57 protein-coding genes (1 of these 57 running past the window's edge) are annotated in these 57,671 nt (G+C 42.1%); 41 read left to right on the top strand and 16 right to left on the bottom strand.

Annotation, left to right across the window (positions count from 1 at the left end; genetic code table 11):
• The 6 genes from cshA to ACQKKO_RS18075 form a co-directional block, all read left to right on the top strand.
• A protein-coding gene (gene cshA, locus ACQKKO_RS18100) for a degradosome RNA helicase CshA (protein ID WP_498649662.1) crosses the window boundary here: on the top strand, positions 1-1,056 show its 3' portion. It extends 471 nt beyond the left edge of the window; the window shows 1,056 of its 1,527 coding nt (coding positions 472-1,527); its start codon lies off the left edge, out of view; the stop codon is at positions 1,054-1,056.
• 149 nt (positions 1,057-1,205) lie between these two features.
• Positions 1,206-1,637 (top strand): DUF4064 domain-containing protein, encoded by a 432-nt coding sequence (locus ACQKKO_RS18095; protein ID WP_498649660.1) that lies wholly within the window; start codon positions 1,206-1,208, stop codon positions 1,635-1,637.
• Between the two features lie 21 nt (positions 1,638-1,658).
• The gene (locus tag ACQKKO_RS18090) at positions 1,659-2,093 is read left to right on the top strand and encodes a DUF4064 domain-containing protein (RefSeq protein ID WP_498649658.1); all 435 of its coding nucleotides are present in this window, start codon (positions 1,659-1,661) and stop codon (positions 2,091-2,093) included.
• Between the two features lie 233 nt (positions 2,094-2,326).
• Positions 2,327-3,685, top strand: coding sequence for a type I glutamate--ammonia ligase (gene glnA, locus ACQKKO_RS18085; RefSeq protein ID WP_498649656.1), 1,359 nt, complete (start codon positions 2,327-2,329; stop codon positions 3,683-3,685).
• A gap of 140 nt (positions 3,686-3,825) precedes the next feature.
• Positions 3,826-4,035, top strand: coding sequence for a copper chaperone CopZ (gene copZ / locus ACQKKO_RS18080; protein WP_498649654.1), 210 nt, complete (start codon positions 3,826-3,828; stop codon positions 4,033-4,035).
• Positions 4,036-4,089: 54 nt separating this feature from the next.
• The gene (locus ACQKKO_RS18075) at positions 4,090-6,498 is read left to right on the top strand and encodes a heavy metal translocating P-type ATPase (protein ID WP_498649652.1); all 2,409 of its coding nucleotides are present in this window, start codon (positions 4,090-4,092) and stop codon (positions 6,496-6,498) included.
• An 80-nt stretch (positions 6,499-6,578) separates the two neighbouring features.
• Here the strand turns inward: ACQKKO_RS18075 and pdxK are convergent, their stop codons facing one another.
• Entirely contained in the window at positions 6,579-7,391 is an 813-nt protein-coding gene (gene pdxK / locus ACQKKO_RS18070) for a pyridoxine/pyridoxal/pyridoxamine kinase (RefSeq protein ID WP_498649650.1), read from the bottom strand.
• A 213-nt stretch (positions 7,392-7,604) separates the two neighbouring features.
• On the opposite strand from pdxK, the gene ACQKKO_RS18065 reads away from it, so the two are divergent.
• The 5 genes from ACQKKO_RS18065 (at position 7,605) to ACQKKO_RS18045 (ending at position 14,594) form a co-directional block, all read left to right on the top strand.
• Complete coding sequence (locus ACQKKO_RS18065) at positions 7,605-9,434, top strand: methyl-accepting chemotaxis protein (RefSeq protein WP_498649648.1); 1,830 nt, start codon at positions 7,605-7,607, stop codon at positions 9,432-9,434.
• A gap of 149 nt (positions 9,435-9,583) precedes the next feature.
• A complete protein-coding gene (locus tag ACQKKO_RS18060; RefSeq protein ID WP_498649646.1) occupies positions 9,584-11,266 on the top strand; it encodes a methyl-accepting chemotaxis protein in 1,683 nt (560 codons plus the stop codon).
• 131 nt (positions 11,267-11,397) lie between these two features.
• The gene (locus ACQKKO_RS18055; RefSeq protein ID WP_498649644.1) at positions 11,398-12,759 is read left to right on the top strand and encodes a YjiH family protein; all 1,362 of its coding nucleotides are present in this window, start codon (positions 11,398-11,400) and stop codon (positions 12,757-12,759) included.
• Positions 12,760-12,863: 104 nt separating this feature from the next.
• Positions 12,864-13,529 (top strand): uracil-DNA glycosylase, encoded by a 666-nt coding sequence (locus ACQKKO_RS18050; RefSeq protein WP_498649642.1) that lies wholly within the window; start codon positions 12,864-12,866, stop codon positions 13,527-13,529.
• 15 nt (positions 13,530-13,544) lie between these two features.
• On the top strand, positions 13,545-14,594 hold the full coding sequence (locus tag ACQKKO_RS18045; RefSeq protein ID WP_498649640.1) for an AbrB family transcriptional regulator: 1,050 nt from the start codon (positions 13,545-13,547) through the stop codon (positions 14,592-14,594).
• Between the two features lie 449 nt (positions 14,595-15,043).
• On the opposite strand, the gene ACQKKO_RS18040 is transcribed toward ACQKKO_RS18045, so the two are convergent.
• The gene (locus ACQKKO_RS18040; protein ID WP_498649639.1) at positions 15,044-15,694 is read right to left on the bottom strand and encodes a spore coat protein; all 651 of its coding nucleotides are present in this window, start codon (positions 15,692-15,694) and stop codon (positions 15,044-15,046) included.
• 296 nt (positions 15,695-15,990) lie between these two features.
• Here ACQKKO_RS18040 and ACQKKO_RS18035 point away from each other — a divergent pair, with 296 nt between their 5' ends.
• From ACQKKO_RS18035 to ACQKKO_RS17995, 9 genes are all read left to right on the top strand, one after another.
• A complete protein-coding gene (locus tag ACQKKO_RS18035) occupies positions 15,991-17,253 on the top strand; it encodes an ammonium transporter (RefSeq protein ID WP_498649692.1) in 1,263 nt (420 codons plus the stop codon).
• A gap of 10 nt (positions 17,254-17,263) precedes the next feature.
• Positions 17,264-18,283 carry a DUF294 nucleotidyltransferase-like domain-containing protein gene (locus tag ACQKKO_RS18030; protein WP_498649637.1) on the top strand — a complete coding sequence of 340 codons (1,020 nt, stop codon included), beginning with the start codon at positions 17,264-17,266 and terminating at the stop codon, positions 18,281-18,283.
• A complete protein-coding gene (locus tag ACQKKO_RS18025; protein ID WP_498649635.1) occupies positions 18,280-19,011 on the top strand; it encodes an exonuclease domain-containing protein in 732 nt (243 codons plus the stop codon). The genes ACQKKO_RS18030 and ACQKKO_RS18025 overlap by 4 nt, the downstream gene beginning before the upstream one ends.
• Before the next feature lie 27 nt (positions 19,012-19,038).
• Entirely contained in the window at positions 19,039-19,284 is a 246-nt protein-coding gene (locus ACQKKO_RS18020) for a MerR family transcriptional regulator (protein ID WP_440160100.1), read from the top strand.
• A 70-nt stretch (positions 19,285-19,354) separates the two neighbouring features.
• Entirely contained in the window at positions 19,355-19,639 is a 285-nt protein-coding gene (locus tag ACQKKO_RS18015; protein ID WP_498649633.1) for a YwdI family protein, read from the top strand.
• Positions 19,640-19,903: 264 nt separating this feature from the next.
• Entirely contained in the window at positions 19,904-20,821 is a 918-nt protein-coding gene (locus ACQKKO_RS18010) for a proline dehydrogenase family protein (protein ID WP_498649631.1), read from the top strand.
• Positions 20,822-20,837: 16 nt separating this feature from the next.
• The gene (gene pruA / locus ACQKKO_RS18005) at positions 20,838-22,388 is read left to right on the top strand and encodes an L-glutamate gamma-semialdehyde dehydrogenase (protein WP_498649628.1); all 1,551 of its coding nucleotides are present in this window, start codon (positions 20,838-20,840) and stop codon (positions 22,386-22,388) included.
• A gap of 84 nt (positions 22,389-22,472) precedes the next feature.
• Positions 22,473-23,933, top strand: a complete 1,461-nt coding sequence (putP, locus tag ACQKKO_RS18000) for a sodium/proline symporter PutP (RefSeq protein WP_498649625.1) — start codon at positions 22,473-22,475, stop codon at positions 23,931-23,933.
• 128 nt (positions 23,934-24,061) lie between these two features.
• A complete protein-coding gene (locus ACQKKO_RS17995; protein ID WP_498649623.1) occupies positions 24,062-25,285 on the top strand; it encodes a PucR family transcriptional regulator in 1,224 nt (407 codons plus the stop codon).
• Here ACQKKO_RS17995 and ACQKKO_RS17990 read toward each other — a convergent pair.
• Entirely contained in the window at positions 25,280-25,894 is a 615-nt protein-coding gene (locus tag ACQKKO_RS17990; RefSeq protein ID WP_498649621.1) for a GNAT family N-acetyltransferase, read from the bottom strand. The two genes, ACQKKO_RS17995 and ACQKKO_RS17990, sit on opposite strands and share 6 nt — an antisense overlap.
• Positions 25,895-26,022: 128 nt before the next feature.
• On the opposite strand from ACQKKO_RS17990, the gene ACQKKO_RS17985 reads away from it, so the two are divergent.
• Complete coding sequence (locus ACQKKO_RS17985; RefSeq protein ID WP_498649618.1) at positions 26,023-26,397, top strand: DUF423 domain-containing protein; 375 nt, start codon at positions 26,023-26,025, stop codon at positions 26,395-26,397.
• Positions 26,398-26,451: 54 nt separating this feature from the next.
• On the opposite strand, the gene gerQ is transcribed toward ACQKKO_RS17985, so the two are convergent.
• A complete protein-coding gene (gene gerQ / locus ACQKKO_RS17980; RefSeq protein ID WP_343131667.1) occupies positions 26,452-26,925 on the bottom strand; it encodes a spore coat protein GerQ in 474 nt (157 codons plus the stop codon).
• Positions 26,926-26,945: 20 nt separating this feature from the next.
• Complete coding sequence (locus ACQKKO_RS17975; RefSeq protein WP_498649616.1) at positions 26,946-27,377, bottom strand: cell wall hydrolase; 432 nt, start codon at positions 27,375-27,377, stop codon at positions 26,946-26,948.
• Positions 27,378-27,548: 171 nt separating this feature from the next.
• Here ACQKKO_RS17975 and ACQKKO_RS17970 point away from each other — a divergent pair, with 171 nt between their 5' ends.
• The 7 genes from ACQKKO_RS17970 to yidC all read left to right on the top strand — a co-directional run bounded on the left by ACQKKO_RS17970 (position 27,549) and on the right by yidC (position 32,899).
• On the top strand, positions 27,549-28,292 hold the full coding sequence (locus ACQKKO_RS17970; protein WP_498649614.1) for a hypothetical protein: 744 nt from the start codon (positions 27,549-27,551) through the stop codon (positions 28,290-28,292).
• A gap of 21 nt (positions 28,293-28,313) precedes the next feature.
• Positions 28,314-28,691, top strand: a complete 378-nt coding sequence (locus ACQKKO_RS17965; RefSeq protein ID WP_498649612.1) for a GntR family transcriptional regulator — start codon at positions 28,314-28,316, stop codon at positions 28,689-28,691.
• 9 nt (positions 28,692-28,700) lie between these two features.
• A complete protein-coding gene (locus ACQKKO_RS17960; RefSeq protein ID WP_498649610.1) occupies positions 28,701-29,579 on the top strand; it encodes an ATP-binding cassette domain-containing protein in 879 nt (292 codons plus the stop codon).
• Complete coding sequence (locus tag ACQKKO_RS17955) at positions 29,576-30,475, top strand: ABC transporter ATP-binding protein (protein ID WP_498649608.1); 900 nt, start codon at positions 29,576-29,578, stop codon at positions 30,473-30,475. Before ACQKKO_RS17960 ends, ACQKKO_RS17955 begins: the two co-directional genes overlap by 4 nt.
• Positions 30,468-31,721 (top strand): ABC transporter permease, encoded by a 1,254-nt coding sequence (locus ACQKKO_RS17950; protein ID WP_498649606.1) that lies wholly within the window; start codon positions 30,468-30,470, stop codon positions 31,719-31,721. The genes ACQKKO_RS17955 and ACQKKO_RS17950 overlap by 8 nt, the downstream gene beginning before the upstream one ends.
• Before the next feature lie 84 nt (positions 31,722-31,805).
• Positions 31,806-32,075, top strand: a complete 270-nt coding sequence (locus ACQKKO_RS17945; protein WP_498649604.1) for a hypothetical protein — start codon at positions 31,806-31,808, stop codon at positions 32,073-32,075.
• A gap of 38 nt (positions 32,076-32,113) precedes the next feature.
• Positions 32,114-32,899, top strand: a complete 786-nt coding sequence (gene yidC / locus ACQKKO_RS17940; protein ID WP_498649602.1) for a membrane protein insertase YidC — start codon at positions 32,114-32,116, stop codon at positions 32,897-32,899.
• A gap of 200 nt (positions 32,900-33,099) precedes the next feature.
• Here the strand turns inward: yidC and hemQ are convergent, their stop codons facing one another.
• Complete coding sequence (gene hemQ / locus ACQKKO_RS17935; protein WP_498649601.1) at positions 33,100-33,849, bottom strand: hydrogen peroxide-dependent heme synthase; 750 nt, start codon at positions 33,847-33,849, stop codon at positions 33,100-33,102.
• 284 nt (positions 33,850-34,133) lie between these two features.
• On the opposite strand from hemQ, the gene pta reads away from it, so the two are divergent.
• On the top strand, positions 34,134-35,126 hold the full coding sequence (gene pta, locus ACQKKO_RS17930) for a phosphate acetyltransferase (RefSeq protein ID WP_203087918.1): 993 nt from the start codon (positions 34,134-34,136) through the stop codon (positions 35,124-35,126).
• Positions 35,127-35,169: 43 nt separating this feature from the next.
• On the opposite strand, the gene ACQKKO_RS17925 is transcribed toward pta, so the two are convergent.
• Entirely contained in the window at positions 35,170-35,994 is an 825-nt protein-coding gene (locus ACQKKO_RS17925) for a lipoate--protein ligase family protein (protein WP_498649598.1), read from the bottom strand.
• A gap of 234 nt (positions 35,995-36,228) precedes the next feature.
• Between ACQKKO_RS17925 and ACQKKO_RS17920 the strand changes: the two genes are divergently transcribed.
• The 3 genes from ACQKKO_RS17920 (at position 36,229) to ACQKKO_RS17910 (ending at position 39,415) form a co-directional block, all read left to right on the top strand.
• Positions 36,229-37,479, top strand: a complete 1,251-nt coding sequence (locus ACQKKO_RS17920; RefSeq protein ID WP_498649596.1) for a dicarboxylate/amino acid:cation symporter — start codon at positions 36,229-36,231, stop codon at positions 37,477-37,479.
• A 112-nt stretch (positions 37,480-37,591) separates the two neighbouring features.
• On the top strand, positions 37,592-38,896 hold the full coding sequence (locus tag ACQKKO_RS17915) for an HD domain-containing protein (protein WP_498649594.1): 1,305 nt from the start codon (positions 37,592-37,594) through the stop codon (positions 38,894-38,896).
• A 15-nt stretch (positions 38,897-38,911) separates the two neighbouring features.
• Positions 38,912-39,415, top strand: a complete 504-nt coding sequence (locus ACQKKO_RS17910; protein ID WP_498649592.1) for a YwgA family protein — start codon at positions 38,912-38,914, stop codon at positions 39,413-39,415.
• A gap of 312 nt (positions 39,416-39,727) precedes the next feature.
• On the opposite strand, the gene thmT is transcribed toward ACQKKO_RS17910, so the two are convergent.
• From thmT to ACQKKO_RS17895, 3 genes are read right to left on the bottom strand one after another with little or no spacing between them, the layout of a single operon-like run.
• Positions 39,728-39,919 carry a 2-hydroxymuconate tautomerase gene (thmT, locus tag ACQKKO_RS17905; protein WP_479824585.1) on the bottom strand — a complete coding sequence of 64 codons (192 nt, stop codon included), beginning with the start codon at positions 39,917-39,919 and terminating at the stop codon, positions 39,728-39,730.
• 46 nt (positions 39,920-39,965) lie between these two features.
• Complete coding sequence (gene srtD / locus ACQKKO_RS17900) at positions 39,966-40,634, bottom strand: class D sortase, LPxTATN-specific (RefSeq protein ID WP_498649590.1); 669 nt, start codon at positions 40,632-40,634, stop codon at positions 39,966-39,968.
• Positions 40,631-41,788, bottom strand: a complete 1,158-nt coding sequence (locus tag ACQKKO_RS17895; RefSeq protein ID WP_498649588.1) for a processed acidic surface protein — start codon at positions 41,786-41,788, stop codon at positions 40,631-40,633. The genes srtD and ACQKKO_RS17895 overlap by 4 nt, the downstream gene beginning before the upstream one ends.
• 279 nt (positions 41,789-42,067) lie before the next feature.
• Here ACQKKO_RS17895 and ACQKKO_RS17890 point away from each other — a divergent pair, with 279 nt between their 5' ends.
• Positions 42,068-42,595: a YwhD family protein gene (locus ACQKKO_RS17890; RefSeq protein ID WP_498649587.1), complete on the top strand. Its 528-nt coding sequence runs from the start codon at positions 42,068-42,070 to the stop codon at positions 42,593-42,595.
• Between the two features lie 183 nt (positions 42,596-42,778).
• Positions 42,779-43,708: a Gfo/Idh/MocA family protein gene (locus ACQKKO_RS17885; RefSeq protein ID WP_498649584.1), complete on the top strand. Its 930-nt coding sequence runs from the start codon at positions 42,779-42,781 to the stop codon at positions 43,706-43,708.
• 276 nt (positions 43,709-43,984) lie between these two features.
• Here the strand turns inward: ACQKKO_RS17885 and pepF are convergent, their stop codons facing one another.
• The 3 genes from pepF to ACQKKO_RS17870 form a co-directional block, all read right to left on the bottom strand.
• Complete coding sequence (pepF, locus tag ACQKKO_RS17880; protein ID WP_498649582.1) at positions 43,985-45,772, bottom strand: oligoendopeptidase F; 1,788 nt, start codon at positions 45,770-45,772, stop codon at positions 43,985-43,987.
• Between the two features lie 101 nt (positions 45,773-45,873).
• Entirely contained in the window at positions 45,874-46,065 is a 192-nt protein-coding gene (locus ACQKKO_RS17875; RefSeq protein ID WP_479824575.1) for a hypothetical protein, read from the bottom strand.
• Between the two features lie 18 nt (positions 46,066-46,083).
• Positions 46,084-48,150, bottom strand: a complete 2,067-nt coding sequence (locus ACQKKO_RS17870; protein WP_498649578.1) for a transglycosylase domain-containing protein — start codon at positions 48,148-48,150, stop codon at positions 46,084-46,086.
• Between the two features lie 145 nt (positions 48,151-48,295).
• Here ACQKKO_RS17870 and speE point away from each other — a divergent pair, with 145 nt between their 5' ends.
• On the top strand, positions 48,296-49,123 hold the full coding sequence (speE, locus tag ACQKKO_RS17865; protein ID WP_498649576.1) for a spermidine synthase: 828 nt from the start codon (positions 48,296-48,298) through the stop codon (positions 49,121-49,123).
• Positions 49,124-49,153: 30 nt separating this feature from the next.
• Here speE and ybaK read toward each other — a convergent pair whose 3' ends face one another.
• Positions 49,154-49,630 carry a Cys-tRNA(Pro) deacylase gene (ybaK, locus tag ACQKKO_RS17860; RefSeq protein WP_498649574.1) on the bottom strand — a complete coding sequence of 159 codons (477 nt, stop codon included), beginning with the start codon at positions 49,628-49,630 and terminating at the stop codon, positions 49,154-49,156.
• Between the two features lie 540 nt (positions 49,631-50,170).
• Positions 50,171-50,344 carry a CsbD family protein gene (locus ACQKKO_RS17855; protein WP_498649572.1) on the bottom strand — a complete coding sequence of 58 codons (174 nt, stop codon included), beginning with the start codon at positions 50,342-50,344 and terminating at the stop codon, positions 50,171-50,173.
• A 140-nt stretch (positions 50,345-50,484) separates the two neighbouring features.
• On the opposite strand from ACQKKO_RS17855, the gene ACQKKO_RS17850 reads away from it, so the two are divergent.
• The 3 genes from ACQKKO_RS17850 to ACQKKO_RS17840 are packed head-to-tail and all read left to right on the top strand — an operon-like array spanning position 50,485 to position 53,123.
• Entirely contained in the window at positions 50,485-50,928 is a 444-nt protein-coding gene (locus tag ACQKKO_RS17850; RefSeq protein ID WP_203087933.1) for a YwiB family protein, read from the top strand.
• Between the two features lie 31 nt (positions 50,929-50,959).
• Positions 50,960-52,630 (top strand): arginine--tRNA ligase, encoded by a 1,671-nt coding sequence (argS, locus tag ACQKKO_RS17845; protein WP_498649569.1) that lies wholly within the window; start codon positions 50,960-50,962, stop codon positions 52,628-52,630.
• 7 nt (positions 52,631-52,637) lie between these two features.
• Positions 52,638-53,123: a DUF456 domain-containing protein gene (locus ACQKKO_RS17840; RefSeq protein WP_498649567.1), complete on the top strand. Its 486-nt coding sequence runs from the start codon at positions 52,638-52,640 to the stop codon at positions 53,121-53,123.
• Here the strand turns inward: ACQKKO_RS17840 and cls are convergent.
• A complete protein-coding gene (gene cls, locus ACQKKO_RS17835; RefSeq protein WP_498649565.1) occupies positions 53,120-54,316 on the bottom strand; it encodes a cardiolipin synthase in 1,197 nt (398 codons plus the stop codon). The genes ACQKKO_RS17840 and cls overlap by 4 nt on opposite strands.
• Before the next feature lie 131 nt (positions 54,317-54,447).
• Between cls and ACQKKO_RS17830 the strand changes: the two genes are divergently transcribed.
• From ACQKKO_RS17830 to pyrG, 3 genes are all read left to right on the top strand, one after another.
• Positions 54,448-55,059, top strand: a complete 612-nt coding sequence (locus ACQKKO_RS17830) for a TetR/AcrR family transcriptional regulator (protein ID WP_343131643.1) — start codon at positions 54,448-54,450, stop codon at positions 55,057-55,059.
• A 115-nt stretch (positions 55,060-55,174) separates the two neighbouring features.
• Positions 55,175-55,723, top strand: coding sequence for a DNA-directed RNA polymerase subunit delta (gene rpoE, locus ACQKKO_RS17825; RefSeq protein WP_498649563.1), 549 nt, complete (start codon positions 55,175-55,177; stop codon positions 55,721-55,723).
• Positions 55,724-55,941: 218 nt separating this feature from the next.
• On the top strand, positions 55,942-57,537 hold the full coding sequence (gene pyrG, locus ACQKKO_RS17820; protein ID WP_498649562.1) for a CTP synthase: 1,596 nt from the start codon (positions 55,942-55,944) through the stop codon (positions 57,535-57,537).
• Positions 57,538-57,671: the final 134 nt, after the last annotated feature.

The raw sequence follows: 57,671 nt of genomic DNA, 5'->3' as shown, positions 1-57,671 counted from the left end.
AACATGGGATTCATTGAAGATATTGAGACCATTTTGAAAGAAACACCATCTGAGCGTCAAACACTTCTATTCTCAGCTACAATGCCAAAGCGTATTGAAAAGCTGGCTACTACTTTCATGGATTCCCCTGAAGTTATTGCAGTGAAATCAAAAGAAGTAACGATGGAAAACATCGAACAGCAATACATTGAATTGTATGAGCGTGATAAGTTTGATGCCCTAACTCGTCTGATTGACATTCAAGTTCCAGAGCTTGCAATTGTGTTCGGACGTACAAAGCGTCGTGTAGATGAATTGTCTGAAGCACTAATCAAACGCGGATACCGTGCAGAAGGTATTCATGGTGACCTGAATCAAGCGAAGCGTGATAGCGTTCTTCGTAAATTCAAAACCGGTCTAATTGATGTACTTGTAGCGACAGATGTAGCTGCTCGTGGTTTAGATATCAGTGGAGTATCTCACGTATACAACTTTGATCTTCCACAAGATCCTGAAAGCTATGTACACCGTATTGGTCGTACAGGTCGTGCAGGACGTTCAGGTATTGCCGTTACTTTCGGTACACCACGTGAAAGAGACCATATCAAAGCAATCGAACGTTTGTCTAAGAAGAAAATGGATCGCCATAGTGCCCCAACTCTTCAACAGGCAGTCGAAGGTCAACAAAAGCTTGCACTTGAGCAATTACGTGCATTAACTGAAGTTGAAAATAGTGCAGATTCTTACCGCGAGGCAGCTGAAGAGCTACTTAAAGAAACAGATGCTACAACTGCTTTGTCTGCTGCATTAAAACTATTAACAAAAGAACCGGATGCTACACCTGTTCGTCTGACAGATGAAGCACCGCTTCGTTCGAAAAAACCTCGTCGCGATGGCGGCGGTAGTGGTGGAAGATCACGTTACCGTCAAGATGATCGTCGTCGTCAAGGTGGTCGCGGTGGTGAAAACCGTGGTGGTGGAAGTGGCGGTCGTCGCGAATACCGTGGTGGAAGCAATAACACTAGCTCAAGCCAAGGTCAAAGCCGTAAGCCTAAGAAACACGCATACAATAAATAAGATTGAATCGCCTCTTTGGGACTTTGTTCCTAAAGAGGCTTTTTTAATAAACGAACAAGTGATCAATCTTCTTATAATCGTTTACGAATAAATAGATGATGTAATACAATGGAAATGATGTGTACAGAAGGTACAGAAAGGAGCAAGATGTGAAAAGAACAGCAGAACGAGTATTGGGAATTATCGGAAGTGTCATGATGACAATTGGATTCATCCTTTTTACTTTAGCCACATTTGTATTTTCTTCACCTGAAGGTCAAGCTCAATTAGAGGAAATGCTACAGGATCCGGAAGTCAATCCAACGGGTGCTGATATGGGTGTTGATGAAATAATCAATTTCTTTGTCTCAAATGGATGGATTATTGTGATGGCGCTCCTTGTTTCAGTCATCTTAGGAGTATTAGCCACGGTGCTCGTTAAGAAAATGCCAATCGTATCTGGAATCATGTGGGTGTTAGCGGCCATTATCAGTCTCATATCCATTTGGTACCTAATTTTCATTCCGGCTATTTTATTCTTTATCGCAGGAATCTTGGCATTTGTCCGAAAACCGAAGGAAGAAAGTCCAATCGTATATTAAATTTATTATAGGAGTGAGAAGATGAAACGAACAGGCGAGTTAGTTTTAGGGATTATCGGTAGTGTTCTTCTATTAATAGGAATTATTTTAGGTTTTTCCTTTAGCGCTGTATTTGGAAGCGATGAATTTAACGATCAATTCCAAGAAGGATTTAGTCAAGAATTACAGAATGATCCAGAATTTAGTGATGCAGAAGTAGAAGCTGTTAACAATTTTATTGAATCATTGGGTTCATTTGCAGTTGGGCTTACGGTTTCTTGGGTGATCTCAGCAATTCTAGGTATCCTTGCAACCATTTTTGTTAAAAAGAAAACAAAACTCTCCGGTATTCTATTCATAGTTGGAGGAGTTGTCGGGATCGCTTCAATTATCCCTGCTATTCTTTATGTGATTGCTGGAATTATGGCGCTTGTTCGTAAAGCACCACAGGTTACTGAGCCGTACGAAACAGTATAAGCATTTTAGAGGGAATCCGCTTGCGGATTCCCTTTCTAAGGAATATTTAGAAAGTTTAAATTAGAATGATAAAGCGCTTACTCGCTTTTATAGCAAGAGTTTGCCGACTTTTACCAAAAGATTTCCTTGTAAGATTATCTGACATATCAATTGCATTGGAAGCTTTTCGATCATAAAGTAAAAGATAACAAGAATGTGTTATAAAAGATTACATGAAAAGGAAGTGTGTGGGGATGTCGGTAAATGCACCAACTAGAGAAAGCATCTTGGAAACAATCAAGGAAACAATTGAGAAGAAAAGTGTAGAACTTTTACACATGCAGTTTGTTGACTTAGAAGGTACATTAAAACACGTAACCATTACAGCAAGACAACTGGATCAAGCAGTGAACGGACAAACAATGTTTGATGGGTCTTCAATCACAGGATTCACACCTATCAACCAATCTGACTTGTATCTAGTACCGGATATTACAACTTTTGCTGTCTTACCTTGGACAGAGGAGGAAGGATATTCTGAAGCACGCTTCCTATGTAGTGTAAAAAAGCCTGACGGGTCCGATTTTGAGGGAGATCCTCGTAACGTATTAAAAAAGACAGTGAAGAGAGCAAAAGACAAAGGTTTCTCTATCAGTGTTGGACCTGAGCTTGAATTCTTCTTATTTGAAACGGATGAGTATGGTTTACCAACTCAACGCACACAAGACGTCGGCGGATACTTTGAGCCATCTCCTAAGGATGATGGAGAAAAAGTTCGCCTTGCGATCTATAAAGCTTTGAAAATGCTTGGTTTCACAATTGAAGCTTCTCACCATGAGGTTGCAGAAGGTCAACACGAGATCAACTTTAAATATGCGGATGCTCTCGCTTCAGCTGACGCAGCAACAACGTACAAATGGGTTGTAAAGACAGTTGCTAAGCAGTTTGGATTACACGCGACATTTATGCCAAAACCACTTGCTGGAGCAAACGGTAACGGAATGCACGTGAATATTTCTCTTTTCAATGATGAAAAGCAAGAAAATTCATTCTATGATGATTCAGATAAGCTTGGACTTTCATCAACAGCCTATAGCTTTATTGCTGGATTGATTGATAACGTAAAAGACTTTGTTGCGGTAACAAACCCGCTTGTTAACTCATATAAGCGTTTAGTTCCAGGATATGAAGCGCCATGCTACATCGCTTGGTCGGCTTCAAACCGATCTGCACTCATTCGTATTCCAGCTACACGTGGAGCTGGTACACGCGTTGAAATCCGTTGTCCGGATCCATCTGCTAACCCTTACCTTGCGTTTGCAGTGATTGCATCTGCTGGTTTGGATGGTGTAGATCGTGAGCTGGCAGCTCCTGCTTCTGTAGATGCAGATATCTTCAGCATGACAGCTGCAGAACTCGAAGGCCGTGGTATTGATAATCTTCCTTCAAGCCTTGAGCAAGCACTTGATCGTTTTGAAACGGGTAGCATTGGTCAAAAAACGTTGGGTGAGCACGCATTTAACGAGTATCTTGAACTTAAGCGTGGCGAGTGGGATGAGTTCCGCATGACTGTTCATGATTGGGAAATTTCTACGTACCAATCAAAATTCTAATTGCTAAATGATTATTTATTAATGAAACAAAAGGCTAATGATTCTGAAATAGGATCATTAGCCTTTTTTTGTGCAGAATGCTTGATTACCCCCATAGGGTATAGTAAACTAGCAGTAATCAACGATGAGGAGGAATTTAAATGGAAACTCAAACTCTCCACGTACAAGGAATGTCTTGTAACCACTGTGTAAAGGCTGTAGAAGAAAATGTAGGACAACTAGATGGCGTAGCTTCTGTCACTGTTCATTTAAAGGATGCGAAGGTTGATGTAGAATTCGATCAAGAAAAAGCACCTCTAACAAAAATAATGGAAACAATTGAAGACCAAGGATACGATGTAACAAAGTAAAAACAATGGAGTCGTCATAGATGCGGCTCTTTTTTTCATAAAGGGGGTGTCAGGATGAACCAAAAAGATTTAACCATTCAAGTGTCGGGGATGACCTGTGCTGCTTGTGCCAATCGGATCGAAAAGGGACTTAAGAGGATGGATGGCGTGGAAGAGGTGAAAGTAAATAGTACTCTCGAAGTAGCTCAGGTATCCTACGATCATTCAAAAATAGAGCCAAATGATCTCTTTCAAAAACTCCATTCCTTAGGTTACGGGGCTATCGAAGAAACAGCAGAATTCGAGGTGATTGGGATGTCATGTGCGGCGTGCTCCAATCGAATTGAGAAACGATTATCCCGTCTTGATGGAATTAGCACAGCAACGGTTAATCTTGCAATGGAAACCGCCACGGTTCAATATCATTCTGGGCAAGTTTCCATTTTCGACATGCAAGAAGCTGTACAAAAGCTAGGATTTACATTAAAGCAAAAAGAAGATGACGCGGACGCTCCGGACCACAAACAACAGGAAATTAAAAAACAAACAATTAGATTCTGGGTGTCTGCAGTGCTGTCATTCTCGCTTTTGTGGGCGATGGTGAGTCACTTTACATGGACTTCTTTTATTTGGCTACCAGACTTATTTATGAACCCGTGGTTTCAGCTTGTTTTAGCCACACCCGTGCAATTTGTCATTGGTTATCCATTTTATAAAGGTGCTTATAAGGCTTTACGAAGTGGAAGTGCAAATATGGATGTGCTTGTGGCTATGGGGACCTCTGCGGCATATTTTTATAGTGTCTATTTAGCATTTCAATCAATTGGTTCAACTCATCATATGGTTGACCTTTACTTTGAAACAAGTGCCGTTCTTATTACATTGATTATTTTAGGGAAGTTATTTGAAGCAAAAGCTAAGGGACGCTCTTCGGATGCTATTAAGAAACTTCTAGGACTTCAAGCGAAAACCGCACGTGTGTATAGGGATGAAGCTGAACAGGTTGTCCCGTTACAGGAGGTCAGAGTAGACGATCTCATTTCTGTGAAACCGGGTGAAAAGATTCCTGTAGATGGAACGATCACTCAGGGGCAGGCTGCAATTGATGAATCAATGCTGACTGGTGAAAGTGTGCCTGTTGATAAAGGGATCGGAGAAAAGGTGTTAGGCTCAACTCTGAATACGAATGGGTCACTCCGGGTAAAGGCAGAGCAAATTGGCAAAGAAACAGTTTTGTCTCAAATCGTTCAAATCGTTGAGCAGGCGCAGACCTCAAAAGCGCCAATTCAACGCATGGCTGACCGAATTTCTGGAGTCTTTGTTCCAATTGTTGTAGCTATTGCTGTACTGACTTTCTTGATCTGGTATGTTGCCTATAGACCTGGAGAATTTGGCACAGCTCTTGAAGTGTTTATCTCCGTCCTTGTGATTGCCTGCCCTTGTGCGCTCGGACTTGCAACCCCTACATCCATTATGGCAGGGTCAGGAAGAGCGGCTGAATATGGCATTCTGTTTAGGGGAGGAGAGCAGCTGGAGACGGCTTATCTTGCTGATACCATTCTCCTTGATAAGACAGGCACCATTACAAACGGTGTACCAGAGCTAACAGATGTGTATCCGGTTGGAGACGAACTAGAAAATGATCTTCTCCAACTCGCGGCCTCTGTTGAAACACATTCGGAGCATCCGTTAGCTACAGCTATCGTAGCGGGGGCTCGGAGTCGAGAGCTTTCACTCCTAGAAGTTAGAGGCTTTAAGGCAATCACTGGTTTTGGTGTGGAAGCAGAATTGTCTGGACGTAACATCTTAATTGGGACTCGCAGGTTGATGGATCAGCATCGTGTACAGACAAACGAAGCGCTTGAGATGATGCATTCTCTTGAAGCAGCTGGGAAAACAGCGATGCTAGTTGCCATAGAGGGTACGCTTGCTGGTGTGCTTGCCGTTGCTGATACAATGAAGGATACATCAGCTGCAGCCATTCAAAGATTAAAAGAAATGGGTCTTGATGTCTACATGGTTACAGGCGACAACAAGCAGACGGCCACAGCCATAGCAAACGGGGCAGGTATTGATCAGGTGATTGCTGAAGTGTTGCCAGAGGAAAAAGCGGAGGCTGTGAAGCGACTACAAAAGCAAGGAAAAAAAGTGGTTATGGTTGGTGATGGTATTAATGATGCACCTGCCTTAGCTACAGCAGACATTGGGATAGCTATAGGAACTGGGACGGATGTTGCAATGGAAGCAGCGGATATTACGCTTGTCCGAGGAGATTTGCAGCGAATAGCTGATACAATCGTTGTAAGCAAGAGGACCATCCGTAACATTCGCCAAAACTTATTCTGGGCTTTAGCTTATAACAGTGTAGGGATCCCTATCGCAGCAGCGGGGTTCCTTGCACCATGGGTAGCAGGAGCAGCGATGGCCTTTAGCTCAGTGTCTGTCGTATTAAATGCACTACGACTGCAACGAATGAAGCTTTAACAACATTAATAGGATAAAAAACACCCCTGACATCCCTTTTAAAAGGAAATCAGAGGTGTTTTTATTTTTAATACGTTTTATCAAGTATACGTTCCGTTAAATGCCCCGTGGCTAACAGATCCAACATATTGATTCAGCTCTACACCATGTTTAATGGCAGCTGTAATAAATTTCTTCGCTTTATGAACAGCTTCTTGAACCGTTGCACCCTTTGCAAGCTCAGCAGTGATTGCTGCGGCGAACGTACAGCCAGCTCCATGTGTATACGTTGTGCTGATTTCTTCAGACTCAAGTAACTGCATATCTTGACCGTCATAAAATACATCTACAGCGCTTGAGTGATCCAGTTTGCTTCCGCCTTTAATGACAACGTTTTTAGCGCCTAGTTCATAAATCGCAGCCGCCGCTTCCTTCATTTGCTCAACGGTTGTGATCGGTCCGTTTCCTGTAAGCTGTGATGCTTCAAATAAGTTAGGAGTCACCACATATGCTTTTGGAACGAGTACCTCACGTAAGCATGAATCTGTTTCTGGGTTCAAGGCCTCATCTGCACCCTTACATACCATCACAGGATCCACTACTAAGTTTGTGATATTGTACTGCTCAACTTTTTTAGCAACTAGCTCAATAATTTTAATTGAACCAAGCATTCCTGTTTTAGCAGCATCAATACCAATCCCTGCTAGAACGGTTTCTATTTGTTTTTCAGTTACAGCAGGGTCGATTGGGAAGACTTCATGAGCCCAGCCTGAATGCGGGTTTTGGGCAACGATGGTTGTCAGTGCATTCATCCCATAGACACCTAGTTCCTGAAATGTTTTTAGATCAGCTTGAATTCCTGCGCCGCCACTTGTGTCAGAGCCGGCAATGGTTAGTGCTTTATACCGTTTCATATCGCGTAAACTCCCCTTATCCTATAGAACTACCTTCATTATACTAAAGTACAACCATGAATGAAAAGGAAGTGGACAATTAATTCCTCTCACTCCCAATTAATATGAAAAAATAAGGATAAAAAGCTCAAAAAGATGGGACTTTTAGACGATATAAATAAAAGATGTAAACGTATTGTAAATAGGCTAATGATGTTAGGGAGTGGGAAATCGTTGAAAAGTGTTAAAGGAAGGCTTTTGCGGATTTTTTCAATTATCATTGTATCGTTTTTAGCATTCTCTATCTATAGTGTGAGTACACTCTATGTATCAAATGAACGTCTGCAAAATATGGAAAAGGAAGAGTTTCCACTATTATTGGCTAAGGAACAAATGGCTTTTAACATTACAGAGCGTTTGGCTGCTTCAAGGGGATATCTTCTTTTTGGTTATGATGAATATCTTGAACAGTTTGATGCGCTAAGTGAAGAAGCCGCTGTTATTGAAGAACAGCTGTTGAACCTGGCAGGAGATGATGAATCTTTAGCTGATACGCTAACCTATACTCATGCATGGGAAGGGGTATTAACCGGAGAAGTATTCCCTATGTATCAAAACGGAAATGCAGACCTAGCGGAATCCATGATGAATTTGCGTTCAACGCCCATCGCCAGAAATTTAACAACTCAGTTTCAAGAGATGTCAGAGAATGAACGCAATGCCATGGCTGCAAGTATCAATGAGACGCAGCGTGCAGGAGAACAGCTTCAATTAATTGTCTTAATACTTGCAATTGCCTTAACGGTTATTATGATTGTTCTTGCTTTGCGTATTTCTTCAACGATCTCGAGTCCTCTTAAACAACTAGTGAAAGAGGCAGATGCAATTAGCGATGGTGATTTAACGGGGGAACCGATACGTGTTAAAACAAAAGATGAGTTCCTTGCTCTAGCTCATTCATTTAATAAGATGAGAGATTCGTTACGAAGTTTGATTGGAACAACTGCAAGTATGTCAGAAAACGTGGCTGCTACAGCAGAACAATTATCAGCAAGCTCAGAAGAAACATCGGCCGCAACGAATCAAATTGCTGGTACGGTTCAAGCGCTGAATAGCTCAGCTGAATCAAGCTCGGAGACATCAAGAAACAGTCTCAAGGCATCGAATGCGATGACGGAAAGTGTAGAACAAATTACATTTGCCACTGCAACGGCTATTGAGGCATCCATGAAAATGGAAGAGCGCTCTACATCTGGTAGAGAGCTAATTGGACAAGCGGTTGGTCAAATGAAAGATATCCAACTCACAGTGGAAAAATCCGCTGAAGTGATGGGCGAGCTTGATAGAAGATCAAAGGAAATTGGCGACATTCTAGAGTTAATTACTTCAATATCTGAACAAACAAATCTACTAGCTTTAAATGCAGCGATTGAAGCTGCTAGAGCAGGAGAGCACGGAAAAGGTTTTGCAGTTGTTGCTGATGAAGTACGTAAGCTTGCCGAAGAATCAAAGAACTCAGCTAGTCAGATTGAGCAAATGATTCATGCGATTCAGCGAGATGCCAAGACTGCAACAACAGAAATGCAAAAGGGAACAGAAGAAGTCTCTCAAGGAACACAATTAATGGATGACGTGGGCACTTCATTTGAGCATATCTCTAAATCCATTAATGAAGTCAATAGCCAAATGATGGCGGTATCAGCCGCCACTCAAGGTATTGCTCAGCAGACAATGAAATTAAATGAGTATATGACAACGATGGATGTACAGGCAAAAGCAAATGTTGAAAGCACGGAGGAGGCTGCTGCTTCTACTGAAGAACAGCTAGCAGCTATGCAGGAAGTGGCTTCCTCGGCTGAGGTACTAACAGAGCTTGCAAATAGTTTACTAGAAGAGATTTCGACGTTTAAACTATCAAACACATCTTCATTTAAGCAAGATCGTGATTTAGAGGTTGAGAACGATGATGATGTGATTGATTCAGAAAAAATGACTGAGACGGACAATGAAACAGTAGTGGAAGAAGAAAAAGTAGATGAGTTAGTGGATCGAAAATCTTCCTAACTAAAAAACCTGAAGCGGATATATATTCGCTTCAGGTTTTTTAGTGTCTTTACGTGGCCTTTACAAATTCTTAACAATGATCAACTAGATTAACAGGGTCTAATTACCTATGCTTATAGGAGGTATTTATAAAATAAAGGAGAGATTGGATGAAAAGTGTACGAGGAAAATTACTAGTAGTCTTCATACTTATTACCGGACTATTTGTGACATTTGCGGTATATAGTAGCTGGAACACATATTTATCAAATCAAAAAATTGATGAGATTCGAACCAATCAGCTGCCCATCCTCTCAGCGAAAGAACAAATGACGTATAACATTGCCGATCGTCTGGCATTATCGAGAGGATATCTTCTATTTGATGACGAAACGTATAGAAATGAGTTTAAGGAGGTAAGTGAGGTAAACAATCAGCTTGAAGAACGAATTTTAAAAAACACTCAAGAAGAATCATTTGTTGAGGCCATTAACCAAGCGCAAGAGTGGGAGGATGTCCTGACATTTCAAGTATTTGGGTTAATGGGTGATGGTGAGTTTGAGCTTGCAGCAAGGAATATGAATGAACGGTCTACTCCGATTGCAGAAGAAATGGTTGAGACGTTTCAAACATTAGCAGCAGAAGAACGAGCAAATATTGACCAAAGTATGGAGAGTATCGTAGCGTTTGGAGAGCGATTGCAATGGATTACGCTTATTCTTGCATGTGTCATGATTCTTCTATTTGTTTGGATGTTCTATAAAGTATCAGGGATGATATCAACGCCACTCGCGAGGTTATCAAATGCTGCGAATCTTATAGCAGATGGAGATCTCAGAGGGAATGAAGTAACCACAGTTTCATCAGACGAAATTGGTGTGGTAACAGCTGCTTTTAATCAGATGAGAGAAGCATTAAAGAAAATGATTGGAACAACAACTACCCTCGGCAAAACCGTTACCGTAACGGCAAACAATCTTTCCGACAGCTCAAGTGAGTCCGAGCAATCAGCGCTTACGATGACCTCCTACTTACAAACACTCGCAGCTATGTCTGAGTCTAACTCTATGTTAACAGCCCAGAGCTTAGAGAAAGCAGAAGACATTAAAGAAACGGTGGTGACTATTGACCGGGCGACAACCTCGGCCACAGACACCTCACACCAAATGGACGAACAAGCTAAGGCGGGTCAAACACAAATTGCTGAAGCCATGAATCAAACCGCAAAAATCGAACAAACCGTTTTTCAAGCAGCTAAAGTAATGGAGCGCCTACACAAAAATACGGGGAAAATCAATCAAATGGTCGCTGTCCTCACTGAAGTTTCTGAACAAACGCAGCTTCTTGCTCTGAATGCATCGATTGAAGCAGCTAGAGCTGGAAGTCACGGCCAGGGCTTTGCTGTGGTTGCATCAGAAGTGCAAAAGCTATCGATCAAATCAAAGAAAGTAGCTAGCCAAATTAGCGAAATGGTTCATACGATACAAGAGGAAACAGATCAAGCGGTTAAAGAGATCTCAACTGGAAGGTCGGAAGTAATTGAAGGTACTTCACGTATGAATCGAGTGGTTCAATCATTCCAAAAAATTAGTACATCGGTTCAAAAGGTGTATACAGAAATGGAAGGAGTATCTGATTCTACACGGTCGATTTCCTCCGACATACGAGATCTACACCGCCATATTCAAGAGGTGAGTGATGCGTCACAAGAACATGTTAGACGAACAGAAGATGCAACAAGACAAACAGAAGAACAACTGGCTTCTACTCAAAAGATAAAAAATATGGCCGATGACCTTGCTGAAAAGACAAAAGGGCTTGAGGATGAGCTATCAATCTTTAAATTACCATAACTTTGTATAACCTTTTTTGGTGAAAAGACTGGCTAAATATTAATTTATATGTATAATTATTGAGGGACGTTAGAAACGTAGGTAGAAAATCTAACAGTCCACCGCTATTATACGATAAGGGGTTTATATATATGAATTCACTGGATTCAAAGAATTACTTTTCAATACGTAATCTATTAATCTTCCTCATTCCTTCTTTGCTTGGGATCTTTTTATTCATGATTCCACTTGAAAATGGAGATGGAGAAATTACACTTCCTGTTGCCTTTATGGCTAACTTACTTTCAGACGTGTTAGGCACAGCAATGTCTACAATTGTTTTGGCTGTGTTATTGATCTCTGTCATCATGACGATTTTTGTTTCAATTCTAAAGCCACAAACATTTATGGAAAATGATTTCTTGAAGAGATTGTTTGTTGTTGGTCCGTTTTGGTTTGTTATTCGCGTACTGGGAGCCGTATTTGGAGTCATGACATACTTTGAATTAGGTCCAGAAGCTGTATGGAGTGAAAATACGGGAATGGTTGTTTTTGGTGACCTTCTGCCTGTACTGTTTGCTGTCTTTCTTTTTGCTGGTCTACTGTTACCTTTACTTTTGAACTTTGGTTTACTTGAATTATTAGGTGCACTTTTAAACAAATTAATGCGTCCATTATTCCGTTTACCTGGTCGTTCTTCGGTTGATTGCCTAGCATCTTGGATGGGTGATGGAACCGTGGGTGTTCTATTAAGTAGCCAGCAGTATGAGCAAGGACATTATACAAAAAGAGAAGCGGCCATTGTATCAACTACATTCTCTGTTGTATCCATTACATTTACAATTGTGATTTTAGAATACGTGAATCTATCGCACATGTTTTGGCAGTATTATCTAACTATTCTTGTTGCGGGTCTTGCAGCTGCTTTAATCACTCCGCGTATTCCGCCACTATCACGTAAGTCAGATACGTATGTAGATGGAAGAGAATCTGAGGATGAAGTCTATCCAAAGGGTACAAACTTGTTCGCACTTGGCTTTAACCGTGCGATGGGAGTAGCACAGCATACGGAAAAACCTGTAAAGCATATCAAAAATGGATTGCAAAATGTTCTGGATATGTGGTTAGGTGTGATCCCTGTCGTTATGGCTGTTGGTACAATCGCTTTAATTTTTGCTGAGTTTACACCAGTCTTCTCATGGCTTGGTGCACCGTTTGTCCCAGTTCTACAATTAATGCAGGTACCAGAGGCTGCGGCAGCTGGTCAAACAATGGTAATCGGATTTGCTGACATGTTACTTCCTGCACTACTTGCAGGTGACATTGAAAGTGAGATGACACGTTTTATCATTGCTTGTTTATCTGTCACTCAACTTATTTATCTTTCTGAAACAGGTGGCTTACTCCTAGCTTCTAAGCTACCAGTAAACTTCTGGGATCTGGTTCTTGTATTCATCGTTCGGACCGTTATTACCCTGCCAGTCATTGTTCTAATGGCGCATTTATTCTTCTAAAATCAATCAAGCGCAACAGACATTTATCGTGTCTGTTGCGTTTTTTCATCGTTTTATAGACGTGATACAATAAAAGAAAGAGTAGAAAAAGAGGTGTAGCCATCATGAAGATTTTACAAAACGAATGGCAAAGACAAATCGCATCGGAATTTGAAAAGGACTATTATCTCGATTTACGAGAATTTTTAAAAGTAGAATATCAAACACAAACCATCTATCCGCCGATGGACGAGATCTATAATGCTCTTCACCTGACTGACTTTCCGGATGTAAAAGTAGTCATTATTGGCCAAGATCCGTACCACGGTCCGAACCAGGCACATGGGCTAAGCTTCTCTGTCAAGCCAGAAGTCCCGATCCCGCCGTCCTTAAAAAACATGTACAAAGAACTTCAAAGCGACCTAGATATTGAGCCACCAAACCACGGAACCTTAACCTCATGGGCAAAGCAAGGTGTCCTGATGTTGAACAACGTTCTGACCGTTCGACGCGGAGAGCCTGCCTCTCATAAAGGACGTGGATGGGAGACTTTTACGGATGCTGTCATTGATTCATTAGATCAAAGAGACGAACCAGTATGTTTTGTCCTTTGGGGGAAACACGCACAAGTCAAAGGGGAGAGAATAAAGGACCCAAAACATTACATACTCACTTCACCTCATCCAAGTCCCTTTTCAGCCCGACGCGGATTTTTTGGAAGCCAACCCTTCTCCAAAATCAATCAATGGTTAAAAGACCAAGGCAAACAGCCAATTGATTGGGAGCTATAGAAGGGAGGGGAAGTCTTGATAAAAGGGATTTACATCGTAGTGGCCATCCTTGTAGGGGGGATATTTAACGCACTATCCGTCCCCGCGGGCTGGTTGCTTGGAGCGTTAGTATGTGGCATCATTTGGTCTCTTGCAGGTGCAAAAATTGCCTTTTCAAAGCAATACTTTTCATATATTATCGCGATTATTGGAACAAACATCGGATTCACCGTCATTCTCGAGCGGTTTGTCACCTACAAACAGCTCATTCTGCCATTACTCCTATCTATCCTACTAACGATTATGTTTGGTGTAATACTTGGCCGCTACTTTCATAAGTGGTCAGGCCTTGATAAAAATACAGCATTCTTCTGTTGTTTACCCGGGGGTGCATCGGAAGTTATTGCAGTCAGTGACGAATACGGTGCAGACCAACGAATTGTTGCTGCCTTTCATACAACGAGAATTACGTTGTTTGTCCTTGCGATCCCCTTTTTTGCTGGTCTATTGACGGATGTGGAAAAACAACTCTTCACTCAGCCAACAAACACAATGTCCGGTGTGAGTTTTGTATCTGTCCTGCTTTGTGTTCTTGTGGTAGCTTTACTTTCTACATGGGTCGGAGCTCGAATTCCATTTCCAGGTGCCATCGTTTTTGTCAGCATTGGCCTGGGCTTTATCGCTCATACATTCATCTTACCGGATATATCGATGCCCTCTGTTATACCAGGCATGGCACAAGGACTAATGGGAGCCATATTAGGTTCCCGCTTTGACCGTGAGACCGTACGCGAACTAAAGAGAATAGGAAAAGTAAGTGCACTCACCCTAGCCATTTATTTTGGTACAAGCCTTTTGCTAGCAGGTTTATTTTTCGTCCTAACCTCCACATCCTTTAACGAATCCCTCCTAGGCATCGTACCAGCCGGAGCCGCAGAAATGGCAGCAACTGCACTCTCATTAAATCTAGACTCAACCTTAGTTGCAACCCTACAAATGCTCCGCGTTCTCTGCCTATTCGCTGCGCTTCCATTTTTAATAAAATGGTTCGCAAAGAAGCCTGAAGCAAGTCATGAGGTTCGTTAGCAAGAAGGGTTTAGAGAGTTCCAAGAACAATTGTAAAACAACCAAGGTCGTAGGAGCCTTAGTAAGAGAAATGAATCATTTACTAAGAAAATCGACACCTTCACTCAGAAGAAGGCCTCGATAGCAAGGGGAAAAGGCACTTATCCAAGAACCACACCCTGTTACCAAGGACGTAAACTAGGATAGCAAGACGTTTCGCTCAGGCAGTAAGGAGAATAGGACTGGAAGTAAGAAGGCGGAGCGCGGGACGGAGGAGAAATGCGCGAGATCTGGGAATGAGTGCGCGGGATGGAGCCGAAATGCGCGAACTCAGGGCCAAAGCACGCGGAATCGGTTCAAACTACTCTAATCAGCAAAAAGAGTCCCCAACCTTCTCAACCCCACTCACCCGACATAATCCCCCACCCCCACCAAAAAAACGAGCCAATTGGCTCGTTTTTCTATTCCCTTTATTGAAGCATTTGGCTGGACTTTGGAGTAGGCATTTGCACAGGCTGTGTAGCTGGTGCATAGGCCTGAGTCATGGCTTGGACATCTTTTGCCGCGAGTTGTGGCACTTGATAGTAGCCATGCTTGTTCTGGTAAAGGAACACTTCATAGGCCATTTCAATAAAGTTCGGGATCGAATCGGCAATGACACGGCGAACTACGGGATTGGTGATCTCTGTGGCCGCCATTCCCATCAAGGATGCTTCCGACTTAAGCAAACCTAACATATGAGCAGATAACCCAGTTTCTTTTACATCTTGTAAGGACTGGTTTGGCTTTTTGGGTTGCGAAGGCGTAATTCCATAAATGACATCATGTGTTTGAGTCATTTTATAGACGCCTGTTGAACCAGAAGGCTTCTGTCCTGTACGGAAAGCTTCAACAATTAGATTATATTGGCTTTCAATGAAGGTGTACTGACGATCAAGTATTTCTACCAATGTTTGGTCCTTCATAAACGAACGAAAGATCATAAATTGGTCGAGCACATTGATCATACCGGCAATGATTTCATGGCTGTCAAAGAGTTCGTGACCTCCATGATTCATTTGTGGTGGAATCTGTTCAGATTGCATTTGGTTTGGCTGATTTTGATTCGGTAAGCTATTCATTGTGTGCGCCTCCTTTTTATAGGACCCATGCGATCCATCATTTAATGTGGCTTGAAATCACCTGAACCATACCTGTTTATATTTGCAAAAATGTAAGCGGATACGAGTGCTTTCTATCAACAAAACCAGAGTAATCAGTTATTTCAGAAGAATAGAAATAGTGTAAGGTAATCTTCCAACTAAGTAGCCATCAGTTAACGGACACGTATAATTAGGGGTAACAAGAGATGTTAACTATCTTTACGCAAGTAAACGATTGAAGGGGGAGAATGAATTTGAACGATCCAATTTTTCTGATGAATAATGTTTGGTTAACGGTTGCTGCAATTTTAGTCCTTTTTATGCAAGGTGGATTTATTCTACTTGAAGCAGGTTCAACACGAATGAAGAATGCAGGTCATATTGCTGGAAAAACCATTTTTACAGTCGGTATTGCTTCTTTAGTCTTTTGGGCTGTTGGGTATGGATTTATATATGGAGATGGAAATGCCATTATCGGTTTATCTAATTTCTTCTTCGGAGACTTTAATAGCTTCGATGCAGAAGGAACAACTGGTGCAGTTGATTTCTTCTTCCAGCTAACGTTTGCGGCAATCGCATTAACAATTGCGTTTGGTGGATTTGCTGAACGTGGAAAGCTAGCAGCCTATATACTGTTTGCTGTTCTTTTCTCAGCCCTTGTCTATCCAATCGTTGCACATTGGATCTGGAGTGAGCAAGGATGGTTATCTGAACTAGGTAAACAAGACTTTGCAGGATCAACGGTTGTTCACTTAACAGGTGCGATGGCGGCACTAGCTGCAACGATTTTATTAAAACCACGTCTTGGACGATTCAATAAAGACGGTTCTCCAAATGAAATTTACGGTCATAACCAAGTATTTACGGCATTGGGTGTCCTTATTCTTTGGGTAGGTTGGTTTGGTTTTAACGCAGGAAGCACAGGTGGAGTTGCTGATGGATTCTTCGGTTACGTTGCATTAAACACTCAGCTTGCAGCTGGTGCGGGTGCAATTGCTGCCCTATTCATTGTTTACGCAGTAACTGGTAAGTCAGATGTTCCAACGATGTTAAATGGTGCGCTTGCAGGTCTAGTAGCTATTACAGCATCTTGTGCCTTTGTTGCTCCTTGGGCAGCAGTGATCATTGGTATTATTGGTGGATTAATCGTATTCTTCAGTATGAAAATGTTTGATAAGGCTCGAATTGATGATCCAATCTTTGCTTTATCTGTACACGGGGTTGCTGGTGTATGGGGAACCATTTCTACAGGATTCTTCGCTACACCTGAGCTTGCAAATATGAATGGTGGTTTACCTGGTTTGTTCTACGGTGGAGGGTTCTCTCAACTGGGTGTTCAAGTAATCAGCGTAGCTGCGTGCGGTGCCTTTGCATTTATCGCTTCATATGTAATCCTTCTTGGTATTAAAGCGATTCTTGGTGGACTGCGTGTGACAGAAGAAGAAGAGATCATGGGACTTGATATTAGTGAGCACGGAAGCTACGGTTATCCTGAAAGCATGCAAGAGCAACTTGATAAGAAAAAAACGGGTGCATAAGGAGTTCTGAATGACTGGGCAACCAATTCATGACGATTATAATAAATGGCAACGCCGGTTAGACGAATTGTATCGCAATCGGCTTGCAGATATGGAACAACTGGATCTGACAGTAGAGAATCTTCATGGGCTCCATGAAAAGTTAATGCGAGAGACGATTCAAGTGGCCATTGAAAAAACAGAAAGTGAGCGGGGCAAGGTTCCTGCTCGCTTTACTTTCTTTGTAATGGGAAGTGCGGGTCGAGCAGAGCAGCTTCAATGGAGTGATCAAGATCATGCCATTATCTTTGAGCAAGAGGACGCGGCAAACAAGAAAGAAAATCAATCGTATTTTTTAAGTCTTGGGGAAGAAATCGTGGAAGCGTTAGAATGTGTTGGTTATGAGCGCTGTGATGGAAATGTGATGGCTTCAAATCTTAAATGGTGCAAATCAAGAGAAGACTTCCGGCAACAGCTATTAGGGTGGTTAAGGGAAGATACATGGGAGCATATGCGGTATGTGTTAACGTTTTTTGATGGAAGAGCCATACTTGGCCCTGAACATTTTCTAAGTGAATTAAAGGAATCCATTTTTAATGAAGTCACACAAAATAAACAGCTGCTTCAACGCTTTAAAAATAATACAGGGCGTATGCGTAATGGAATCGGGTTATTCGGTCAATTGCTCACCGAAACCGAAGGAGATCATAAGGGTACGTTTGATTTAAAGCAACTAGCGTTATTCCCTTATGTAAATGGATTACGACTTCTTGCCATTCAAGAAGAGATTACATCACCTCAAACGTTAAAACGATTTGAAGAATTACCAGATCAGCATTCCGACATTCAAAACTATCAGGCATCGTATCGCAGGCTTTTAGAAAAACGAATTGCTTGGCAATCACCGATCCAGTCCTACGACGATATCCATCATGTCAACGTGAATCAACTTGATACACATGATAAAAAGCAGCTTAAAGAATGGATTAAAGAAGGACGAGAGCTCTATCATATGGTTGAAAAAATAGTAGGGAGTAGTCATTCATTATGATGAATAATATGATTCAGCTTGTGAAGCAGCTATCGACTAAATTAAGTCCTGGCATCTACACGTCTTCTCAGCAGCAATCAGCAGCGAATCAATTGGCTCATGTTCGCGAAATTCAACGACAGTTAAAACAACATGATGTATTAGACAACCCACTCATGAACCTGCCATTTGTCGTGTTTGACCTTGAAACAAGCGGATTTAATCCAGATGTAGGCGATAGTATTTTATCTATAGGTGCGATCAAAATGAAGGGCTCTACAATTATAGAGGAGTCTACCTTTTATTCGACAATCCAACCAAAAAAACAACCGTCTGACGAGATCCTTGCTTTAACTGGATTAACGATGGGTGAGTTAGAAGCTTCACCTGCACTTGCTGATGTGTTGATGTCTTTTTATCAATTTGTAGGGGATGCCACTCTTGTTGCCCATCATGCGAGCCATGAGAAGCGGTTTATGTCTCATGCAACCTGGCAGACGCTACGACTGACGTTTCAGCATCGACTCGTTGATACTTCCTTTTTAACTCGTGTGGTCGCACCCAATGAAGAATTGGTTACGCTTGATGAATGCTGTGCGTTTTATCAAATTGAGGCAACAAATCGTCACCATGCGATGTCAGATGCTGTGCTTGCAGCCAAACTTTGGCGTGAAAATGTCTTAAAAGCAAATGAGATGGGATTTACCTCTTTGCGAGATGTCTATGTTCATCTGGCTAAGAGCAAATAAAGCATATAGATAGAGGAGGAAAGGGTTGTGAATCATGACATCCCGCCTAGACAAGCGTGCTTCCCCATTCGAGTTGTGATGGAGATGACTGATTTATCCGCACGGCAAATTCGATACTATGAGGAACAAGGGCTTGTAAAGCCGGATCGTAACGAAGGAAACCAGCGAATGTTTTCATTATTTGATATTGAGCGATTGAATACGGTAAAGGCTTATATTCAAAAGGGAATTAACATCGCAGGAATCAAAGCGATCATGTCTTCAGACGGTTGAATGATGGATTGTCCAATTCTATGGGCAGTCCTTTTTTTGTGCTACACTTACAAGGAAAGAGGTGAGACGCATGAACATTTCAGCCAAACGAGTGATCGAAAAAATGGAAGAACAGCTGGCATTGCTTCGGACGGCAGTCAAGCAAGATGACCAACAAGCTGTTCGTGAATATACATCCGTCATTGAAGGCTATTGCCAATTATTAAAAGATCAACCAAACACCTATCAAGCAGTAAAGGCACCTTCTCCTCAAAGAGAGTCCCAGTCTATTCCCACACAGCCTGTAACACCGATTCAACCTGCATCCCCCTCTCCAACAACTGAACAAAAACCAGGCAGTCTTTTTGATTTTTAAACAAATAGAGAGGGTAACTAAATCAAGATCTTCTGAAGGCTAATGATTTTCTGTATGAGAATCATTAGTCTTTTATTTTCTCGAACTGACGCTTCTATCTCAGTCTTTTTCAACATATCTTGTCAGGCAATCTCTCATAAAATAGAATGTTTGTGGCTAAACCACAAAATACTCATGAAAACGTTGTATTGTGCGAATATTGTTACGTTATAGCGTTTTCTTATACAATGAAAGCAGTAACGGAGAAGGATGAGGTGTTCGCTGATGGACGCTTTGAGCAGAGATTTTTTCCTGTTTTTATCTAAAAATCGCGGATTGAATTTTATGGCCAAGAGATGGGGGAAATCCCTTGCCACCGGTAATATCATTGGTGGAATTGATTTTGAGTCGTGTCTTCCGCACATTGAGCAGTTAAACAAAAAAGGCATAGAGGTTACCGTTGATCATTTAGGTGAATTCGTCATGGATGAGGCCGTTGCGCGTGAACGTACGCAGGAATGTATTCGTACGATCCAAACCATTGCGGCGAACGACATTCAAACACAGATATCGGTTAAGCTCACGTCACTTGGACTAGATATTAGTCAGGACCTAGCTCGTGAGAACATGCACAGGATTTTAGAGATGGCTACCAAGCATCAGGTTTTAGTTACGATTGATATGGAAAACGAATCAAGATGCGAGGCCACGCTTGAATTGTTCCGTGAATTAAAAGAGCAATACGATCTTGTAGGAACAGTGATTCAAGCTTACCTGTACCGATCAGAGGAAGATCTAGCACGGTTAGATGATCTCTCGCCTTTTATTCGCTTGGTAAAGGGAGCATATAAGGAATCTGCTCAAGTGGCCCATACGGAAAAAGAAGCAATACGCGAGCACTTTAAACAATTAATCAAAAGGCAGCTAACAAGTGGACATTACACGGCAGTCGCCACGCATGACGATCATATAGTGGATTTCACAAAGGAATATGTTCGGAGTCAAGGTATACCAAAGGATCAGTTTGAATTTCAAATGTTATATGGCATGCGAACCAAGACTCAACAAGAGCTTAGAGATGAAGGATACAATGTAAGGATTTACATGCCTTATGGTGATGACTGGTATGGGTATTTCATGAGACGACTTGCAGAAAAACCGTCTAATATCAGCTTTGCATTAAGAGGATTAACGAAAAAATAAGTAAGGAGACGATTACATGACAACACCTTATAGACACGAACCATTTACAGATTTCAATCAGAAAGAAAATCAAGAGGCTTTTAAAAAAGCTCTTAAAACAGTTAATAATGAATGGCTGGGGAAAGAGTACCCACTTATTATTAATGGTGAGCGTATTACGACAGATGCGAAGATCGTTTCATACAATCCAGCGAAAAAGGATGAAGTGATCGGCAGTGTATCAAAGGCAACAAAGGAGTTAGCAGAGAAAGCGATAGAGGCAGCGGCTACAGCATTTGAAACGTGGAGATATACAAAAGCCGAGGAACGTGCCAATATTTTGTTCCGTGCAGCAGCGAGTATCCGTCGCAAAAAACATGAGTTCTCAGCATTGCTTGTAAAAGAAGCAGGTAAGCCGTGGAAAGAGGCCGATGCCGATACAGCGGAGGCGATCGATTTTCTAGAGTATTATGCAAGACAAATGATTGAGCTTGCAAATGGTAAACCGATTAACAGTCGCGAAGGCGAATACAACCAGTACATCTATACGCCAACGGGTGTGACGGTGTCTATTCCACCTTGGAACTTCCTATTTGCCATCATGGCGGGAATTACAGTTGCTCCACTTGTTTCTGGAAACACAGTTGTCTTAAAGCCGGCAAGTGCGACACCAATCATTGCGGCTCGTTTTGTTGAAGTGTTAGAAGAAGCAGGCGTACCAAAAGGTGTTATTAACTTTGTACCTGGAAGTGGATCTGAGGTAGGTGATACGCTTGTTGATCATCCGAAAACAAGCATCATCACATTTACAGGATCTCGTGAAGTCGGCACACGTATTTTTGAACGTGCAGCCGTGGTGCAGCCTGGACAGCAGCACTTAAAGCAAGTGATTGCAGAGATGGGTGGAAAGGATACCATTATCGTGGATAAAGACGGGGATGTGGAGCTTGCTGCACAGTCAATCTTCACGTCTGCGTTTGGTTTTGCTGGCCAGAAGTGTTCAGCTGGTTCAAGAGCGGTTGTGCATGAGGATGTATATGATGCGGTGGTTGAGCGTGTTGTTGAAATCACAGAAAAACAGACTACAGGTAACCCGGAAAGTCACTCTACGTACATGGGACCGGTTATTGATGCGGCTTCTTTTGAAAAAATTATGGGTTATATTGAGATTGGAAAAGAAGAAGGCCGTCTTGTAAGTGGAGGAACGGGTAATGATTCAAAAGGCTTCTTTATCCAGCCAACGATTTTTGCAGATGTAGATGCGGAAGCTAAAATTATGCAAGAAGAGATTTTTGGTCCCGTTCTAGCGTTTTCAAAGGTTGCAAGCTTTGATGAGGCACTACAGGTAGCAAATAATACAGAATACGGCTTAACAGGTGCGGTCATTACAAATAACCGTGCGCATATTGAGCGTGCAAAGCAGGAATTCCATGTAGGAAATCTGTACTTTAACCGTAACTGCACAGGTGCCATTGTTGGATATCATCCGTTTGGGGGCTTCAAGATGTCTGGAACGGATTCTAAGGCAGGCGGACCAGATTATCTAACGTTGCACATGAACGCTAAAACAGTGAGTGAAACATATTAAGGTTTTCGACAACATTCGAGGCGGATTTCTATCTGCCTCGTTTCTTTGTTATACTAGTTTCATATATTGAAGGGGAGGGGTTTTGTGAACTCATATTTAATCAGTTCAATCGTAGTGTATATGTTGGCGATGATATTTATTGGATATTATGCTTACAAGCGTACATCCTCACACTCAGATTACATGCTTGGAGGAAGAGGTTTAACGCCTGGTGTTGCCGCGCTTAGTGCAGGCGCATCAGATATGAGCGGCTGGCTCTTAATGGGGTTACCTGGAGCCATTTTTGATGAAGGCTTTCGTGCATCATGGATTGCGATCGGACTCGCGTTGGGTGCTTATATAAATTGGCTGTATGTCGCGCCGAGATTGCGCACCTTTACGGAAGTTGCTAATAATTCGATTACGATTCCAGGGTATTTCGAGAACCGATTCGAGGATAAATCAAGAAAACTTCGGATTTTTTCAAGCTTAATTATTTTAATCTTTTTTACTTCCTATGTTGCATCAGGTATGGTAGCCGGCGGGGTGTTATTCAATGAGATTTTAGGATATAGCTACACGACCGGTGTCATCGTCTTAGTCGGTGTGACGCTTATTTATACACTTGTTGGAGGATTTTTAGCTGTTAGCTGGACAGACGTTGTTCAAGGCTTAATCATGATGACGGCATTAATTTTGGTGCCGATTGTGACTCTGATTACAATTGGAGGGCCAAATGAAGTGGTAAGTGAAGTTCGTGCAATTGATCCCAGTATGTTGAATGTATTTACGGGCATGAGTGCAGTGGGCATTATCTCATTTCTTGGATGGGGATTGGGGTATTTTGGTCAGCCGCATATTATTGTTCGCTTTATGGCTTTAACCTCTTCAAAGGGTGCGAAGAAAGCAAGACACATTGGGATGAGTTGGATGATCATTTCGTTAGTAGGTGCGGTTTTAACAGGACTTATTGGATTTTCATATTATAGTCAACAAGGGATGAATATCTCGGATCCTGAAACAATTTTTATTCAATTGGGTACCATTCTGTTCCATCCAATCATCACAGGGTTTATATTAGCGGCATTGTTAGCGGCTGTGATGAGTACCATTTCATCTCAATTACTCGTGACCTCGAGCTCGCTTACGGACGATTTGTATAAGACATTCTTCAGACGAGCGGCATCTGAACGTGAGCTTGTGTTAGTAGGACGGTTATCTGTTCTAGCTGTTACTGGTATCGCTCTTGGGATTGCCTGGGTTCAACCTGGAAGCATACTTGATATGGTCAGCTATGCGTGGGCTGGCTTTGGAGCATCCTTTGGTCCAGTTGTGTTACTAAGTTTGTTCTGGTCAAGGATGAACACATCGGGAGCTGTTGCGGGGATCATTTCAGGTGCCGTTACGGTTGTACTTTGGTCGGCCCTTGGTGCTTCCGAGGTATTATATGAGTTAATTCCTGGTTTTGCAGTGAGTACTATTATGGTATATGCAATCAGTTTAATCACTGCACCACCATCTAAACAAGTTGTGGACCAGTTTAACAAAGTGAAAGAATTATCTTAGTCATAAGAGGCAAATGATCGAATCGGTCATTTGCCTTTTTTGTATACGGATCCCTTGTTATCAATCTCTATACAACACGAATCATTCAAAGTATGATGAAGGAAAACGTGGTGTAGGGGGATCGTGGGATGGACAAGTCTCTAAATCAGCTTGAATCATTAACTGAAATGAGCGAGATTATTGATTTTACGAGTAAAGAATTAAAACGACCCATCGTTCTTGAAAGCTCTGACTTTTCATTAGCTGCCTATCATTCCTATCATATTCATCAATTTGATCTCGCAAACCAACAAACGATTTTCTCAAAAAAGTGTCCGCAGCATATCTATGATACGTTTCTTGAAAGAGGAATTATTGAAAAGCTTCAGGAGAGCGAGGATCGTTTCACAGTTGGACCAATTGAAGAGATAGGTTTGAATACGAGAATTGTTAAAACCATACGTTACCAACATGAAATTCAAGGGTACATTTGGCTCCAAGAATATCAAAACCCGTTAACTGAATTGGAGCTTACTTTTTTTGAAGCAGCCGTCAGTCATCTCGCAAAAACGATGCACGAGAATCAGGTGATCAAGCTCTCTAAAAGTAAATCAGTGGATGATGTCTATCAAGCAGCCTTAAGTGGAAGAGTCACCTCCAAACGAACGTTACAGGAACGGGCGTATAAAGAAGGGATTCCATATACACGACTTCAGGTTGTGACCGTTTTTGTTCAAGAAGAAGGCGCGCCGCTCTCAAAAAGAGTGGAGGCCCTTAGAAAACTCGCGTTGCCAAACAGCTACGTTTTAAGCTTCAACGGACATGTGATTATTTTAACGGGAGAGCAGCCAACACCATTTACGATCATCAGTATGTTAAATGCGCTAAAACAAGAAATGTCAGACGATACGTATTCGAATATGTGGATGGGGATTAGCAGGGCCTGTTTAAATATAAGTGAATTAGCAAGAGGATATGACGAAGCCCTACAAGTGACGAAGGTAGCAGATCTGCTGGGGGAGCAGCAAGTGGACCGTCGTGAATTCTCACAGCTAGGAATGCTTCGATATATTGAAGTGTTAGCTGGTGCCCAGGAGGAATCCAACTATCAAAATCCTGATCTGGTGGTTCTTGAACATAAAGACTCAACCAGTCAAACTGAATTTATTAAAACGATCGAACTCTATTTATTCAATAACTGTCGGGTCAAGGCGACCTCGGAACAGTTATTTATTCATCCAAATACATTATCGTATCGCTTAAAGCAAATTCAAGAGCTGACTGCCATTCGATTTGATCAGTTTAATCTGAACTGCCAGCTCTTAATCGATATTATGGTTATGAAAAAAAGACGCAGAGACCAAAGCTTATGAGGGCAACCACTCAACTAATACCGCATAGTGATGCGACTCTGCATCTTCTACATAGTTTGGTAGAATGGAGACGGGACGTAACCCTTGCTTTAACATAAACGTGAGTACTAGATCGGTGCGTTCACCTAAAACAACGGCTTGAACATATTCTTCAACCGAAAGTTCGTGGGAACATTGATGGAAACCAGGGATGCGACACGCCGCAATAAATCGTTTAAGGCCAAGTTCGCGAACGGTTTGCTTCCGTGCCTCGTAAAGTGCCTGAGCTACACCTTTTCCGCGCATAGTTGGTCTTACACATAAGTCAATGCCATATAAGGAGTCTCCGTCAGGATCGTGACTCTCACGTATGTAGCCGGAATCAGATACCTCTTCCCACGTATGGGGTTCGCCGTCAAAGGTGATGATAAGCGAAGTAGCCGATCCAGCGGGAACTCCGTCTACCTCTGCAAGCAGTCCTGATTTTTGAAAGGTATCTTCATGGCTTTTAATCTGATCCTTCTGCCACCAGAGCTCTTCTGGAAATGGAGGAGGGAAGGCTTCTTTTTGAATAGTTAATAACGCCGCGTAATCAGCAGCTGTATAAGGTCGTATAAGTACATGTTTCATATGCGTGCAAACACCTCCATTCCTTTATACTAATAGAAATGAGGATTCAATGACAGTTTGATGGAATGAAATTCTTTTAATAAAAGGTATGGTAATCTTTAAGGAAAGACAAGAGAGGACGATTAGAGATGGTTAAGTTATTTTTACTAATAGGAAGCATTGTAATGGCGCTTGGCGTTGGGATTGGAGCGTTTGGTGCCCATGGACTTGAGCCAAGAATTTCAGAACGAATGCTAAAAAACTACCAGACAGGTGTTCAATATCACATGATCCACGGCCTGGGGATCATCGCCGTTGCCTTAATTGGCATGAAGATGACCTCTTCTGCATTATTAACTGGAGCCGGTTGGGCATTTTTAATTGGAATTATCTTTTTCTCAGGTAGCCTTTATGCAATGGCACTTACAGGGATGACAAAGCTTGGAGCGATCACACCAATTGGAGGTGTTGCCTTTATCGTAGGTTGGATTTTAATTGGTACGTTTGCCGTACGCTCTCTATAACAAATAAAAATAGCGAACCTTCCACATTGATGGAACGTTCGCTATTTTTGTGTGTTACCGAGGAGAATACGTTCCGATGTCAGAGCTCTGTTGCCCAAAGGGATACGAGTACGTAATGGGTTCATCAAACGTCACCCAATCTAAGTTAACCATAAGAAGAAGGTAGCTCTCGCCGGTTTCTGGGTTACTAACAATAATATGATCTCGCCCAGCTTCTTCTAAACGCCCGCGGAATACGCGTGCATTCCACTCATCATTGTTCTCGAATGTCTGATGAACAACGACATTTTTTCCGCGATTTAATCGAAGGATATTCTCAATAAACGACTGTTCAATTGGAAGCGATGCACCGCCCTCTGCTGGCGTGGCACCTGCTTGAGCTTGTTGTGCAAAGCCTGGTGTTTGGTAGTTCTGCGCTGAGAAATACGGTTCTGGACCCTGTTGGCCTTGCTGACCCTGTTGTGGCTGTTGACGATAATACCCCTGATCATAATAGCCATTCTGGTAATTCCAAGGTTGTTGATACATACACATGCCTCCTTAAGTATTTAAAAAGTGGAAAAGACCTCAGCGCATTCAGCCTGAGTAGGAATGTAAAAGCAGTGAGACTTATACCTTCCCGAATTCACCTGACCATACCATGTGGCTGGACAATCACCCGCAGGCTTAAAAAACCATAACGCATTATCAGCCGGATAAAACCGTTCCCCATTAATTAAGCGTTTTGCCAATCGTTTGTCGCGTTCTCTGGCTCGTTGGTAGAAGTAACCTTTCTGAACAGCCTCAAAGCCACCAGGTGACTGAAAAGCAACCTGTGGAATCGTATTGACGTTTCCGAAATCGGAGCAGCTCACTCGTGCCCGGTTCACCATCACATTCCCTGCCATCAACATTCCTTGTTCGCCTTCACCTTCAGCCTCTGCTCTCATCAGACGAGCCAACACATCAATATCACTTGAAGATGCCTTAATAACAGCCATCTCACACCTCCGTATGACTTTAAATCAACATCCCTCTAACTGTATGAATGAGAGGAAGAAAATATGAATGGTTCAAAAAAATAAAAAAGACCCTTGCACAGTTTATATACACACTGTTATAGTGTATATAAAGATATACACACTATAACACTAAATATTAGGAGGATGGTTATGTCGGAGAGGCAGCAGGTATGGAAGTTGATGATGTTTGAGTTGAAAAAAATCAAACCTAAGCACATCTTGAATTTTCTATTGTTTACCATAATAGCAATCTTATTTTTCTCGGAAATTATGTTCTCGAGTGTTTTTCTGGAAGGAGAGCGTGCAGTTAATATTGCTTTAGACGCAATCTTTTTTGGCTATTCTATATCGGTTGTAATGTACTTAAGATCCAAGTCATTTAAGCTCCAATCATTAAAGGGAGGTTTATATTCAGCCCCATTCATGGTTGTGTTACGAACGCTCCCCCTTAGTGAAAAAGCCATTGTGAAATCGAGGATCAGTTTATTTTTACTAATGTCCTTTCTCATAAGCACGATTCATATGATCATCATCTATTTCGTGTCTACAGAATTAAGAGTAATCATTCCTTTAGAACAATTACTATACTGGATCATTATTTGGAACATGGTAACAGCGTCAATAGGAATGTTTATGACAATGTCCGAACCTGGGTCCACATATACCAGAAAGTATTTAGTTACATTTAACGTCATTTTCTATGGTGTTCTTATAGTAGCACTCACTGCTCTAGTAAGGTTTAGCGGAAATGGTGTGTTTGGCTGGATCCTTTATTTCTCTAGTGAACATACGATTTCAACGATGTTCATCGCAATTGCACTTGCAGTGAGTACCGTTATTTTTGTGTATCACTACATGAACCATTACATGAAAAAGGTTGATTATCATGTATAGATTTAGAAGGGAGGTCACTAGATGAAGCTCCCCATTCATTTAGATGAATCGAGTCGTTCACCGATTTATTATCAGATTGAAGAACAGTTAAAGGCATTAATTGTTTCCGGGCACTTAGAGCAGGGAGCAAGCCTTCCGTCGATCCGAGCGCTATCTAAGGATTTAGCCTGTAGCGTCATTACAACAAAACGTGCCTATCATAATCTTGAAGAGAAGGGACTGATTCGAACCTTGCAAGGAAAAGGGACCTTTGTTGCAGAAGTAGATACGGGTGCGAAACAAACGGCGAAAGAGGAAACGGTGGCAAAAGGGTTGAAGCAAGCGATTCAAACAGGTAGACAGCATAACTACTCAGACAAAGAACTTGTTACATTATTTACAAATCTTTTAAAAGAATAGGGGTGCCACATGAAACCATTAACAATGAATCACGTAAAGAAAAGCATTGATCAACAGTCCATCATAAATGTTGAAGTGATGTCACTGGATGCGGGATGCATTCATGCTCTAGTTGGTGATAATGGCTCTGGTAAAACCACACTGCTTCACTTGATTTCAGGTTATATTCATCTAGATTCAGGGAGCATCGAGCGGTTTGGTGAGAATTCGAGTAAGGAAGAGTGGAAGCAAAAGCTATCCTATATGCCTCAGGAAATGCAGGCTCATTCCTTTTTTTCTTTAAAGGATTTAGCGGATTTAGAACAGATTGCCTACACAGGGTGGGATCACGCTCTCTTCAATCGGCTAGTTCACGAATTCGACCTCCCCTTAAAGAAAAAGCTCGATAAACTCTCTGTCGGGATGCGAAAAAAAGCGATGACAGCGTTAGCGTTATCCAGGCCATCAAAGCTACTAGTCATGGACGAACCCCTTGCTGGTGTAGACATTAGCGGGCAGGAGCAGTTAAAGAGAGAATGGATTTCCTACTTGGAAGCGGATGAGGAGCGGACCATTTTATTTTCTACTCATACGCCAAGTGAGATTGGTGAAATGGCAGACTATATTCACATACTAAAGAAAGGTGAGCTTGAGGGACCTTTTGAAAAGGATTCACTTAGTGAACAATATGCGTACATTTGGATTGAACACGCTCCAGAGCTTTCAAGCATTCCAGGGGTGAAGCGAGTGCAAACCACAGGAAACACGTCGATGCTTCTAACAGAAGATCGTTTTGTAACAGAAGAAGCGTTAACGGCAGCGCGCTATGAGATTCAGCAGATTCAAGCTCTTACTATCACTGAGATTTTAAGGGTAAAACTAGAAGGAAATGAAGGAGTGAGCGCATGACTTTATCTATTGATCACGTGTCAAAGCAGTTCGGTCAACATCAAGCGGTGAGAGACATTTCGATTCATGTACCTAAAGGAGAAATTTTCGGGATGCTCGGTGCAAATGGAGCGGGAAAAACAACAACGTTCCGTATGATTCTTGGTCTTCTTGATCCATCAGATGGAACGATTACATGGGATGGTAAGAAAATTGATTATAGCCGCACAAGCTTAGTTGGATATTTGCCTGAAGAACGTGGCCTTTATCCGAAGCTAACAGTAAAAGAACAGCTCCTTTACCTAGGACGTTTAAAAGGAATGAAAAAGCCGGAAATCTTAAAAGCGACCAAACAGTGGCTAGAGACCTTTAAGGTGCCTGAATATGAAAACAAAAAGATTGAAGAGCTTTCAAAAGGAAACCAGCAAAAAATTCAATTCATTGCGGCGATCCTGCATAAGCCGGAGCTGGTTATTTTAGATGAGCCATTCAGTGGATTGGATCCTTTAAATGTCGACCTTCTGAAAAAAGCGGTCATCGAATTAAAAAACGCAGGCTCAACCATCATCTTTTCAAGCCACCGGATGGAGCATGTGGAGGAGCTATGTGAGCACCTTTGTATCATGCACAAAGGAGAGCCGGTTGTTCATGGAAAGCTGAAAGAGATCAAACAAGATTTTGGGAAGAAAAATGTTTTGATTCGCGCCGATTATTCGCTGGATTTCTTGCAGGAACAACCAGGTGTGACGAAATTTGAAGCCTTCCCAAATGGAGCACGCGTCCAAGTGGATGGGATGGAAGCGGCAAAATCATTATTTCAGCAAATCACACAAAAAGGGTTTGTTGAACGCTTTGAAGTAGAAGAACCAAGCTTACACGACATATTCGTCGAGAAGGTAGGGACCTCATATGAATAATTTTTGGACAGTCACCATGCATACGTTTACGAACCGACTAAAAACAAAAGCATTTATGATTACGACCTTAATTACGATTCTGGTTATTGCAGGTTTCTTGAATGTTGATCGAATTTTTGAAGCTTTTTCTGGAGATAGTGATGGAGTAGAGTCGATTGCGGTTATTGGTGATCAAGATGAACTTGCAGAAATTGTGACTCAAGAACTATCTACTTTAGAATCGTACGAAGCGACAAATGAATCTGCTCAACAAGGAGAGCCAAGTGAGGTTCTTGAAGTAACAGAATCAGATTACGTACTAAGCTTAAATACGGATGAGTCCGGGCAACTATCGGCCTTACTATATGCCGATGATGTGTCATCAAGTGTGGCAAGCGAAGTGGAAACAACGGTACAGCGTGTAAAAGAATCCGTTGAAACGCTTGAGCTCGGTCTAGATGAAGCAGAATTAGCTGCGATTTATGCTCCAATCTCTTTTGATACAGAATCTGCAGAGGCTTCTCTCAATCCAGATCGGACAGAGGAAGAAACGTCACAAGCACAGACGATCGTATATATACTATTATTTGTCATCTACTTCGCAGTTATTATCTATGGATCGATGATAGCTACAGAAGTGGCGACAGAGAAGTCGTCACGTGTTATGGAAATCCTTGTTTCAAGTGTCCACCCAATCGTACAAATGTTCGGGAAAATAGTTGGAATTGGACTAACCGCTTTAATACAACTCGTTGTTCTATTAGTTGGTGTAGGTTTAGGGCTACTTATTAGAGGATCAACCGAAGATAGCTATATTTCGGGAATACTGGGATCAGGTTTTCCAGTTGACTTAGTTGTTTATGCGCTAATTTTCTTAGTTCTAGGGTTCCTTTTGTACGGTAGCTTGGCGGCTATGCTTGGCTCTTTAGTAAGTCGTGTAGAAGATGTAAATACACTGATTCAACCGCTTGTTTACATGGTCATGATCGCCTTCTTTATTGCTGTATTTGGGTTAAATAATCCAGAATCTATGCTAGTTACGGTTACATCTTGGATTCCATTCTTCTCACCAATCATTATGTTCTTGCGACTAGGATTACTGGCTATCCCATTATGGGAAGTGATTCTTTCCTTTGGAGTCATGATAGCTTCAATCATCGTCTTTAGCTTATTCGCAGCCAATGTATATAAAGGTGGCGTCATCATGTATGGCAGCAATTCATTATTCAAAGGAATTAAAGCTGCGTTATCGCTTTCAAAAAAATAAGCAAAAGCCAAAAAAGCATTTTGAGAACGTAGGACATGTGTGGTACGATGAGACTATTGCGTAAAGGGTAGGAGGTGAACAGGTGTGATCGAATTACTTTTAGAGATGATGATGATTGGTGCGATTTTATTAATTGGATTATACATGCTGGCAGCGTTCGCTAGAATTAATCTTGCTTTTAATCATCACAAAATTAGATCGAACCAACTGAAAGAACGACTCGTGACGATCTATAGCTCTAGAGTAGATGCGCCTGTTTGTCCTATGTCGGTCACCTATCGTCCGAAGATACCGTCGATTTATGATCAATATGCCTCTGATGATGAAGCTCCATCCTTTGTGGTAGCAGCTTAATATCAATTGCGTATAACCAACAAGGAGGAATTTTCATTTTGAAGAAGTCACATATTATCATGTTAACAATGGTTTTATTAATGGTTGTTTTGTCTGCTTGTTCGCCAATGGAGCAAGCACCAATAACCGCTGAGACAGAAGGGTTTTGGAGCCACTTTTTTGTGTATCCAATGTCTTGGCTTATTACAACAGTAGCCGTATTTTTCAATAACAACTATGGTCTATCCATCATCATAACAACGATTTTGATTCGTTGTGTATTACTGCCACTTGTATTAAAGCAACAAAAGAGTACTCGTAAAATGCAGTTGCTACGTCCAGAGATGCAAGAAATTCAAGAACGAATGAAAAAGAAAAAGGGAGATCCAAAAGCACAACAAGAAGTTCAAAAAGAAATGATGGGCTTGTATCAAAAGCATGGGGTAAACCCACTAGCTGGATGTCTGCCGATTCTTGTGCAATTCCCAATTATCATGGCGTTCTACTTTGCGATTATTCGTACAGAAGAAATTAGAGCACATGAGTTCCTTTGGTTTAACCTGGGACAACCTGACTACGTGTTACCGGTGATTGCGGCAATCACAACCTTCTTCCAGTTCAAAATGTCGATGAGCCAAATGCAGCAAATGCCGACTGTTGAAGGTATGCCAAACCCGATGAACATCTTACTTTATGTCATGCCTGTTATGATCATCATTGCTGGTGTAACCCTACCTTCAGCCCTTTCCCTGTACTGGGTAATCGGAAACGTCTTTATGATCATCCAAACATACTTTGTAGTCATTCGCCCGAACGCGAAGCTGGCAGAGTTAGAAACGAAATAAGTATGAAGACCACTGAGGCGAACTCAGTGGTCTTTTTTGTGCGGAGTTAATTAGGGGTCGCGTGCGGGCCACGCAAAGTCGCGCAGAAAAGAGAGAGGTTGCGCACTCCCCCACAATCTCGCGCAAAGAAGCACCCCACCCAAATCCAGCTCACACAAAAAAAGCGAGCCCTGCGGCTCGCTTCCTTCTTATTCCTATCCTCAAACGTAAAGATACTTAGAAAGCTGTTCTTTCTTAAGCAACGATCCAACGTAGAATGACCCAAACTCTCCGTAGCGCGCCGATACTTCGTCAAAGCGCATTTCATAGACAAGCTTCTTAAATTGAAGGACATCATCCGCAAATAGTGTAACGCCCCATTCCCAATCGTCAAAACCGACAGATCCTGAGATGATTTGTTTTACTTTTCCGGCATAACCTCGGCCAATCATACCGTGACTGCGCATAAGGGAGCGACGCTCGTCCATATCAAGCATGTACCAGTTATCGTTGCCGTCTCGGCGTTTATCCATTGGATAGAAGCAAACGTAAGGGGCATCTGTTAATGTAGGGTACAGTCTTGAACGCACGTGAGGATTTTGGTATGGATCCTCATCGCTGTCACCAGCAAGGTAGTTACTAAGCTCAACAACCGACACGTATGAATAAGACGGAAGTGTGTACTCAGCAAATCTTGTTTTATTAAAGGCATTTTCAAGTTCATTTAGTTCTTTCATGGTTGGACGCATAAGCATAATCATCAGATCAGCTTTTTGACCGAGGATGGAGTACACCGTATGTGTTCCTGTTTCTGATGAGATCGCTTCTTCCCAATTAGAAAGGAGTGTTTGAAGTTCACTAATGATTTGTTCACGTTCTTCGCTTGGTACCTGCTTCCATGAAGACCAGTCAATTCTTCGGAAATCATGTAGAACATACCAACCGTCTAAAGTTTTTGCTGCTTCGTTCATTTCACTTACCTCCTAAGTCCAATCACTGACGAATCCTTCTTTACATTATCATATTTCCAAATGGGAATACATCTTTTGAGAGGAGATGCACATAAAAAGGCGCTGTTTCGAAAAAAATAATTGTAAGCGATGTACGTCAAATACCGCATGGTTGTAAGCGTATTCCTTTACTCGCTATTTTTAATTGCAAAAATGACAATCTTGTGTATGCCTGTTCCTTTTTAAAGGAAACAGGGGTATGCTAAGGGTATAACGGGTATGAATAAAGTAAAGGGGGGTTTGGCATGAGCGATTTGTTTACTCAAATTAAAGAACAGGTCCAACAACATCAGCCAACCATTGTATTTCCAGAAGGTACGGACGAACGTATTTTGAAGGCAGCTGTCAGATTGACAGAAGAGCGTGTAGTAAAGCCAATTTTAATTGGTGCGCCAGAAGCCATTAAAGAAGTAGCAACGAAAGAAGGAATTGAACTTTCTTCTGACATTACAATAGAGAACCCAGCAGACTATGCAGAATTCGATGCGATGGTAGAGGCATTTGTTGCTCGTCGCAAAGGAAAAGAAACCGAAGAAAGTGCACGCAAGGTCCTTCTTGATGTGAACTACTTTGGAACAATGCTTGTCTACATGGATAAAGCAGAAGGACTTGTAAGTGGTGCAGCTCATTCAACGGGTGACACGGTACGTCCTGCTCTTCAAATCATCAAAACACAACCAGGTATCAAGCGTACGTCTGGAGTATTTGTCATGGTAAAAGAAGATCAGAAATTTGTATTCGGTGATTGCGCGATTAACATTGCTCCTAATGCAGAGGAGCTTTCTGAGATTGCCATTGCAACGGCTGAAACAGCGAAATTGTTTGATATTGATCCTAAAGTAGCAATGCTTAGCTTCTCTACACTTGGATCTGCGTCTTCACAAGAGACACAAAAAGTATCTGAAGCAACAAAGATTGCTCAAGCAGCACGTCCTGATTTAGTGATTGATGGAGAATTCCAATTTGATGCAGCGTTTGTTCCAGCTGTCGCTCAAAAGAAAGCTCCGAACTCACCACTTCAAGGACAAGCAAATGTATTCATCTTCCCGAGCCTTGAGTCAGGTAACCTAGGTTACAAAATTGCTCAACGTCTTGGTGGATACGATGCCATTGGACCAATTTTACAAGGATTAAACAAGCCAGTGAACGATCTTTCACGTGGATGTGACGCTGATGATGTCTTTAAATTAAGCTTAATCACAGCGATGCAAGCCATTAACCAACGTGTCACGGTTTAATACGAATGTAAAAAAACGCAGCGATCTGATCGCTGCGTTTTTTCTATGGAGTGAGACATCGCTCGTGACGCTGTGTCACGCGTTCGAGCTGTTGTTCAAATACACGCTGTTCGTCTTCACTTGGTTCAGAAGGGATAATCGTTGCTCCAAGTTGCTCCATCGCTTGTTTGGCAAGGTTAAGCACTTGAGGCACTGTGAGTGATTCTCCCGTTAATTCCTCAAGAGAGGCCATTGTCTTAGGACGAATCTCTGGAACCTCATAGCGGGCCTCTCCGTCTTTTAATGCCTCTTTATAGAACTGTCTGATCACCTCAGCTCGATCAGATCCACTTCCTGTTACGCATAAGTAAATTTGAACGGCCACACCACCTCGGGTCCGCCTTTGCGAGATGCCTGCAAACTTCTGATTGTTTATACTAAGATCATAGCTGCCCGGACAATAGGAGCCAACAATTTCACGCGCCTCGATTTTTTCACTAAATGCAGGGAACATTGATCGAATAAGCTCAACCATTAAGTCATACCCCGCATTGATCGACCAGCCCTTCATTTCCTGAAAGATGAGTGACAAATTGAGTACTCCTGCGTCTAACATAACAGCAAGACCACCTGAGTTTCTTACGATGGCCTGATAGGTGGGAGCAAGATAAGTTAGCCCATCCTGTATAAAAGGAAGTCTGGAATCTTGTGTACCTAGTACAACTGTATTATGGTGAACCCACGCCCTTATTGCAAAAGAACCAATGGATCCTGCAGATTGGCAGAGAGTATCATCAAATGCAAAAGATTGAAGTGCGTTATAATCGGGATTTAATGAAGTATGATCAAAAAATCTCCAATCATGGTTAAAAGTCTGTTCGAAAACCATAGAAATCTCCTTACCTATCGGTGATACAGTTAGTATATCATGCCGTGCAATGAAAAGAATGTTGCATATGATACAGGATTTTACATTGCATAAACGTTTATTTGTAAGATACAATTGTCCGCATGTGTATTATAAAAACTGAATAAAATAAAAAAAGAGTTTCTGTTTAATAAAATTAGGGAATTGTAAATTGGTGTTTCAATTTACAATTCTGAACCAAAAGGGGGAAAAGGAATGAATTTAACGGTAAAAATTCTAATTGGTCTTGTGGTAGGTATTGTAACGGGTATCTTATTTAATGCATTTGCACCGGAATTATTTGAATCAGTAGATATGTATTTCTTTAGTCCAGTTGGGACAACGTTCTTAAACCTTATTATGATGATTGTTATTCCACTTGTATTCTTCTCCATTGCACTTGGTGCAGCGGGGATGGGAGATCCAAAGAAGTTAGGGAGAATCGGAGGGAAGACGATCTCATTTTTCTTAATTTCTACTGCAATCGCCTTAGTAATTGGTCTTTCAATCGCTCTGATTGTGCAGCCTGGAGATGAAGGGCTACTTGGATCTGGGGAACAAGACTATTCAGTGAATGAAGCTCCACCTATTATGGAGACGATAACGAATATTATCCCGTCTAACCCAATTAGCGCGATGGCATCAGGTGAGATGCTTCAGATTATCGCTTTTGCTCTATTTGTCGGTGTAGCTATCGGGATATTAGGCGAAAAAGTAGCAACATTTAAAAAGTTGTTAGAACAAGGGAACGAGATCATGATGTTCCTCGTAACGGTCATCATGAAGCTAGCTCCATACGGCGCAGGAGCACTCATTGCATCAGCACTTGGAAGCGCTGGTTTCGCTGCAATGAAGTCATTGGCTATGTATATGCTATGTGTAGTGGGTGCGCTACTCATTCATACATTCGTAACATACGGATTAGGTGTTTCTTTACTTGGACGCGTCAATCCATTTAAATTCTTTAAAAACTTTATACCTGCGATTGCGATGGCATTCAGCTTGTCTAGTAGTACAGGGACATTACCGCTTTCAATGAAAACAGCTCAGCAAAAACTGGGTGTATCTAAGCAAGTATCAAGCTTTGTTCAGCCACTCGGAGCAACAATTAACATGGATGGTACCGCGATTATGCAAGCAATCGCCACAGTGTTTATTGCACAGGTGTATGCACAAACCTTAACTGTTCCTGATCTTCTAACCGTTGTGTTAACAGCGACGCTTGCAAGTATCGGTACAGCAGGGGTGCCTGGAGCAGGGATGATCATGCTTGCCATGGTTTTATCGTCTGTTGGTTTACCACCAGAAGGGATTGCTCTGGTTATCGGTGTAGATCGTATTCTAGATATGATTCGTACGTCTGTTAACATTACAGGTGACGCTGCTTGTGCAGTTATCGTTGACCAAAGTGAAAAACGAGGCGGACATATTAAAGAAGAACCGTCTGATTTTCAAGCAACGTCTTAATTCATTTAACAAACCAAGACAATCTTTTAAGGTTGTCTTGGTTTTTCATTTCATGATCGACTATGCTCATGTATAATAAATCTATTATCGACATAAATGGAGAGAAACGGCCATGACAGAATCGTATCAGGGTATGCTTGATGAAGAGAAAGTATTTAAAGATCCCGTGCACAGATATATACACGTGCGGGATAAGGTCATTTGGGCATTAATCGGGACAAAAGAATTTCAACGTCTTAGACGTGTACGACAACTTGGGACAAGCTATATGACCTTTCACGGGGCGGAGCATACCCGTTTCACGCATTCGCTTGGCGTGTATGAGATTACAAGACGAATGATTAATGTGTTTCAGGGACGACCTCATTGGAACGAAGAGGACAGGCTTTTAGCTCTAGCCGCAGCGTTACTTCATGATATTGGTCATGGTCCTTTTTCTCATTCGTTTGAAAAAGTGTTTCACTCTGATCATGAAGACTGGACAAGAGCAATTATTCTTGGGGATACAGAGGTCAATGAAGTCTTAACGTCTGTTAGTCCGACATTCGCAAAAGATGTAGCAGAAGTGATTGAGAAAACATCTCCGAACAAGCTTGTGACAAGTATGATTTCCAGTCAAATAGACGCCGATCGCATGGATTACTTGCAGCGGGATGCGTATAACATTGGCGTGAGCTATGGGCATTTTGATATGGAACGGATTTTGCGCGTGATGAGACCAACAGAAGACCAAGTAGTGATTAAGCAAAGTGGAATGCATGCAGTTGAAGACTACATCATGAGTCGGTATCAGATGTATTGGCAGGTCTACTTTCATCCTGTCACACGAAGTGCGGAAGTGATTTTAAGTAAGATTTTCCAACGGGCAAAGTGGTTATATAAACAGGGATATGAGTTTCAGCAGACTCCTACACATTTGTTTTCCTTTTTTGATGGTAGCCCAACACTAAAGGACTATTTGCGTCTTGACGAAGCGGTGGTTCTCTACTATTTTCAAATATGGCAAGAAGAGCAGGACGAGATTCTGAAGGATCTTTGTGTCCGCTTTATGAATCGTCGGTTGTTTAAGTACGTGGAGGTTAATCCGAACATTCAAATGGGGGATTGGGCTCGTCTGCGTGAACTGTTTACAAAAGCAGGACTTGATCCAGATTATTATTTAGTGGTTGACTCATCATCAGATCTGCCTTATGACTTTTATCGTCCGGGAGAAGAAGAGGAGAGAGTACCAATTCATCTGATTCTACCAAACGGAAAACTAAGAGAGCTGTCCAGACAGTCGGATGTAGTTGAATCCATCTCAGGGAAAAAACGAACGGACCATAAGCTGTACTACCCTGAAGATTGGCTTGGGGCAATGGATGAGTTTGAAGAAGAAAAGAGAGAGATACACATGCTGTTAAACAAAGAAGGGTGAAGGAGTTGCACATAGATGCTTGATGAACATGCGAAGCTCATGACATTTTTCTCACAAGCAGGGGAAGTGGTCGGCCGTAAGAAATTGCAAAAGATGATCTACATAGAGAAGAAGCTGAGTTTACCGTTTAGGGAACGGTATACGTTTCACGTCTATGGACCATATTCAGAGGAGTTAAGTCTTCGGGTAGAAGAATTAACGAATCTTGGATTACTCGACGAGGTTCGAGAGGATAAGGGGCACTATTATCAGTATCGCTATCGTTTGTCAGAGGAAGGAACTCAATTTCTTTCATTATCAACGATTGATATGCCCGATGTGACCCCAATTACAACAAGCTTAAATGAGCAAAGCTCAAGGTTTTTGGAGCTCTTATCAACCATGTTGTATTTTGACCACCTAGATGGCGAAGAGCTTAAGCAAAAGGTGATTTCTGTGAAACCAAAACAAAAGTTCACCGATGAAGAATTTGAAAAAGCGATGGATTATAAACAACAATTGGAGAATCTGGTTCAATAAAAAGGGACTGACATAATCTCACATGTTTTTTTGCAGCTTTACGATGTCAAAGCGGGTCATCTTTTTATATAGTGAAAGTAGACTTTTGACAACGTGAAGGGTGAGACCCATGAAGTTCTTCAGTTATGTTGTGTTGTTTTGGGTATTGTTTGGTACAGGTATTCCCTTGATGCTGTGGCTTATGATGGAAAAGCCAGGTGCGGGGTATACGGTGTTAACAATTATTTTCTTGGTGTGGTTCGCATCCCATCATTATATAAAGAGAGACAAAAAGAAGGTCACCTGATCGATATCGGGTGACCTTCTTTTTCTTTATTTGTCTACAATCGCTGGACGTTTCCCAGCTTTTCCGTAGTGCTCATGCTTCATCTCTTCAATGATGACCGTTACGTTCTCTGGAGGTGCATCGACTGTCTCTACAACTGCGCTTGTCACCTGTTCAATCAGTGCGCGCTTTTGATCGTCATTACGACCTTCTAGCATTTTAACCGTTACAATTGGCATGTCTAACCCTCCTTCTCCTCATCTGCCTCTAGTATAGCAGATGCCCTTATGATTCAAAATCAACAAGTTCCGGATAAAGAGTCGTATCAATTAGTTCCGCTTCAAGCACATATCGATCAGGAGCGGTACCGACAAAGTCAAATGGGTAACAAGTAGTAAGAGTGAGCTGCGCATCTTCAGTAGAAACAATGACTGTGCGATCATCCTCATCAACAATACGTTCTCTGAAAATCTTATACGTGTATTCTCCAATCCGTGTGCGGACGATTAAGGTATCGCCTTCTCCAACCTCACCAAGCTTGCGGAAGACCGTATCGCGATGCCCAGATAAAACAGAGTTATCAGGATCACCAGGGAGCACACTCTGTGCAAAATGACCGACGCCCTGGTCAAGCTCATTATCATCTGTTCCATGATAGATAGGAAGTGTGGCATCTAGAACTGGGATTTCAAGCTCTCCCATCAATTCGCCTTGCTCTGGCCACCAATCAATTGGCTCACTCGGCTCATCTACAGGTTTCTCGGCAGCAGGGTTGTCCTCCTGAGGTGTTTCAGCACTAACCACTTGATCGGTCTTAAACAAGAAATAACCTTTTGCAAATTTGTATGCATTGGTTGTCGTAAACCATAGGCCACCCGCAATAAGAGCGACAGTTAAAAAAAGAAGGATGAAACGCTTGTTAGAGCGTTTCGTCCTATTTACGTGTCTACTCATGATGCCATTTTAAAGCGACGGAATAAGATGAATCCAACTAACGTCATTCCAAGACCAATGAACGTGTACATCGGATAATCAGTCGCAGTCTTAGGCATTTTTGCACCATCTACTGTTTTTGTTACTTTCTTAGAAGACGTATTGTCTTTTTTAGGCTCGCTTTGCTTTGCAGGAGCTGCTTTGTTTTCTTTTTCTGCTTTTGTCTTAGCAGGTTGAGTAGGAGCCGGTTTGTTTTCAGTTGCCGGTTTGTTTTCTACGACTTCTTCAACGATTACTCCTGTGTCACCTAAATCATCTCCAACTTTACCTAGAGTGTTCCCGTTGAATAATTCTGCTGAGATAATAAAATCAGCTAGTTTGTTTCCTTCAAGATCATAGAGTACAACAAGTAAGTCATATCCTTTTAGTTCAGTCAGCTTTAATAGATCAGCGAAGCTAATCGGATTTTGCTCACCTGGTTTTGCTAGATAAAACTCAGGGTTGATTTGTAAAACTTCTATCAATTCATTACCAATGGCAAATAGTTCAGCAATCTGTTCTGCTGTTAATTCAGTAGAAGATTCGAAATCACCAAAAGCTTCCATGCGCTCAGCAAGAGCTAAGAGTTGATCAATTGTTTCAGGGTTTTGTTCTACAACCTTAATCAAGTGCTCAAACAATGCTTCAAGTTCTTTGTCTGAGAGACTAATTTCGTCAAAGAGACCATCGTATGAAATCTCTTCCCATTCTTCTTCCTCAGTCCATTCTTCATCCCAATCAAAATCCCACTCGTAATTTTCCCATAGGTATTCTTCTAGTTCTTCATAGAAAATAAAGTCGTTAACAGATTTGTTATTTTCCGCTAGCAAGGCTTCAAGTTCTTCGTATGTAGTCTCAAAGCTATCGATTAGCATATCAAGATACGTGTATCCTTCTTCATATTCGTCAACTTCTTCAGTTAATAACCAGACAAACCAATCTAGTTCCTCTATATCTTCAAATTCATCAACTGTACTATCAAAGTTAGATAGATATTCATCCAACTGCTCTCTAGTAATATTTTTATCAGCTAAAAGCCCTTCTAACTCTTCATCTGTTACTGCAGCAAATCCGACTGTTGGTACCGTAAATACTAGTAGTGCGATAACTAAAAACATCGATATAAAACGTTTCATCTTTTTCCTCCCAAGGAAATATATTGATACTGCTGAGATGATTATAGTCTGATAGACTTGGAATTTCCATATATTTTTTCATATTTTATAAATATTTTATATTATTGCTACTCAAGTCATACATGCTCGAGAATATTCGCTATATCTTCTAAATGCTCATGTCATTGTATAGTGGAACCTGTCGATATTTGCGTGGGCTCGGTGATAGTTCATTTGGGTTGGGGTATGTTAAACTAAAAGAAAGACTAACGGCTGATACATGAAAGGGAGTTCGGACAAATGGACCTTTTAAATAATAAGAACTTAAAGAAAAAAACAGATGGATTTACGATTTTAAGCGGAGATTCCACGGATGGTCACGGTGGTTATGGTGTTGGGACATTAAATCTAGATAATATTACGCCTGTGTTTGTAGACCCAGCAGAAGAAGAAGTATTTGTGGATCTTGGAGCGCTCCATGCACGATCTGCAGTGGAAAAGCGTATTAAATTTTTAAAGGAAAAAGATAAAGTACCAAATGGTAAGCTGTATTGGTTAGTTTGGGTGACGATTTCAACAAAAGAAGGTAAACCCTATTACGGTGGCGTAGCAGGCTGTGAAATGCGTGTTGATACAGAAATTAGACGTGGCTACAAAAGCATGCCGGAACACGTGAATAAGATGGATAAGTCGCTTAAAGGACATATTATGGTGGATGACATGGAAAAGAAATCCCGTGGCCTACTTGCAGAGTTCCTTAAAAACCATAATGAAGACATGTGGAATCGTTCAGAAGAAGAGCTGCATGCAGCATTAGCAAAAGACTAAAATGAAAGAGCTAGCGATAGCTCTTTTCTTTATGTGGAGGAGTGGCGTTATGAAGAAAAAGTATGTAGGTATCTTTATTTTAGGTGTGCTTGTTGGCATTCTTGTATTATCGCCGCTGCTAGGACGCTAATGAGATGTATATTATTAAAATGAAAGCGATTTATTAAAAATGGAGGAACGTATATGAATCCTAGAATTGGCATGGTTGGCTTAGGTGGCATTGCTCAAAAGGCTTACCTTCCTATATTAGCAAAAGAAACAAACTGGACATTTGTAGGCGCTTATACACCGAATGCCCAAAAAAGAGAACAGATCTGTAAACAATATCGGATCAAATCATTTGAAGATCTACAGTCATTAAGTGAGTCTTGTGATGCTGTTTTTGTACATAGCTCGACGAAAACTCACTTTGAGATTGTATCCCACTTGCTTCAAAATGGTTTAGACGTGTATGTGGACAAACCTCTTGCAGAAACAATCGAACAAGCTGAGGAACTAGTTCAATTGAGTGAAAAGCTCGGTAGGAAGCTGATGGTTGGATTTAATCGACGTTTTTCGCCTATGTACGTGAAGCTGAAGGAGTTAGCGAAAGAACAGGACAGTGCCTGGATCAATCTTGAGAAACATCGTCTAGATTCAAGCTATGATTCACATTCTTATGAGCATATTCTACTAGACGATTACTTACACTTAGTTGATACGGTACGTTGGTTAGCAGATGGTGAAGTTACATTCGAGAATGGTTTCATTAAACTACACGACACTAAATTAGCTCACACGAAGCAACAATTTCTGTCAGCTCAGAATCTTCTTTTGACAAGCTCGATGCATAGGGGAGCAGGGACAAATTTAGAACAGATTGAACTCATTACCGAAGGCGCGGTCTATCGTGTAAAGAACATGAACCACTTTGAGAGCGAAATGAACAATCAAGTCACCAGTTTGTACTCAGGCTCATGGGAAACGACTCTAGAACAAAAGGGTTTTGCTCAGGCCATTGAACATTTTATTCATTGTTTGATTGACGATCAGATGCCTGTTGTGTCGGGTAGAGAAGGTCTTGCTTCGCAAAAATTATTAAATGACTTAATCGAAAAATCCAGAAAGCTTTAACAGAAAAAATGAGCGTGGGACATAACATTAGTGTTGTTTGCAAAATACGATTCAGCAAAATATCCGCTGCAGGAGAATCCCTCTCACCCGCGGGGTACAGCCTCATTCGCGGAAACCCACCGCTACTGAGTCTTCACCACGTACTTCTCCATAGAAGTCTCGTGTTCTCACCCGCTCATTTTACTAAAAACTATTAATGACACGAATGGCGAATGATTCGATGTAGAATCATTCGCCATTTTCTCATTGATTTTTAGTTTTTCCCCGCCTCTTTTTTTATAAGGATTCAAACTCAGAAACAATCTCACCCAGATAGGCAAGAGCTGATTCAATAGGCTCAGGGGTTGTTAAGTCCACTCCTGCTTTTTTCAGTAATTCAAGTGGGTATTCAGAGCTTCCACTTTTCAGGAATGTCAGATAGTCTTCAAGGGCTCCTTCTTCCTTGTTCAAGATGCGTTTGGCAATTTGAATGGAAGACGCAAAGCCAGTTGAATACTTGTATACATAAAACGGACGGTAGAAGTGCGGGATGCGCGACCAGCCGTATTTAACTTCCTCATCAAACACAATGTCCGGACCGTTGTATTCGCGAAATAGTTTTTCGTAAATAGCGTTAAACGTTTCAGCGTTAAGTGGTTCACCTTGTTCAGCTAATTCGTGCGTCTGCTTTTCAAAGTCAGCAAACATCACCTGTGTAAAGAAAGTCCCGCGGAATTGATCAATAAAATGATTTAACAAATACTTACGCATCTCTTTATCTTTTGAGTGCTCAAGTAAATGGTGAATCAAAAGTACTTCATTTACAGTCGAAGCCACTTCAGCTACAAAAATGGTGTAGTTCGCTGTGATTTGTGGCTGGTGCTTGCTGGAGTAGTGACTGTGCATTGCGTGTCCCATCTCGTGAGCAAGTGTAAAAAGGCTATCCAAGTCATCGTGATGATTAAGCAGGACAAAAGGATGAACCCCGTACACTCCCATATTGTAAGCACCAGAGCGTTTTGCCGGTGTTTCACGGACGTCAATGTAACGTTTTTCTTTAAAGTCACGAAGCGTTTGGATGTACTCGTCTCCAAGAGGAGCAAGTGCCGTTAACATCGTGTCATAGGCTTCCTCATATGAGATGTCTTTTTTAGCGCCACTCACAAGCGAGACATTCAAATCATATTGTCGTAATTCATCTAGACCTAAGATCTCTTTACGGATTGCTGTGTACCGGTGATACGGTTCAAGATTTTTCTTAGCGGTTGCAATCAGGTTGTCATACACCTCGGTTGGAACCTGATCGCCAAATAGCGATTTGCTTAGAGCAGAATCATAGTTACGCAGCTTGGAAAGCGTCACATTGTTTTTTACTGCTGATGACAGGGTAGATGCAATCGTATTACTCAGTTGAACATAAGGCTTATAGTATGCCTTATATGCTTCCTTCCGTTTTTCGCGATCTTCATCTTCAATTAGCTTCGAGTACATGCCTCGAGTCATTTCCACTTTTTCGCCCTCATCATTGGTCACTTGACCGAACTGGATGTCTGCGTTATTTAGCATGCCAAATGTGCGATCTGGAGAAGAAAGTGCTTCTCCAAGTGATGAGAGAATTTCTTCTTTTTCCTTTGTTAGAACATGTGCTTTGTAACGGAAGGAATCCCATAAGTCTTCTTCAAAGTACTCAAGCTCCTTCACTTCACTTATGTATGCCTTAAGTGTCGCCTCATCCAAGGTAAGTAGAAATGGCATAAAGAACGAAGTAGCGGAACCAACCTTCACACTGACCTGTGTTGCACGGTCTTTTAGCGATTGGGCATTGGAGTCACGTGTATCAATGTCTGTGCTGAACATGGAGTAGGCAAAAACCTTTGTGAAAATAAAACTTAGATCCTCCTGCTTTTTCAAGAAGTCATATAAGGATTGTCCATCTTTAATGTTTCCATCAAAGCCTGCTAGCTCCTGTGCTAGTGCTTCAACCTTTTTTAAATCACTATGCCAATCAGCTTCCGTAGCATATAGATCTGCTAAATTCCACTTTTCTTCTTCAGGAATTTCACTTCTATGTTTATACGTTGTCATTTGATCACTCCTCATCGGTATAGATGTATGCTTAGTGTAGCATGTTCTTTTCTGAAGTTCTCTTTATAGGTATGCAAAGTAGGTGACTGTCATACGGTTGATTATGTTTTCTTCAGGCGGATCTGTCTCATCACAATTAGTAAAACCGGTATACCAACAAGTACACCGAAAGAGGAGCTCCACACGAGCAGCTTCCAGTTTCCAGTGAGGATCGAGGCAACAAGGAAGATCAGAGTTTGCCCAAATGTAGTGGAAAGAGCAATGATTAAGGCTATTCGAGTACGTGTGCTCAAGCTAAATTCACCTCGTTTTTAGTGATCATCTTGACCACCAAACCATTTCTTAAACCGATCAATAAATCGTTCCTTCTCATGCTTTGCCTCTTCCAGTTTCTTTTCCTCTTCAGGGCTCGCACATGCTGAAGTCGGCTCGGTTCCAGCTTTAAAAAACATAGGAACCCCACCTGGACACGATTCATTTGCAAGCAATCCGCTCTCAGGATGAACCTTCACCTGAACCACATCTTTCGGAACATGGAAAGGTAGTTTTAACTGACCTTCCAGTGCATGCTCGGTAAAGTTTGCCCAGATTTTTTTAGAAATGGGACCCTCGGCATATTGATCCAGCTTCTGTCCTTTGTCATGCCCGACCCAGACACCTGTGACAAGCTGAGGAGTGAATCCAACCATCCAGCTATCGTTTGGAGTGGAGCCTGACTTTCCGGCAACGGGACGGTGTAAAAGGGGTACAACTGAGCTCCCTGTTACCGACGTATAGCCATTTAAGGCCGGATCAAACATGCCGGTCATCATTTCTGTCATCAGGAAGCTAGAAACAGGGTCTAGTGTTTCGGTTAATCCAGGCTCCTGCTCGTATAAAACCTCACCGTCTGAATCCTCTACTTTTACAATAAATTGTGGTTCACCGTACAGACCCTCATTAGCAAACGGGACATAGCTGTTCGTCAAATCAAGTAAGCTGACAGCCTGAGAACCAAGCGCGAGAGAGGGGACATCCTTAAACGTACCAAGCCCCAAGGTATCTCCTATATCAACAAGCTTGTCCGGTCCAATAAACAGATGCGTTTTAATCGCAAATATATTATCAGAAACCGCAAGTGCCTGCTGCATCGTAATAAAATCATTGGCATAGTGCTGATTGAAGTTTCTCGGTGAGTAGGTCTGTCTGCCCTCGTCAAATGTAAAATCCGTCGGTTCACTTACAAAGGTTGAAGCAGCTGTAAACCCATGCTGCAGAGCCTCATAATAAAGGAGAGGCTTAATCGTCGAACCCGGCTCACGTTTACTTTGCGTTGCGCGGTTATAGCTACTTTCAGCATAATTGACCCCACCAACCATCGCCCGTACACCGCCGGACCTTGGATCAATGGCAACAAGAGATGTTTGCAAATCTGTGTCTGGCATCTCCTTTGCCACCCAGTGTTCAGCAGCTTTTTGCATAGCTGGATCGAGTGTTGTATAGATATGGTACCCAGCTGTGGCAAGTTCATCCTCTGTGACATCTAAGATGGAAGTCAGTTGATTTGTGACAACGTCCTGGAAATAAGGGGCGATTACCTCAGTGTCCGCATCTGCTGCTTGTACGAAATGAAGCTCTTCTGCTTTAGCTGTATCCGCCTCATCCTGTGTAAGATAGCCATTTTCAACCATGCTCGAGAGAATAAGCTCTTGCCTTGCTTTGGCACGATCGTAGTCAATGACTGGGGAATAGTAGCTTGGCCCCTTTGGAACCCCGGCAAGCATTGCCGATTCTGCAAGAGTTAAGTCAGCCGCGGATTTATCAAAAAAGAAGCCAGAAGCTGCTTCAATTCCATAGGCTCCGTGACCGTAATACACTGTATTTAAATAACCTTCGAGAATTTCTTCCTTGCTATAGTTCATTTCAAGTCGCAGAGAATACATTAATTCGTTCCATTTACGAGTCCATGTTTTTTCATGGGATAGGTACAAATTCCGTGCATACTGCTGCGTAATCGTACTCGCTCCCTGAGCGCTTGACCCAGCTTTAATGTTCGCAACAATGGCCCCGCCAATCCGCCACAAATCAAAGCCAAAGTGATCATAGAATTTACGGTCCTCTATTGAAACAGTCGCCTGGCTGACGAAAGGCGCGACCTCATCAAACGGAATCCAGTAACGATTTTGACCACCATGCTCTTCTCCAATAACAGACCCGTCTGACCCGTAAAAAACGGTTGTCTCCGGAACCTGGATAGGAGGTGGACCTTGCATACGAGTATAGGAAAGCAGTCCAAGAATAAAAAGACCTGATAGAATAAGAGCGAGTAACACCGAGCGAACCATAAAGCGTAAAAAGCGAATCCGTCTCGTTTTCTTCCGTCTTAGAACAACCTGCACAGCCATGCACCCCCAATGTATGTTGAATACATACAGGATGGGTTGTTCTGACGTTTTTTAAACATGAAGAAATGCTGAATTGGCATGAAACGTTTTTTCCGCTATACTTGCTGTGTTACACGCAAATAAAGACGAGGTGATTCGTATGGAATTATGGTACTCAGAAAAACAAACAGAACGTTTTGGAATTACGGCTAAGATTAAGCGTACGTTACATACAGAAAAAACAGAGTTTCAACAGCTTGATATGATTGAAACCGAAGAATTTGGTAATATGCTTGTGTTAGATGGCATGGTTATGACAACGGAGAAGGATGAGTTCGTTTATCATGAAATGGTTGCGCATGTTCCGTTATTCACGCATCCAAATCCAAAACATGTCTTAGTGGTAGGTGGCGGTGACGGCGGAGTGATTCGTGAAGTGCTTAAGCACCCATCTGTGGAGAAAGCAACACTTGTTGAAATTGACGGTAAAGTGGTGGAGTACTCGAAAAAGTACCTTCCAACGATTGCGGGCGCTCTAGATGATGAGCGTGTAGACGTTCAAATCGCTGATGGCTTTATGCACATCGCTAAATCCGAGAATGAATATGATGTCATTATGGTTGATTCCACAGAGCCTGTTGGACCAGCTGTGAAGCTTTTTGAAAAAGGATTCTATGAAGGAATCTCAAAAGCTCTTAAAGAAGACGGTGTCTTTGTAGCTCAAACAGATAACCCATGGTTCCAGCAGGACTTGATTCGTAATGTCTACTCCGACATTAAAGAAATCTTCCCGATCACACGTGTGTATACAGCAAACATCCCTACGTACCCAAGTGGTCTATGGACATTTACAATTGGAAGTAAAACAAAGGATCCGTTAGAAGTCAGTGAAGATCGCTTCCATGACATTGAAACAAAATACTACACAAAAGAGCTTCACAAAGCAGCCTTCGCGTTGCCAAAGTTTGTCACAGATCTATTGAAATAAGAGAAAGCCATGCCGCGCGCATGGCTTTTTTTATGTGGATAGAGGAGCGGTGGTTGCCTGTGTGATGGAGATGAGAGACTCAACAGGTAGTTTGAGCTGGACACCAATTTTCCCGCCACTAACGATGATGTCACTGAGAGTCGTTGCACTGTCATCGATGATGGTTGGAAATGCCCGCTTCATCCCGATTGGAGAGCATCCGCCACGAATGTAGCCAGTGACGCTCTGAATCTCTTTGACAGGAATCATTGCCAGCTGTTTCTCGTTTACAGCCTTCGCAGCGTTTTTTAAATGAAGCTCGTCAGCTACCCTTACAAGAAACAAGTAATACTGTTTGCTCGACCCTTGTGTAACAAGCGTTTTGTAGACATGATTGGGATCCTGGTTTGTTTTTTGAGCAACCGAGACGCCATCAAGTTTTCCATCTGACGTTTCGTATTGAAGGATGGAATAAGGAATGTTCTGCTGATCCAACAGCCGGCTTGCATTGGTTTTCACCTTTTTCATTTGAATGCACCTTCTTTTGTGGTCTATCTTTTTATGATGCAAGAGTGGAGAGTGGGTTGTCAAAGGTGGAGTGGTGTGGTGTAGGGGCAGGGTTGGAGCGATAGACCCTGGAATCGAAGCGATGGAGCTAAGATTGGAGCGATAGACCCTGGAATCGAAGCGATAGAGCTAGGATCGGAGCGATAGACCCTGGAATCGAAGCGATAGAGCTAGGATCGGAGCGATAGACCCTGGAATCGAAGCGATGGAGCTAGGATTGGAGCGATAGACCCTGGAATCGAAGCGATAGAGCTAGGATCGGAGCGATAGACCCTGGAATCGAAGCGATGGAGCTAAGATTGGAGCGATAGACCCTGGAATCGAAGCGATAGAGCTAGGATCGGAGCGATAGACCCTGGAATCGAAGCGATAGAGCTAGGATCGGAGCGATAGAACCTGGAATCGAAGCGATGGAGCTAGGATCGAAGCGATAGACCCTCTACATGCACCCCACGCACAAAAAAACCGATGCATCCGCATCGGTTTCTCCTCAAACTCTATTTATTCAGCGTCTTTCGCTTTTCCAACGCCTTCTTGAACATTACCTTTTACTTTATCTGTTTTCCCTTTTGCTTGTAGGGATTGGTTGTTAGTAGCATTTCCAGCTTGATCCTTCACTTCACCTTTTGCTTTGTTGACTGCGCCTTTGATTTTGTCTCCAGTACCGTTACTCATGAGAAATGCCTCCTTTAATTTTTGCTTACATAGAGTGTATACACTTTTTTTCTAAGTGCTAAACCTTTTCGTGTATAATAGGTATCTTGCATGTGCCAGGCAAACTCGCTAAACTTGGAGAAGAGAAAGGTGTGCGTCACATGAATAAACCGATAAAACGACGATTGCGTTTAACGTTTCAAACCAATATAGAGCTTCAAGGCGAGCTGGACTCGTATGAATTTACAACTGATGGTGAGCTTTATCATAAGGGCACACAGGATTATTTAAGGTTTACGGAGAAGTTTGGTGTGGATGAGAGTGTCCAGACCACCATGAAGTGGGACGGAGAAGAATTAACCTTGATCCGCCAAGGGGATGTCTTAATGAGACAGACCTTTGTTTCAAATAAGGAAACGTTCGGAAGATATGTGACTTCTGAGGTGTCTTGGGAAACAAAAGCGGAGACAGAGGTCGTGCTTGTACAATGGCCAACCTTCCAAAAACCAAGAGGGCGCATTTACATTCGATATCGTTTCTGGATTGCAGGTCAGGAGACTGGCAGTCATGAGATTCGGCTAAAATTAGAAGAAGCAGACGACTAAATTAAATTTTTGATTAGAGGAGTACAAGCAGATGAACAGCGTTGAACAGATTAAGCAACTGTTAAAGGAAGAACTAAAAACAGCGATCGTGGAAGCAGGGCTTTGTAAGGCACAGGACGTTCCTGATATTTTACTTGAAACCCCTAAGGAAAAGTCTCATGGGGATTATGCTACAAACATTGCGATGCAGCTTGCTCGTGTGGCAAAAAAGGCTCCAAAGCAAATCGCTGAGCAAATTACAGAACGTTTAAACAAGGAAAAAGCATCCGTGTCAGAAATCCATATTGCAGGTCCGGGCTTTATCAACTTTTACATGGATAATTCGTTTTTGCGTGATGTCATCAAGGATGTATTATCTAAGCCTGATACATATGGCGAAAGTGACGCTGGCAAGGGTGAAAAGATCCTAGTTGAGTACGTATCTGCTAATCCAACAGGAACTCTCCACCTTGGACACGCGCGCGGGGCAGCTGTTGGGGATGCGATGTGCAAAATTATGGAGAAGGCCGGTTACAAAATGGGTCGTGAGTACTACATCAATGACGCCGGTAACCAAATTAACAACCTTGCTTATTCTGTAGAGGCTCGTTACAAACAAGCACTTGGAATGGATGCAGAGATGCCGGAAGACGGCTACCACGGTAAGGATATTATTGAAATGGGTCAAGAGCTTGCCTCAGCTGAGGGAGACGCATATCTTAAGCTTGCGGATGAAGAGCGTCTAAAAGCATTCCGCACATACGGTTTAAACAAAGCACTTGAAAAAATCAAAGTCGACCTAGCTGATTACCGTGTTGAGTTTGACACATGGTTCTCCGAAATGTCTCTTTATGAGTCTGGTGTAATTGATCGTACGCTAGATGTTCTACGTAAGCAGGACGAAATCTACGAAGAAGAAGGAGCAACGTGGCTTCGTACAACAAAGTACGGCGATGATAAAGACCGCGTGCTTATTAAAAAGGATGGTAGCTACACGTATCTCCTTCCAGACATCGCCTACCATGAGGATAAATTTAACCGTGGGTATGATCGTCTAATCGACATGATGGGTGCCGATCATCACGGATATATTGCGAGAATGAAAGCGGCGGTTGAAGCACTTGGCTATAATCGTGAGAAGCTTGATATTCAAATTACGCAAATGGTTAGTCTTGTTCAAGGCGGAGAAAAAGTGAAGATGAGTAAGCGTACAGGAAAAGCTGTAACGCTTCGCGAGCTGATGGAGGAAGTAGGTCTTGATGCGACTCGTTATTTCTTCGCGATGAGAAGCTTGGATACTCAGCTTGAGTTTGATATGGATTTAGCTGTATCGAAATCAAATGAAAATCCAGTATTCTACGCACAGTATGCGCATGCGCGTGTATGCAGTATGCTTCGTCAAGGAGAAGAGCTCGGCCTTGGCTACAGCTTGGACACGGATCTTTCACCAATTGATTCTGTGAAAGAATACGAGCTTTTGAAAGCCATTGGAGATTTCCCAGCCGTTGTAGCGGACGCAGCTGCCAAGCGTACACCGCATAAGGTTGCAAACTACGTGCATGATTTGGCTTCTGCACTGCATAGCTTCTACAATGCAGAACGCGTATTGGATGCAGACGCACCAGAGAAAAGTAAGGCACGTCTTGCCTTAATGAAATCAACACAAATCACGCTACAAAGTGCTCTTGCTCTTCTAGGTGTGAGCGCACCAGAGAAAATGTAAGACACCTATGGATATTGTTTGGTGGATACTCATTGTTGCCTGCTTCATCCTCGGATATGTGGGCTTAATCTTTCCGATCGTTCCATCTGTTCTTGTTCTTTGGGTTGGTTTTCTCATTTACCAATTTGGGGTCTCAGAAGGTTCGCTCAGCTGGGTTTTCTGGACGATTGCAGCAATCCTGACCATCGTCTTGTTCGTTGCTGACTTACTTGCAAGTCGTTATTTTGTAAAAAAGTACGGAGGCTCAAAATGGGGAGAATGGGCAGGGATTATTGGAGTAATCGTCGGTGCCTTTGTGATCCCGCCATTCGGAGTGATTCTAGTCCCGTTCGCACTTGTACTCATCGTTGAGTTAATTGTGTTCCGTAACGTGAACAATGCCTTAAAAATAGCCTTTGCCTCGTTCCTCGCTTTCTTAAGCGGAACGCTAGCAAAGGCGTTTATCCAAACCGTCCTTATCGTCTGGTTTCTACTTGATGTGTTCCTGTTTTAAAGTAACCCTGAAACCATACCAGCAAGCTGTTCCTTTGCTTTGCTATAGAGACCACGCTGCTTTAAGGACTGGGCTGTGAGTTTTTCGGAAATCTCGATATCATGGAACATACGTGTTACGACAACACGGACACTTGCTTCATCTTCAAGCAGGCAAGTCATTTCACTATTTAAATGAAAACTGCGTTTATCTATATTTGCTGTACTAATCCATCCAAAGCTCTGGTCAATGACCAGGGCTTTTGCGTGATAAAAGCCTTGATCATAATGATAGACCGAAACACCTGACTCAATGAGTCGTTGGATGTATCCCATAGATCCTTCTTTTACAAGTGGGTGATCTGATTTTTGCGGGAGCAGAAGACGGACGTCAATCCCGTTTTGAGAAGCTGTAATCAAGGCTTCTTGAACCGTCTCTCCTGGCACATAGTACGGTGAACCTAGTAGAATGGACTGCTTAGCTTTTTTGAGTTTGTCTAAAAGCATTGACTCAAGCCCTGTACCAGATGTTGTGAAAAAGCGAACAGGATGTGTTCCTTTTTCGAGTGCGGGATAGTCCCTTTTTTTAGGCTGACTGTTCATACCTGCTAGCGTTAGATCAGCAAAAAACTGCCCCTGCAAATCCTGAACACCATCTCCTTCAAAGCGCAGATGAAAGTCACGCCAGAAACCAAACCTTGGGTCTCGGCCAAGGTATTCGTCTCCCACGTTAAACCCGCCGAGATACCCAATCTTCCCGTCTATAACAGTGATCTTCCGGTGGTTTCTATGGTTTAAAGAAAAAAAGAATGTAGGGAACGTAGGTGTATGGCTTTTTGCAAAAACAATGCCTGCTTCCTGTAATCGTTTAACCGTTTTTCGGGAAAGCTTACAACCGACCCAATCAACGAGCAGTTTAACGTCTATTCCTTCATTGGCCCTTTTTTCTAGAAGCTCAATTAATCGTGTTCCGATATGATCCTCTTTAAAAATATAGAACATCATATGGACATGATGGTGACTTGCTTTAATATCAGCAAAAAGCGTTTCAAAAAAATCCTCGCCCGTTGCAAGAAGGAAGGTACGTGTGTGGCGTATTTCTTGAATGTCTGGCTGACGCTGCTTACGTAATCTTGTAAGACCTGCGACAAAGTCCAACCGAAGGTATACAACCAAAGCAATAAGCAGGATAGCAATCGTAAGTGCAATCTTCATGAGGTTCTCCTTGCATACGTTTTTCTTTACTATGTCCAAATGAAGTAGAAATCATGAAAAGCGCTTTTTGAATTCAGGCGAAGTCTCATGGTAGAATATAGGCAAATAGGTGAGAGGGAGACTGTTGCCTGATGGAAAAGAAAAACGTCCCAAGTTTAGTGAAGGATCAACAATTGATACATAAACGTCGCGAACAGATCATTAAAGGAGCTGTGCGACTCTTTATTGAAAAAGGCTTCCACCGGACAACAACAAGGGAAATTGCAAAAGAATCAGGGTTTAGCATTGGTACACTCTATGAATATATTGGGAAGAAGGAAGATGTGCTTTATTTAGTATGTGACGCGATTTACGATGAAGTAACCGAGCGTTTAAAAAAGCAATTGCACACTACGGGCCCAGCATTACAACGATTAAAAGAAGCGATCCGTGCGTACTTCCTAGTGATTGATTCTATGCAGGAAGAAGTATTGGTCATGTATCAAGAAACAAAATCATTACCAAAAGAAACACTTCCATATGTGCTTAAAAAAGAAACAGAAATGGTTGACATGATGGAAGAAATTCTGGCTGACTGCAAAAAAGAGAATGTCTTAAATCTATCAGAAAAAGAAATGAAGCTCGTTACACATAATATTTTAGTTGCCGGGCAAATGTGGACCTTCCGTAGATGGGCGTTAAGAAGGCATTTTACGTTGGAAGAGTACATAGACATGCAAATTAAACAGCTCATTTCAACATGATCACGTATGGAACAAAGGAAGCTCTAGCATATTTTATGAAAATATGTTTATAATGAAAAAGATGATCTTAAAATTTGATAGATGATTTGGATCTTATAGATAACGGTGAAAGGGCGTGCCCGGTTTGAACATAAACACACTTACGGCTGATGAAATATCAGAACTATCAATGATAGAAATTACTTATGCTTTAATGCAAGAAAAAAAGCAACCAATCGAATACTATGCTCTAGTTGATGAAATTGCCAAAATCAAAGGATTTAGCAAAAGCGAAGTAAAAGAGAGAATCTCTTTTCTTTACACAGACCTAAACACGGATGGTCGATTCATTACACTTGGAGAAAACCGTTGGGGTCTAAAAGCGTGGTACCCAATCGATCAAATCGAAGAGCCGGTACCAGCGGCAACGCCTAAAAAGAAAAAGAAAAAATCAATTGATGACGAAGATGATTTAGATCTAGTTGATGACAGCGAATTGGATGATTCTGAAGAGGATGAGTTTGAAGATCTTGAGGACGAATTAGATGAGATCTCTAACGAAGAAGACGCTTCTGAAGAGGATTTTGAGGAAAAAGATCTTGATGGCTTCGAAGAGGACGACGAAGAAGAACTCGACGAAGACGAGGACGAAGAGTCGTTTGATGAAGATGAGGAAGATCGGTAAGACAAGGGTTGACTTATCCACAATTTCTATGTAGAATCATGCTTGGGCTTAAGAAATAGTATAATGAACTGACATAGATGATTGAGAAACAAAAGCGTGTGCCCCCCTGTATATAGGGAGTCCGCCGCTTTTGTTTTTTTTGTTTTATATCTGGCTTCCAAGGAATCATAAGAGTAGATGCAGCCAACATGGCAGGCAATAAAAAGGAGAGATCAGGCATGGCAACAAAGTATATTTTCGTGACAGGCGGCGTCGTATCATCACTTGGAAAAGGGATTACAGCAGCCTCTTTAGGTAGACTCCTGAAAAATAGAGGACTAAGTGTAACAATTCAAAAGTTTGATCCTTACATTAACGTAGATCCGGGAACGATGAGCCCGTATCAGCACGGTGAAGTATTCGTTACAGATGACGGTGCTGAAACGGACTTGGATCTTGGTCACTACGAGCGCTTTATTGATATTAACCTAAGTCAAAACAGCAACGTGACAACAGGTAAAATCTACTCAACAGTTCTAAAAAAAGAGCGTCGTGGAGATTACCTTGGTGGAACGGTTCAAGTGATTCCACACATTACAAATGAAATCAAAGAGCGTGTATTCCGCGCAGCAAAAGAAACCAATGCAGATGTAGTTATTACTGAAATTGGTGGTACCGTTGGAGATATCGAGAGCTTACCTTTCCTTGAAGCCATCCGCCAAATCAAGAGTGATGTTGGCCATGAGAACGTCATGTATGTTCACTGTACATTGATTCCTTACCTTGCAGCAGCAGGAGAAATGAAATCAAAACCAACACAACATAGTGTGAAAGAGCTTCGTTCTTTGGGCATCCAGCCAAACGTAATCGTTGTTCGTACAGAACGTCCAGTTCCACAAGACATGAAAGAAAAAATTGCCTTGTTCTGTGACATCCGTAAAGAAGCAGTGATTGAAGCAGAAGACGCAGACGTGTTATACCAAGTAACCCTTGCTCTTCAAAAACAAAAGCTAGATGACATCGTATGTGATCACTTAAAACTAGAAACAAAACAAGCAGATATGACTGAGTGGGAAGAGCTAGTTGAGCGCGTACGTAACCTGAAGAAAACCGTTCGCATCGGCCTAGTCGGAAAATATGTATCCCTACCAGATGCGTACCTTTCTGTCGCAGAAGCCTTACGTCACGCTGGCTACGCTTATGACGCAGACATCAAAATCGAGTGGATCAATGCAGAAGAAATCACCGATGAAAACGTATCGGATCGCTTGCAAGAAGTAGACGGCGTTATCGTACCAGGTGGATTCGGTGATCGCGGAATTGAAGGCAAAATCACGGCTATCCGTTATGCACGTGAAAACAAAGTTCCATTCCTCGGCATCTGCCTAGGCATGCAGCTTGCATCCGTTGAATACGCACGTAACGTATTAGGTCTAGAAGGAGCCAACTCAGCTGAGTTAAACCCAGATACACCATATCCAATCATTGACCTATTACCAGAACAAAAAGACGTAGAAGACCTAGGAGGAACGCTTCGCCTTGGACTTTATGCGTGTAAGCTACAAGACGGATCAATGGCACGCGTTGCATACGGCGAACAAGTCGTGTATGAGCGCCACCGTCACCGTTATGAATTCAACAACGAATACCGCGCACAAATGGAAGCAGAAGGCTTTATCTTCTCGGGGACAAGCCCAGACGGCCGCCTTGTAGAAATCATCGAGCTCGCTGACCACCCATACTTTGTCGCATCCCAGTTCCACCCAGAATTCGTCTCAAGACCAACGCGCCCGCAGCCGTTGTTCAGAGACTTTATCAAAGCATCCGTGAAATAATCGTGGATGACAGAAGAGCGCAGATTGAATCTGCGCTCTTTTTTTGTGTGCGCCCAGCATGGGTGATAACTTGGTGGTGAAAGTCCACTACAGGCTTGGCAGTAGGAACTGTTAGCTGACGGCAAGGGTGTCCA

This window comes from Alkalihalobacillus sp. NPDC127517, assembly GCF_050276055.1.
Lineage (GTDB): Bacteria > Bacillota > Bacilli > Bacillales > Bacillaceae_D > Alkalicoccobacillus.
Note: the sequence above shows the minus strand (reverse complement) of the source record. Positions and strands in the feature narration are given on the sequence as shown.

Bases quoted from the DNA above. Each gene is read 5' to 3' on its own strand.
- ACQKKO_RS17955 (WP_498649608.1), top strand. From the start codon at position 29,576: ATGACTTTATCTATTGATCACGTGTCAAAGCAGTTCGGTCAACATCAA.
- ACQKKO_RS17950 (WP_498649606.1), top strand. From the start codon at position 30,468: ATGAATAATTTTTGGACAGTCACCATGCATACGTTTACGAACCGACTA.
- ACQKKO_RS18060 (WP_498649646.1), top strand. From the start codon at position 9,584: ATGAAAAGTGTACGAGGAAAATTACTAGTAGTCTTCATACTTATTACC.
- ACQKKO_RS17970 (WP_498649614.1), top strand. From the start codon at position 27,549: ATGTCGGAGAGGCAGCAGGTATGGAAGTTGATGATGTTTGAGTTGAAA.
- ACQKKO_RS17910 (WP_498649592.1), top strand. From the start codon at position 38,912: ATGCTTGATGAACATGCGAAGCTCATGACATTTTTCTCACAAGCAGGG.
- ACQKKO_RS18040 (WP_498649639.1), bottom strand. From the start codon at position 15,694: ATGAATAGCTTACCGAATCAAAATCAGCCAAACCAAATGCAATCTGAA.
- pta (WP_203087918.1), top strand. From the start codon at position 34,134: ATGAGCGATTTGTTTACTCAAATTAAAGAACAGGTCCAACAACATCAG.
- gerQ (WP_343131667.1), bottom strand. From the start codon at position 26,925: ATGTATCAACAACCTTGGAATTACCAGAATGGCTATTATGATCAGGGG.
- ACQKKO_RS18025 (WP_498649635.1), top strand. From the start codon at position 18,280: ATGATGAATAATATGATTCAGCTTGTGAAGCAGCTATCGACTAAATTA.
- argS (WP_498649569.1), top strand. From the start codon at position 50,960: ATGAACAGCGTTGAACAGATTAAGCAACTGTTAAAGGAAGAACTAAAA.
- hemQ (WP_498649601.1), bottom strand. From the start codon at position 33,849: ATGAACGAAGCAGCAAAAACTTTAGACGGTTGGTATGTTCTACATGAT.
- ACQKKO_RS18015 (WP_498649633.1), top strand. From the start codon at position 19,355: ATGAACATTTCAGCCAAACGAGTGATCGAAAAAATGGAAGAACAGCTG.
- ACQKKO_RS17925 (WP_498649598.1), bottom strand. From the start codon at position 35,994: ATGGTTTTCGAACAGACTTTTAACCATGATTGGAGATTTTTTGATCAT.
- pdxK (WP_498649650.1), bottom strand. From the start codon at position 7,391: ATGAAACGGTATAAAGCACTAACCATTGCCGGCTCTGACACAAGTGGC.
- ACQKKO_RS17895 (WP_498649588.1), bottom strand. From the start codon at position 41,788: ATGAAACGTTTTATATCGATGTTTTTAGTTATCGCACTACTAGTATTT.
- ACQKKO_RS17985 (WP_498649618.1), top strand. From the start codon at position 26,023: ATGGTTAAGTTATTTTTACTAATAGGAAGCATTGTAATGGCGCTTGGC.
- ACQKKO_RS17885 (WP_498649584.1), top strand. From the start codon at position 42,779: ATGAATCCTAGAATTGGCATGGTTGGCTTAGGTGGCATTGCTCAAAAG.
- ACQKKO_RS18090 (WP_498649658.1), top strand. From the start codon at position 1,659: ATGAAACGAACAGGCGAGTTAGTTTTAGGGATTATCGGTAGTGTTCTT.
- ACQKKO_RS18075 (WP_498649652.1), top strand. From the start codon at position 4,090: ATGAACCAAAAAGATTTAACCATTCAAGTGTCGGGGATGACCTGTGCT.
- ACQKKO_RS17965 (WP_498649612.1), top strand. From the start codon at position 28,314: ATGAAGCTCCCCATTCATTTAGATGAATCGAGTCGTTCACCGATTTAT.
- srtD (WP_498649590.1), bottom strand. From the start codon at position 40,634: ATGAGTAGACACGTAAATAGGACGAAACGCTCTAACAAGCGTTTCATC.
- ACQKKO_RS18010 (WP_498649631.1), top strand. From the start codon at position 19,904: ATGGACGCTTTGAGCAGAGATTTTTTCCTGTTTTTATCTAAAAATCGC.
- copZ (WP_498649654.1), top strand. From the start codon at position 3,826: ATGGAAACTCAAACTCTCCACGTACAAGGAATGTCTTGTAACCACTGT.
- ACQKKO_RS17915 (WP_498649594.1), top strand. From the start codon at position 37,592: ATGACAGAATCGTATCAGGGTATGCTTGATGAAGAGAAAGTATTTAAA.
- ACQKKO_RS17960 (WP_498649610.1), top strand. From the start codon at position 28,701: ATGAAACCATTAACAATGAATCACGTAAAGAAAAGCATTGATCAACAG.
- pruA (WP_498649628.1), top strand. From the start codon at position 20,838: ATGACAACACCTTATAGACACGAACCATTTACAGATTTCAATCAGAAA.
- ACQKKO_RS17850 (WP_203087933.1), top strand. From the start codon at position 50,485: ATGAATAAACCGATAAAACGACGATTGCGTTTAACGTTTCAAACCAAT.
- ACQKKO_RS18055 (WP_498649644.1), top strand. From the start codon at position 11,398: ATGAATTCACTGGATTCAAAGAATTACTTTTCAATACGTAATCTATTA.
- speE (WP_498649576.1), top strand. From the start codon at position 48,296: ATGGAATTATGGTACTCAGAAAAACAAACAGAACGTTTTGGAATTACG.
- ybaK (WP_498649574.1), bottom strand. From the start codon at position 49,630: ATGAAAAAGGTGAAAACCAATGCAAGCCGGCTGTTGGATCAGCAGAAC.
- ACQKKO_RS17855 (WP_498649572.1), bottom strand. From the start codon at position 50,344: ATGAGTAACGGTACTGGAGACAAAATCAAAGGCGCAGTCAACAAAGCA.
- cls (WP_498649565.1), bottom strand. From the start codon at position 54,316: ATGAAGATTGCACTTACGATTGCTATCCTGCTTATTGCTTTGGTTGTA.
- ACQKKO_RS17890 (WP_498649587.1), top strand. From the start codon at position 42,068: ATGGACCTTTTAAATAATAAGAACTTAAAGAAAAAAACAGATGGATTT.
- glnA (WP_498649656.1), top strand. From the start codon at position 2,327: ATGTCGGTAAATGCACCAACTAGAGAAAGCATCTTGGAAACAATCAAG.
- ACQKKO_RS17920 (WP_498649596.1), top strand. From the start codon at position 36,229: ATGAATTTAACGGTAAAAATTCTAATTGGTCTTGTGGTAGGTATTGTA.
- ACQKKO_RS17830 (WP_343131643.1), top strand. From the start codon at position 54,448: ATGGAAAAGAAAAACGTCCCAAGTTTAGTGAAGGATCAACAATTGATA.
- ACQKKO_RS17840 (WP_498649567.1), top strand. From the start codon at position 52,638: ATGGATATTGTTTGGTGGATACTCATTGTTGCCTGCTTCATCCTCGGA.
- ACQKKO_RS18035 (WP_498649692.1), top strand. From the start codon at position 15,991: ATGAATAATGTTTGGTTAACGGTTGCTGCAATTTTAGTCCTTTTTATG.
- pyrG (WP_498649562.1), top strand. From the start codon at position 55,942: ATGGCAACAAAGTATATTTTCGTGACAGGCGGCGTCGTATCATCACTT.
- ACQKKO_RS17975 (WP_498649616.1), bottom strand. From the start codon at position 27,377: ATGGCTGTTATTAAGGCATCTTCAAGTGATATTGATGTGTTGGCTCGT.
- ACQKKO_RS17995 (WP_498649623.1), top strand. From the start codon at position 24,062: ATGGACAAGTCTCTAAATCAGCTTGAATCATTAACTGAAATGAGCGAG.
- thmT (WP_479824585.1), bottom strand. From the start codon at position 39,919: ATGCCAATTGTAACGGTTAAAATGCTAGAAGGTCGTAATGACGATCAA.
- ACQKKO_RS18050 (WP_498649642.1), top strand. From the start codon at position 12,864: ATGAAGATTTTACAAAACGAATGGCAAAGACAAATCGCATCGGAATTT.
- pepF (WP_498649582.1), bottom strand. From the start codon at position 45,772: ATGACAACGTATAAACATAGAAGTGAAATTCCTGAAGAAGAAAAGTGG.
- ACQKKO_RS17990 (WP_498649621.1), bottom strand. From the start codon at position 25,894: ATGAAACATGTACTTATACGACCTTATACAGCTGCTGATTACGCGGCG.
- ACQKKO_RS18030 (WP_498649637.1), top strand. From the start codon at position 17,264: ATGACTGGGCAACCAATTCATGACGATTATAATAAATGGCAACGCCGG.